Genomic DNA, 48,879 nt, shown 5'->3' with positions numbered 1-48,879 from the left:
TATATCATCTATCCTATCAAGGTAAACCAGATGCGCCAGGTAGTAGAGGAAATCGTTTCAAGCGGAAAACGGTTCAATATCGGGCTTGAGGCCGGCTCCAAGCCGGAACTGCATGCTGTACTCGCCATCAATACCGACAACAACTCCTTTATCATCTGTAACGGCTACAAGGATGAAAGCTATATTGAACTGGCATTGCTGGCGCAAAAGATGGGAAAGAAGGTGTTTATTGTGGTGGAAAAACTGAATGAACTCGACCTGACCATCAAAATCGCGAAACGATTGAAAGTGAAGCCTAACATCGGTATCCGGGTGAAGTTGGCCAGTTCCGGCAGCGGTAAGTGGGAAGAATCGGGCGGCGATGGCAGTAAGTTCGGACTCAATTCAAGTGAATTGCTTGAAGCGCTGGAGGTGCTCAAAACAAACAATATGGGCGATTGTTTCCGGCTTATCCACTTTCACATAGGAAGCCAGATCACCAAGATACGCCGCATCAAGACGGCGCTGCGCGAAGCGGCCCAGTTCTATGTGCAACTGCATACGATGGGATTCAAGATCCAATATGTGGATATAGGGGGTGGACTGGGTGTCGATTACGACGGCACACGCTCCTCTTTCACTGAGAACAGTATCAATTACTCCATTCAGGAGTATGTGAACGACTCTGTATTTGCCTTTGTGGATGCGGCAAACAAGAACGAACTACCCCATCCCGACATCATCACCGAATCGGGGCGCGCTCTCACGGCGCATCACTCCGTGCTGATCTTCGAAGTGCTGGAAACGGCCTCACTACCGGAATGGCCCGATGATAAGGAGATAGAGGAAGAGGATCATGAGTTGGTGAAGGAACTTTACAACATTTGGGATACGCTTACCCAGGCGCGGATGCTGGAAGCATGGCACGATGCGCAGCAGATAAGAGAGGAATCCCTCGACCTCTTCAGCCTGGGCATGCTCGACCTGAAGACACGTGCTCAGGTGGAACAGCTCTATTTCTCCATCGTACGGGAAATCAATATCACCAGCAACCGGGCCAAGCATGCGCCCGAAGAGCTGCGGCAGCTTTCGACCCTGCTGCCGGACAAATATTTCTGCAATTTCTCGTTGTTCCAGTCGCTTCCTGATTCCTGGGCCATCGACCAGGTGTTCCCCATCATCCCGATTCACCGGCTGGATGAGAAACCGGACAGGACGGCCACACTGCAGGATATCACCTGCGACTCGGACGGGAAAATATCTAACTTTGCCTCGCAGGACGGGTTTCGATCTTCCTTCCTTCCGGCCCATCCGCTTAAAAAGAACGAACCGTATTATATCGGAGTCTTCCTGGTGGGCGCTTACCAGGAGATCCTGGGCGACCTGCATAACCTGTTCGGCGATACCAATGTGGTACATGTATCCGCCGGTGAAAACGGCTATAAAATAGACCAGGTGATTGACGGCGAGTCGGTGGCCGAAGTGCTGGAATATGCCCAGTACAATGCCAAGAAACTGGTTCGCACCGTAGAGACCTGGGTAATGAGTTCCGTAAAACAGGGGAAGATATCAGTGGAAGAAGGAAAAGAATTTCTTTCGAATTACCGGTCGGGATTGTACGGCTATACTTATCTGGAATAGACGGGCAGGCAGGACAGACTCCCTTACCGATGCTTTCCCGGGGGATCAGATTACCGGTCGGCCTTTTCAGCAACAGGACTTCATCCCGCAATCCTCATCCGCCACTTCAAACTCAATGGTGCTGTGTTGCACCCCCAACACCCGCAGTTTATCACGGACAAGTAATTTTAGACGCCTCTGTTCTCCTATCGGAAGGGCGTTCCGAAGTACCACATGAATGGTCATCACGTTATATTCCCCATCTACCGACCAGGCATGCAGATCATGGACGCCCTGTATCTCCCCGATTTCCAATATCGATCGTTTCACTTCTTCCATATCCAATTCCGTGGGGCTACCTTGCAGGATAATATGCAGGCTCCGGCGGATATTCCTGTACACATTAAACAGGATAAAGAGAGAAATGGCAATGGAAAGCAGCGGATCGATAAAAGGCGCATCTATAAAATACATGATACCCGCTCCTATCAATACGGCCAGCCAGCCCAGCACATCTTCCAGCAGGTGCAGCGACACCACTCTTTCATTGATCGAACTCCCTTTTCTCAGGCGGAAGACGGCCAGCCCGTTAATGATCACCCCCAGGACGGCAAGCAACAACATCCCCTTCACATCGGGCTGTTGGGGGTTAAACAGCCGGGGAATGGCATGGACCAGGATCAGGATACTCCCCACCAACAGGACCACAGAATTAATCACAGCGCCTAAAAGCGAAAAGCGCTTATAACCATAGGTGTAATCTTTCGTACGGGGTTTCTTGGCCACCTTTTGAAAATACCAGGATAATCCCAGCGAAAAACTGTCGCCCAGATCGTGTACGGCATCGGAAAGAATCGCCACACTGTTCGTCAGCAGTCCGCCGACAAATTCAATGATCGTGAAAGAAAGATTCAGGAAAAACGCTGTTCGGATGTTCTTCACATCTGCGTGCTCGTGGGGATGATCGTGATGATGTGTGTGCATTGTAGTTGATTCCTTCGGATTATAACAAAAAGAAAAAAAGAAAGTTCATTCCCTGTTTTTCAGGTAAATTATACCTGTTTCTCTTACAATTCAGACGGCTATTTTATACGTGTATGTTGTTTTCAAAAGAAAATCGTGTAAATTTGCCGTATGAAAGCAAGGCTTTTACAACAGAACCCATTATCCACTGCTTTGCCAGCAGTATAACAATATTGATTATCATACCCTAAAAAGAACGGCATGAAAGATCTGAATTTACTGATTATAGGTGCTATAGCGTTTTTAATTGCATCGTGCCACATTAAAAGAGAAGAAGTGAACATTTTAAAGCAATCCGATTTTCCCGCTCCTCCGGTAGCGGAAGTGATTCCCGACACATTTATCAACTTCGGGCAGCAACGTATCGACAACTACTATTGGGTGAAAGACAAGAATAATCCGAAAGTGGTCGAATACCTGAAAGCGGAGAACGCCTATACCGACAGCGTAATGGCTTCTACCAAAACACTTCAGCAGACCATTTTCGATGAGATGGTGGGTCGGATCAAGGAGGATGACGAAAGTTACCCTTCGTTCAAAGATGGTTATTACTATTACAGCCGTACCGAAAAAGGAAAACAATACCGTAGCTACTGCCGCCGCAAGGGATCAATGGAGGCACCCGAAGAGATTATCTTCGATGTAAACAGGATGGCCGAAGGAAAACCGGCGTTTATTTTCCGGGGTTATTCCATTAGCCCCGATAACAGCAAAGCCGCCTATTTCTATAACGAGACAGGCTCATATGCCGAATTCACGATGAAGATCAAAGACCTTGCTTCGGGTGAGAATGTAGGATTCTCCATGGACGGGGTCGCTTCGGCTGCATGGGCCAACGATAATAAGACTCTGTTTTATAGTTTGATCGACCAGACGCTGCGCTCCAACAAGATCTATCGCCGGATGCTGGATGCCCCCTCCGGCGAACTGGTGTACGAGGAGACGGACGCCCGTTTCGGCACCTACGTGTATGGAAGCAAAACCAAGCAGTATATCTTTATCAACAGTTCAAGTTCCACCACTTCCGAAGAGAGGTACCTCGCTGCCGACAAACCCACGGATCCGTTCAAAGTGTTCCTTCCCCGTGTGCAGGATGTGGAATATAGTGTTTATCCGCATAAAGATAAATTTTTCGTCCGTTACAAAGATAAGGAGTACCTCAACGGAATGATCTACGAGATGCCGCTCGCGGGCTATGAAGACCGTGCTACCTGGAAAGTTTTTATGCCGCATGATAAGAATGTGCGCATAGAAGGGATCGATGTCCTGAAAGATTATGTCTCATTGGAATTGAGGAAAAACGGCCTGACCGAAATTCAGGTCAGACCGGTTTCGGGCGAAGGTAAACCACAGACTATCGCTTTTCCTGAACCCGTCTATTCGGCATGGCTTAGCGGAAATCCCGAGTATGATGCCGTCACATTCCGGTATTCATACACGTCGCTCAATCGCCCTACCACCCTCTACGAGTACAATATCGAGACGGGGGAAACTGGGAAACTAAAAGAACAGGAGGTGCCCTCCGGATTCAATCCCGACGATTATACCGTGGAACGGCTCTGGGCGACCGCCCCCGACGGGGTACAGGTGCCGATGGCAATCGTTTATAAAAACGGACTGAAAAAAGACGGTAGTAACCCGGCGCTTATCTACTCGTACGGAAGTTACGGCAGCAGCTCCGATGTCTACTTCAGTACAAGCGTGTATAGCCTGATCGACCGAGGGTTCGTATACGCCATCGCGCAGATACGCGGTGGCAGCGATCTTGGAGAACAGTGGTACGAGGATGGCAAGTTACTGCACAAGAAAAATACCTTTACCGATTTCATCGCGTGCAGCGAGAAACTGATACAGGACGGCTACACCTCTCCCGGCAAGCTGGCCGCCATGGGCGGGAGCGCCGGGGGCCTGCTGGTGGGCGCCGTAACAAATATGCGTCCTGACCTATATCAGACTATCGTGGCACAGGTCCCCTTCATCGATGTGATCAATACTATGCTCGATGATACACTGCCGCTTACCACGGGAGAGTACGAAGAGTGGGGCAATCCTAACGAAGAAGAATATTACAACTACATCCTCTCCTACTCACCCTATGATAATATCACAGCGCAGGATTATCCCAATATACTGGTTACCGGCGGGATCAACGATTCACAGGTACTCTTCCACGAACCCACCAAATATGTGGCCAAACTACGCTCGTTCAAAACCGACGACAACATCCTGTTGCTACACATGAATATGGATTCCGGCCATGGCGGCGCTACAGGACGGTACGACGGCATCAAGGACACCGCCTTCGAGTTCGCCTTCATCCTGAACCGTGTCGGGATCCATAAGTAAAGCGGGATACTTGCGAACGCGGAAGTTCAAGGCAGGATAGGATTTCTGCTTCGGATATATCGATCAGTAAGAAACTGAAAACAGTAACTGATCAATATACGTTATAATGTGGATAGACAATTCAATGGGTTTGCCGGAGATAACTACGGCCTAAAAACGTGAATAGTATGATCCAAATCAAACGTGTATATGAACAATCGGGCGATAAAGATGGTTATCGTGTATTGATAGACCGGTTATGGCCCCGCGGCGTGTCGAAAGAAAACGCCCGGGTGGATCTCTGGCTGAAAGAGATCGCCCCGTCTACTGAGTTGCGAAAATGGTACCAACACGATCCGGAAAAATGGGACGAGTTCGGTAAACGATACCGGAAGGAACTCGCCGGAAAGAAGGAACTTTTACTCCAAATAAAGGATCTCGAAAAGGAGCACGGAACCCTCACGCTGCTCTTCGCGGCCAAAGAGAAGGAATACTCCCAGGCGGCCGTGCTGATCGACGTGCTAAAACAAAAGAAATAAGAGGAAATGCAGAAACTCCCCTTACACTGGAAGATAATCACAGGCATGGTGCTTGGCGTGCTGTTCGGCTTGCTGATGAGCGCTTTCAGTGGAGGAAAAGGATTCGTGATCGACTGGATTGCCCCATTCGGAACCATCTTTATCCGGTTGCTCAAGCTGATCGCCATCCCGTTGATCTTCGTTTCGCTGATAAAGGGGATATCCGACCTGAAAGATATATCGAGCTTCAAGAATATCGGCATCCGTACCGTCATCCTGTATATCAGCACTACTGTGGTAGCCATCGTCATCGGGCTGATGCTGGTCAACACGCTGCAACCGGGAACGGGCATGGCGGAAGAGACCATAGAGGAACTTACCCGCACCTATGCTTCGGACGAGTCCATCGCCTCTAATATCCATGAGGCCGTGGAACAGGAGAGTAGCCCGCTGAATTTCCTGGTAGACATGGTGCCCGATAATATTTTCGCCGCGCTCGGCAACAACAGCCTGATGCTACAAGTGATCTTCTTCTCGATCCTGTTCGGTATCTGTATGCTCCTTATCGACCCGGTGAAGGCGAGGCCGATCGCTTTAATCATCGACGGGCTGAATGCCGTGGTGCTGAAGATGGTAGACCTGATCATGTGGATGGCTCCCTTTGCCGTTTTCGCCCTGCTGGCACAGATTATTGTCAGCTCCGATAACGTGGAGATCCTGGAAAAACTGCTCTACTACGGGCTGACGGTCGTGCTGGGATTAATCCTGATGCTCTTTTTCTACCTGATCATCCTCTCCCTTTACGCGAAAAAATCACCCCGCTGGTTTCTCCGGGGAATCGTGCCGGCACAGCTGCTGGCTTTTTCCACCAGTTCCAGCGCGGCCACCTTGCCCGTCACCATGGAACGGGTGACCCATCACCTCGGGGTAGATAACGAGGTATCGAGCTTCGTCCTGCCGGTAGGAGCCACCATCAACATGGACGGCACCAGCCTATACCAGGCCGTGGCCGCTGTCTTTATTGCCCAGGCACTGCATATTCCACTGGAGTTTTCTGATCAGTTGACCATCGTGCTCACCGCCTTGCTGGCATCCATTGGGTCGGCTGCGGTACCCGGTGCGGGCATGATTATGCTGGTGATCGTGCTGGAGTCGATCGGCATCCCGGCGGATAAACTGGCCGTAGGACTGGCGCTGATTTTCGCGATCGACCGCCCGCTGGATATGTGCCGTACGGTGATCAATATCACGGGCGACGCCACGGTATCGGTGGTGGTGGCTAAATCGCTCGGAAAGCTGCACCCTACTGATCAACCAAAGACATGAGGTATCGTTTTGCTCCCCTGGTTATCATGGCTTTTCTTTCTTGTCTCGATGCGGCAGCACAAGACTCTACCCTTCTCCTCGAGGAACTGGTGGTGCGCGCATATCATATCGATTCAGGGCTGGACCGGGTACCGGGAAGTATCTCGGTGCTTTCGGGCGACGAGATCCGGGTGGGCGACGGCAATAACTTTGCCAATATCCTCCATGCCGTGCCGGGCATCTACATGCATAGCGGCACCTATGCCACCAGCCGTGTCGTGATCCGGGGTGTGGGCAGCCGCACTCCCTATAACACCAATCGCGTCAAATCATACCTTAACGACATTCCCATTACCTCGTCCGACGGCATTTCCGCCCCTGAAGATATCGACCTGCTGGGTATCGGACGGATGGAGGTGATCAAGGGGCCGGCCTCGGCGCTCTACGGCTCGGGCCTGGGAGGGAACATCAACCTGTACACGCCCGCGATAGATCGGAACCGCGCGCAGGTATCTCTGCAACAGGAGAGCTACCACACTACCAAGGCGGCAGCCGGGGGCAGTTACCGGGGTGCGAACCTCGGTTTATGGGGAAATCTGTCGCACGTGCAATCCGATGGTTTCCGCGAAAACAACCATTACAAACGTACTTCACTACTCTCGTCGGGATCATGGCAGCAACCCGCTTACACGGTGGAATACACATTGCTGCTGATAGACCTCGAAGCAGACATCCCCAGCTCTATCGGGAAGACGCTTTACGAGACAAATCCCCGGGCAGCCGCCGCCAACTGGAACGAAATAAAAGGATACAAGGAGTACCAGCGGGCGATCGGTGGCATCACAGTGGCAAACCGGCTTTCAAGCCGGTGGAATAATCGCCTCACCCTCTTCGGAAGGTGGGTCGACAGTTACGAACGGCGCCCCTTCAACAACCTGGACGATGGCACCTCCGGCGGCGGCATCCGTAACAAACTTACCTATCACGCCGACCGGTGGAACGCGCTGCTGGGACTGGAATGGATGAGTGACGCCTACCGATGGCAGATGGATCTGAACGGCGAACTGATCAACAAGAACCGGGAGAGGCGCGGCCACACCAACCTGTTCGGGATGGTTTACTGGCGGCCGGACAACCGGTGGAATATCTCGGTAGGCGGCGCGTGGAACAAGGTCGACTACCGGCTCACGGACCAGTTCCCCGCGAACGGAGACCAAAGCGGAAGCCGCTCTTTCCCCCTGATCTTCTCGCCCCGGATCGGTGTAAATTATGCGCCCTCGCCCCATCTGGCGTTCTACGCATCCTCCGGACACGGCTTCTCGATGCCCTCCCCCGAGGAGACCCTGCTGCCCGAGGGGGATATTAACGAATCTATTAAACCGGAACAGGGCATGCAGTACGAGGCGGGTATCCGGCTCAACCTGTTCAACAACGCCACCCGGCTGGAAGCATCGGTGTATCGGATCGACCTGGATAACCTGCTGGTCACCAAGCGGGCCACTGAAGACATCTTTACCGGGATAAACGCCGGGGAAACCCGGCACACGGGCGTGGAACTGATGCTCCAACAGCGGATATTCCACCTGTCCTCCTTTCCCGGCAGTCTCCACCTAAGCGCCAACTACACTTACTCGCGTAATCAATTCATTGATTTTGAGGACGACGGGAATATCTACAACGGCAACCGGCTCCCCGGGGTGCCTTCGAGTATTGCACGGGAATCCGTTCAATGGCAACCCTTCCCCTCGTTGCAGGTAAACGCGCACCTGCAACACGTCGGCCCCCAATACATCGACGACGCCAACACGGTCGAGAACGACGGGTATTTCCTGACCGACCTGAAAATAACCTACCTTATCCCTACCACTGGCGCCGGCAGTTTCGAACTTTTTATCGGGATGAACAACCTTACCAATACGCGCTACTCCCCCATGCTCACGGTCAACGCGCTGGCGTTTGGCAATGCCGAGCCGCGCTATTATTACCCTGGCATGCCCCGGCATTACTTCGCGGGAATAAACTGGCGGTTTTAGGGGGACGGGGCGGATTCCCGGCTATCTGGCAATGCCCGTGGGCGCTCCCGTATCAAACGGCAAGGGTGTCGAGCATCTTATTGAGGTTGAGGCTGCGGGCGGAGGCGTCGAATATCTTGCGGTACTCGCCATCCTGCTTGTAGAGCGATTCATGCGAGCCGGTTTCTACCAAACGCCCGTCTTTTAACACATGGATCACGTCGGCATCCACGATCTGCGATAGCGAGTGTGAGATAATTACTACCGTACGCCCTTCCTTAATGGCATCGAGACTCATCTTGATATGCTCGGCAGCAATCGCGTCGAGGCTCGCGGTAGGCTCATCGAGGAAGATTACGGGCGGATTCTTCAGGAACAGCCGGGCGATGGCGATCCGCTGTTGCTGGCCGCCGCTCAGGTTGAAAGCATCGGTATCGTATCCGTCGGGCAATAAAAGTACCTGATCATGCAGGAAAGCCCTTTTTGAAGCATCGATCACTTCCTCCCGTGTAGCCTCGATCTTCCCGTAAAGAATATTGTCGTAAATAGTTCCCTTGAAGATATGGTTCTTCTGCAACACCAGACCTATATTGTTCCGCAACGAACCGTTCTCATAGTCCTCCAGAGGAATCCCATCCAAAAGTATCTCCCCACTATCGGGTTGATAAAATTTGCATAGCAGGTTGATCAACGTGCTCTTACCGGCACCGCTCAATCCTACGATAGCGGTCGTCTTTCCTTTTTCAAGGGAGAGGGTCACATCCGAAAGCGCTTGCTTCCCGTTGGGATAGGTGAAAGTCACATCACGTACTTCAAATTCCCCCTGCACATTCTCCGCCTTCACGTCACCACCTACCTCCACCGCTTCGTCGTTGGCAAGCACTTCGAAAAAGCCGTCGGCATAGATCAGGGCATCGTTGACCTGATCATAGATACGATGCAACTGGCTGATGGGAGCCGATACGTTCCGGAAAAGCATGATATGCATCATGATGGCGCCGATCCCCATCTGTCCATCTAGCACAAGGAACACCGTGAGGATGATGATAAGCACCACCCCGATCTGCTGGATAAACGATTTCAGGCTCTCGTACACATAACTTGTCCGGCGGGTCTGCAACTGATTGTTCAGCATCTCCATCTGCACGTCGTATTGCTTCTTCCCTTCCGGTTTTTCCCGTACAAAACTTTTGATCACCGTGATGGAGTCGATGATATTGATCAGTCCGTGGTTCTTGCGTTCGCGTTGCCCGCGCAATTGGATACGCCATCCTTTCAACCGTCCGGCCTGTCGCTGGCTCACATAGAAGTAGGCCGGCACAATGATCGTCGCCAGCAATCCTACATAGAGATTGGCATTATACATCACCACAAGGGCGATAATGGCAGTGGAGAACAGGGGAAGTATATCGAGAAAGAAATTTTGCACCAACCCGATAAGACTCTCTATCCCTCTGTTGATCCGCGTTTGCAGTAATCCAGTCTGATTTCCCGGCTCAGAGAAAAAAGACATCCTGTAACTCAGTATCCTGTCTACCGCCGCCTGTGACAGATCGCTTCCCACCCGGATACGGATTTTCTCACCAAAATATTTCTGTCCGAACTGGATGCCGATATTCAGTAACTCATTGGCAAGCATAATGGCGGAGATGATCAGCAACAACCGCATTCCGTTTTCGAACGGATCGGGTTGTTTGAGCAACTCCTCCACGCGGTTGATCGTTTCGTTCACCAAAAGGGGATTTACCTGGGCGGCAAACGACCCGACCAGCGTAAGAAAAAGGGTTCCGGCGATCATCCTTTTGTAGGGTTTTACAAAGGGGACCAGGTTCCGGAAAAGTGCTTTAAAAGATTGAGTGTAAGTTTCTTTTTGAATCATCGGCAGTTGGACTTTGCAAACCGGAAAGGGTTTAAATTGACAGAAAAAATGCAATCGCACAAGATGTAATCTCCATGTCCGGACAAGATCTGTTATCTCATAAGTTATTTGTTGTGAGGCGCGGCACCGTGGAGCCGGGATGCTTCAGAGATACAGTGTAAATTGCGTATTTCCCGGAGCAGAGGTTGCCTCGATACTCCCTCCGTGGTTTTTCATGATCTGCCGGGAAAGGCTTAAGCCTATGCCAGAGCCGTTTTCTTTGGTCGTGAAGAGCGGGATGAAGATTTGATCCATTATTTCGGGCGGAATGCCGGGTCCATTGATTGATGACTGTTACGAAGTGGAACTTCCATTGGAGCCAATGTAGAAGAAGCCGTCGGCATCGCCCAACTCGAAGAGGGAATGATCCGATCGACATAAAACAATACAAACGAGGAACTTATTCGGGAGGATCTACTCTATTGTATAGACCGCATGATAGGTGATATTGCTTAATTTATCGGCGAAAGGAGATAGGTGGAAAGGAATCTCATCTCCGGCAATGTTGTCTTTGGATAAGATTAACTCGTTGCCGTTGAAATTATATTGATACGTATCATTCTCATGGTTTTCAACTGAGAGAGTAATCCGGTCGTTTTTCACGCTCCACTTCCCCGATAACCTGTCCATAATATCCACCATGAGATAGTCGGTTTGTAGTTTTCCTCCGTTCTTAAACTCAAGATTAGTGTAGGAAGTGAGGTGAGACTCGACCTTTACCACTGCTTGCTCTCCTTTTTTCATTGAAATTTTCGGCATGATTGCATTCACTTTTACTTGAAGAGATTTATCATTACCGTTTGCTATGCCTTCGGCATTAAGAATACCCGATGCGATATCGAATTCATACGAGTCCATCATGTAATAGTCACCATTTAAGTCTATCTCTAACTGTGAGCCAAAAAAGGTAAAAACCAGCTCACCGGAACGGGAGCAGAATTGATTTGTCGGCCAAACATTATAGAAATGATAGGTGAATGACGAGATGTTGAATTCTTCGTCGTCTACAAAGATGGTTCCCTGCCAAGGCTCTCCGAACAGATCGTTGAAGGTAAAATCCTGACTGGCCGTTATCAGGTAGGATCTTTCGGTTAATGTCCAATTTCCTATAAGATCGGAGTCTATTCTTTCGCATGAAATAATAACGAATGAAAATAGCAAAAAGGTGATCAGTTTGTGGAAAAATGATTTTGATGTTCGTTTCATAGGATTATTTAATTTTTGTTGGTACATAGAATTCGAAAAATCGACGGAGTCAATTGACTCCCCTTCGGCCGTCGAACGTTGTTTGACTCCTGCCCGGGCATACAAACGCTATTTTGCTAAGACTGCCCTTTTATTATATGATGTATAAGCGACTGAAAATGTTGCAAACAGATAGTTATATGATGTTAATATTTTTACTCCTGTAAAATAAATATGCTTAGAACCAAGCACTCCAGAACGTTTTTTCCATTCAAAAATGAGCTGAACACTTGGATTAATTTTGTTTCTTAAGAGTAGTGGCTCGACGATCCCGAGGTGACGCAACTTAACGAGAAAAAGGAGGCGATCTCCCTACTCCATCAATAATAAAACAATAGACAAACCTCTGATTTGAGAATAATTTGCTACCTTTGAAGCCAAAATACTTTCAATTATATGAGATTATTCTTCGCCATGGTATAATGCAAGCAAGTTTGCTTTCTACTCATTTGGCTTAATAGAATAGTTCTTTTTCATAGGATTGTTTCACAAATTATTATGCTCTCTTATGAGAGCTTTTCTCATGCTCTTTTCATGTAAATTAAATATGGAAGTCAAACTAAAAAATAGCGTTTTATCCTCTCTCGCGCAGCTATTAGAAACGAACAGGGAGAAAATCATGGAGGCCAATAAGGCTGATATGCACACGTTTCCCAATATGGATGATTCTATCAAAGACCGGCTCAGGGTGGATGAGAAAAAGATCGACGGAATGATCCGTTCTTTGGAGGAGGTCGCCTCACAACCCGATCCGGAAGGGAAAACCCTTTATGAATTCGTCCGGGAAGACAGGCTGCACGTTGTCAATCAAACGGTACCATTCGGAACGATCCTGATCATTTACGAATCACGCCCCGACGTCACCATCGAAGCGGCAGCGACCGCCTTTAAGGCCGGTAACCGTATTTTGCTGAGAGGGGGTAAAGAAGCGCGCCAGACCAACCTGCTGCTCACCGCACTGTGGCAACAGGCGCTCGCGGAACAAAATGCCAATCCGGATTACATACGATATCTCGATCTATCTCGCGAGGAAATACAGCACCTTATCAGAGAAAACAGTCATGGGGTGGATCTCATTATTCCCCGGGGTGGCGAAGGATTGATCCGTTTTGTGCAGGAGAATGCTTCGGTACCGGTCATCGTGAGTGGCAGAGGCAATAATTTTCTCTATGTGGATAACAATTCCGATTTCGCAATGGCTATCCGGCTGGTGTTGAACGGGAAAAAGCGTATCAGCGTATGCAACGCTATTGACAAGGTGCTCCTGCACAAAAACATCGACAAATTAGAAGAAAAACTGTCTGATCTGGTGACGCACCTTACGGAAAAAGGCATTGAGGTGTGGGGAAACAAAGAAATAGCGGCCCTGTGCAACAGGATCAAGGAAGAGAACGATGCCACCACGCTTTGCGAGGAATACTTGGCGCCAAAACTATACCTCTCTCTCGTGGATGGGATAGAAGAGGCCATTGATATGATCAACTGCTATTCCGGCGGACACACGGCAGTGATCATCACCCACGATGCCACGAAAGCCGTTGAATTTATGCAACAAGTAGACTGTGCTGCGGTCTACCACAACGCTTCATCACGTTTCACCGACGGGGGACAGCTCGGCGTGGGCGCGGAGATCGCCATCAGTACGCAGAAACTCCACTTCCGTGGTCCGTTGGGCGCGCAGGAATTAGTGACGAACAAATGGTTCGTATATGGAAACGGACAGATCAGGGAATAGGAAAGAGTGAAAAGGAAATTTTCTTAAGAACGAGAACAGAGTCAAGTTTACTTGCACTATGCCGGGTGAGGACAGAAAATCCGTGTAGTGACGAGAGAAGAAAGACAGAAAATAGAGTATGAAGAAAAAACTGATCATAAAAATCGGCACTTCCACGCTCACGGCAGGGACGAACCGGATATCATTCGCCGTGATAGAAAGCCTGGCACGGCAGATCGTGGAGTTGAAAGAGGAGTACGATATCGTGATCGTTTCATCAGGGGCAATTGCCACTGCGAGACAGTTTGTAGAGATCAACGGGTTTAACAAGCGGGTCGACTCAAAACAGGCGTTGGCCGCCATCGGACAGACCAAACTGATGGAGTTATACGACAGCATCTTCAGTACGTTCGGACTGAATATTGCGCAGATACTGCTGACTTACCGCGACTTTGAAAATCCAGTGGCCAATGAGAATACGCGTAACACCATTAAACGGCTCTGGCAGGTCGATTACATTCCTATTGTGAATGAGAACGATACCGTCTCCATCGAAGAAATAGTGCTGGGCGATAACGACAAACTCTCGGCGCTGGTGGCAGTGATCACTGAAGCGGATCTACTCATCCTTGTCTCTGACATCGACGGTATTTTCGACCGGAACCCTCATCTGCATGCCGATGCACAACTTATTGACGAAGTGTCCGATCTGAACTCCATCAGGGAATACATCGAAGAAAAAGAATCCTCACTTGGCACTGGTGGCATGTCGTCCAAAGTACATGCGGCCGAAATATGCATGGAACGTGGCGTAGAGATGTGGATCGTGAACGGTCAACGTGCCAGCTATATCACCAATGCCATGCACAACCGTATCCGGTTCACCCGGTTTGGCAAGAAGGTGGAAAGGTGATCAGGTGGGAAGGTGAGAAAATAATAAACTAAAAGTGAAAAGTGAAAAATCAGAAGTTAGAACTCAAAAGTTGATTATGTCACAATTTGTTGATTTACAAATGTACAGAGCACAAGACTTTTTCTTCTTATTTCTTATTTCCACGTTGTAAGTTCTTTAAAAGAATAATTAATGCAAGTGAAACATGGTTTTATAGGATTCGGCAATCTGGCCAAAGCGGTTTATCAGGGTTTGAAAGAGGAGGAAGAGATTGAGTTCGCCTACTTCGCCAGAAGCCGGAAAGAGGCGGATATACCCTATTACGGCAGGATGGAAGATCTGACCGCTTTTGCGGATGTGATCTGGTTGATGGTGAAGCCCCAAGATCTGTCCGCCGTTCTGGAACAATTGAAAACGTGCGACAGAGCGGGCAAGACCATTGTCTCTCCAGCTGCCGGAAGAAATATCGCTTTCATTGAGCGTTATCTGGGTAAAGAACAATTGGTCGTGCGTATCATGCCCAACCTGGCCATGGCCTACCGCAAATCGGTGACCGCTTTCGCCACCAATCAACCGGAAAACGAAAATGCGACAGAGATTTTTGGCCTGCTGGGAAAGTTGGGTAAAGCAGTACAACTGGAAGAGAACGGCTTCGACCTGTTCACCGCCGTCTTCGGCAGCGGTCCTGCTTTCATCCTCTCCTTTATCCAGATCTTCAAGGAAAAAATGCAGGAATTCAACCTCCCCGGACCGCTTCTCGACGAACTCCTGCTGGAACTCACACAGGGAACCACCCTCTATTTCGCCCAAAATCAGAAAAAGCACAGTATCGAAGAATTGATCCGAAATATCACCAGCAAAGGCGGTACAACCCAGGCCGGGCTCGATTATTTCCGTACACATGAAATAGGAAAACACTTCGAAGGGATACTCGATGCCGCCAGGAAAAGATCGGAAGAAATGAGTAAAAACGGTGATTAACAAAAAATTATCCCGGATAATGAATAATTAATCCCATCAAGCTTTTTTCAGAAGAAAATATGTAAATTTCCATAATATAGGATGCGCTTCGGATAAACTCAAACAAGTTTGGTTTATCTCTCAGCTTTCACTATATTTGAGGGATGGAAAAGACACGCATACAAAGCGATATCATGGACATACTCTCTTCTCCTTCCCTGAAAAAGGAAGATATTGTTCCTATCCTGAAAATGGGTTCAAAGAAAGAGATGGAGGCTCTGCAATCCCTGGCGATGGAGGTCAAACGGGAAAAGGTGGGCAGGGGGGTCTATTTCCGTGGGCTCGTGGAGTTTTCGAACGTATGCCGGAAAAATTGTTTTTATTGCGGATTGAGAAAGGACAATAAGAAAGTAAGCCGTTTTCGGCTTAGTGAAGAAGAGATCCTTAACACAGCCGCCTTTGCCCATGAAAATCGTTATGGTTCCTTAGTGCTCCAGTCCGGAGAAAATCAAAGCAAAGAACATATCGATTTTATCTGCAGGATAGTGAAGCGGATCAAGTCGCAGTACAACCTGGGGATCACCTTATCCTGCGGGGAGCAGAGTGAAGATACTTACCGCCGCTTCTTCAGGAATGGTGCCCACCGTTATCTTCTCCGCGTGGAGACTTCTTCTCGGGAATTATATGGAAAATGGCATCCGGACGATGGGAAACACAGGTTTGAAACCCGGCTGGATTGCCTGAGGTCTTTGAAAAACATTGGGTTTCAATTAGGTTCAGGGAGTATGGTGGGCGTACCTTATCAAACGTATGAGGATATTGCGGGTGATATTCTTTTCCTGCGGGACATGGAGGTGGACATGATGGGGATAGGCCCTTTCATCGAACATTCGGGAACGCCGTTCTACCGGAGTGAAGCTTATTCCATCCCCCGGGAAGAACGGCTGAATGTTACGTTGAGGATGATAGCCGTGTTGAGGATATTGCTAAAGGATGTCAACATCGCTTCCACTACAGCTCTGCAGGTATTGGACAAATTCGGACGCGAAAAGGGATTGATGTTCGGCGCCAACGTCATCATGCCGAACCTGACCCCCACCATTCGCAGGAAAGACTACCTTCTTTACGAAGATAAACCCTGCCTCGAGGAAGATGCTTTCCACTGCAACAGTTGTCTCTCAGCACGAATAGCCTGCGTGGGAGATACTATCGGTTATGGGGAGTGGGGAGACCCGCTGCACTTTTTCCGACGGATTAACCGTTCCTCTCCTCTTTGGCTTTAAAAGCGATGGCGTAAAAACGGATCTGTTTGATCACCGAGAGCAGTCCGTTGGAGCGTGTGGGTGAAAGATGTTCGGTAAGGCCTATCTCTTTCATAAAGCGCAGATCGGTGTTGATGATCTCATCGGGGGTGCGGCCGCTGAATACCCGCAGTACCAGTGCAAGCAATCCTTTCACTATGATGGCGTCGCTTTCCGCCTGAAAATAGAGTTTCCCCTGGCGGTAATCGGTCTGCAACCATACACGGCTCTGACATCCCTCGATTATATTTTCGGGTATTTTATATTTCTCATCGATCGGTTGCAGGGCATTCCCCTGCTCGATAATAACAGCATATTTATCCATCCAGTCGTCGTATATACTGAATTCGTCAATAATCTCCTGTTGTACTTCGTCTATGGTCTGAGTCATATCACTTTTTCTATCTTTTCGGGGAATATATTCCTCTCTTATTCTCCCAATTCTGTATAAATCACTTCCATCACTGTCTGCCCGGCTACCCTGAGGCTGTGCCTGTCGATATTGTGCATATCATCTCTGTGGGTATGCCAATGTGGAGCAAAACCCGTCTGGGAATCGGTCTTCAGATTGATTATATTAATGCTTGGTGCCCGGTGATGCCGGTTCACCGGCAAATGATCGTCAGTGATATATCCTCCGCTTTTCGGTGGAAAATAGTTGGCATATCCCAATTTTGCAGCAGTACCCCATACCTTTTCCACCACATTCGATGCATGCTGTATGGAGTATCCCTCTTTCAGAAAAGTGGCATTTGCAGCGCCCACCATATCGAGCAGGATACCGTAAGTTGCTTTGTAATTCTCCACATGCGGTTGCTCCGACCAGTATTGTGAACCGAGACACCACCAGTCTCCCTGTACCCAATCGGTATCAAAAGAAGGTTGTCCCCAATCTTCCAGATCGAAGTAAATGATATCGATTCCCACCTCCACCGGATGTTGTTGCAGATTGCGGGCAATTTCTAACAGTACTCCCACCCCGCTCGCACCGTCATCAGCCCCTGCGATGGGTTGTAGTTGCCTGCCGGCATCGGACTCCTCATCGGCAAAGGGGCGTGTATCCCAATGGGCAAAGAGCAATACTCTTTTCTCTCTTTCCGGGTGATAGCTTCCGATAATATTACGTATCGGCAGATTCTTACCATCGTAATGGGTGATATCCACCTTTTGTTCCGTCACCTGCGCTCCGAATCCGGCCAGTTTTGCCGCTAAATAATCGCCGCAGGCTTTATGCGCTGCTGACCCGGGTATCCTGGGACCAAAGTTCACCTGTCTCTCCACGAATGCGTATGCGCTGTCGGCATTGAATCCGGGAGAAACTTGCCGGTACGGGTCCGCTACTGCCATATTTTTATTGGACTGACAGGAATTACACGATAGGGAAAACAACCCTCCGGTCATCAACAAAATCAACAGGAAAAGACTGCCCGCTTGTTTCATATAGTTTGTCTATTTTCAGAGCCAAGAATCAAAACCTAAGAGAATATTTGATTAGTAGATTTACTGATGTGTTGATTAGCAGCTCATATCTACAATTAATTTCTCATTATCAAATCCACATATCTCACATTAGTCACATTGGCTCATTATCAAATCATTATTGATTCCTCTGATAAGAAAAATTCGAAATTCCTATATTTTGATAAGTCTCTCTCAGCGCCTCTTCATCGTCGGAGATGACCAGCAATTTATCCCCTGCATGCAATTCGGTTTGCCCGGTAGGCACAAAATATCGGTCTCCCCGTTTCACCATAACCACCAGTGTCTTGTCAGGCAAAGGCATTTCTATCAAATTCTTCCCATATTGTAACGTCTCTTCAGTGATCAGTATTTCCGTCATAGCCGATTTGATCTCTTCGGCAAACTCCACGTCAAAATCCTCAAATGCTTTATATCTCTGTGGTTTTTCGGCCAGCTTCAACCATTTTGCCACTATAGGCAAAGAAGTTCCCTGCACAAGGAGGGAGACAATGGTGATCACGAAAACAATATTAAAGATCCATCGTGCATCCGGAATTCCGGCAGCCAGCGGCAAAATGGCAAAAATGATGGGTACCGCTCCTCTCAGCCCCACCCATGAAATATAGAGATTATCCTTAAAACCGATTTTACGAAACGGAATAAGTGTAAGAAATACAGTCAACGGGCGCCCGATAAAGATCAGGAAGACGGAGATGATCATCGCCGGAACAATCACTTCGATCAATTCACCGGGGTTGACAAGCAACCCGAGTGTAAGGAAGAGCAATATCTGTCCCATCCAGGCCACCCCATCTATAAATTTCATGGAAGTCCGCTTATGCGAGAATTTAGAGTTACCGATTACCAGTCCGGCAATATAAACGGCAAGGTATCCGTTCCCTTTCAGATAGTAAGTAGCTGCAAAGATAAATATGCCCAGGGTCAATAAAAGAATAGGATAGAAAGAACTGTTATCCATACGGATACGGTTGATGATGGCCACCGCTCCTCTTCCCAGCAGATATCCCATTCCCGCACCCACTACCAGTTGTATCAGGATGGTAAGGATTACCATACCGATATTGGGGTCGCTTCCTGATTGAATGATACCCATAAAGATTATGGTGAGCATATACGCCATCGGGTCGTTGCTTCCACTCTCCAGCTCCAGCAACGGCCTCAGGTTGTTCTTAAGAGACAATCCTTTAGAACGCAGTATCCCGAATACCGACGCCGAATCGGTCGATGAGAAAGTAGATGCCAGCAGCATGGCTGTCAACAGGCTGATTCCCAAGGAGGGGAACATATGCCCCGACAACCAGTAAGTGAACAGGCCGGTAATAACGGCTGTAATAAACACCCCTAAAGTAGCAAGCATCACCCCGGGCCAGATAACCGGCCTTATCTCCGAGAATTTGGTGTCCAATCCGCCGGAAAAGAGGATAACGGTCAGACAGATAGTACCGATCGTTTGCGCAGTCTGCACATTCTCAAAAACCAAACCAAATCCATCGGATCCGAAAACCATTCCCACCACAAGGAAAAGCAACAATATGGGAACACCGAAACGGTGGCCCGCTTTCCCTATCAACATGCTGATAAAAAACAGGATGGATCCTACTAATAATAATAATTCAGGACTGATCGTCATCTTATGATAGTTTTTATTGTCTGAATGAAATAAATTCTTCCTCTACTGTCAATACGGCCGTTGCGCCCATGATCAGCGGAAAGTTCAGCCGGACATGTCCCACCGGAAAATTGAAACATAGAGGGAAATCATATCCATTGACCGCCTCCCGGATGGACTCCTGCAATGGGAAATACATCTGGCTGTCCTCCTCGTAACCGGTGAACCGGCCGACAATCAAACCGCCGATTCTCCTGAATACACCGGCAAGTTCCAGTTGATATATCATCCGGTCCACACGGTAAGGCGCTTCGCCGATATCCTCTATAAACAATATACCTCCGCGGGGGATCCTCGCGTATTTAGTCCCCAGCAAACCGCAGAAAACCGACAGATTTCCGCCGAACACCCTTCCCACAGCACTCCCTTCCCGATTCAAAAGGCGGCTGTCTCCCACAGGAATATGATAACTCACAGGTTGCCCGGCCAGAATAATTTTTGTATAACGTACCGCTATATCTTCCGCTCCTTCATCCGAAAAATGTTGTGCCATCGGCCCGTGAAGGGAAGCTATGCCATGGGCTTGTAGTGCTGCATGAAGGATAGTTATATCGCTATAACCGACTACCCATTTCGGATTTCTTTTGATCCCCGAAAAATTCAATTCCCCGAGCAGATGCGCTGTTCCGTAACCGCCACGGGAGCAGAGGACAAGCCTCACAGCCGGATCGTCGAATGCCTTTTGCAGATCGGAAAGCCGCTGCTCTATCGAACCGCTGAATCGCCCTGCATCGCACAAGGCGTTTTCGCTGATTTCCGGACGAAGCCCCCAACTCTCCAGCATAGCCGCTGCGTCCTGCACGACGTACCCGTCAATTTTTCCCGCAGGAGAAAGGATGACGGCTCTATCGTTGAACTGCAGTGACGGAGGTCGCTTCATCTGATTTTGATTTGAAAACGGGTAAAATTAAACAACCCCCGTTTCGGCTGATAGCACTATGCCCGCATCACTTATGCATCGATATTGGCATAGGTGGCATTCTCTTCTATGAACTCCCGGCGCGGTGCTACCTCTTCACCCATCAGCATGGAGAAGATAATATCCGCATCGGCGGCATTTTCAATCGTCACCTGTTTCAGCGTACGGTTCTCCGGATTCATCGTTGTGGCCCAGAGCTGTTCGGCATTCATCTCTCCAAGACCTTTGTAACGTTGCGTATGGATGGCGTTTTCGTTACCGTCGGCATATTTGTCGATAAAAGCCTGCCGCTGCTGATTGTTATAGCAATACTCCTCAATTTTACCTTTCCTGCAAAGATAGAGTGGCGGAGTGGCAATATAGACATACCCGTTTTCTATCAGCAGACGCATATAGCGGAAGAAAAAAGTAAGGATGAGGGTATCTATATGGCTGCCGTCCACGTCGGCGTCCGTCATCAGAATAATCTTATGATACCTCAGTTTCTGTATATTGAGCTCTTTAGAATCTTCCTCGGTTCCTATAGAAACACCTAAAGCGGTATATATGTTCTTGATCTCATCGCTTTCCAGCACCTTATGCGGCATCGCTTTTTCCACATTGAGAATTTTACCGCGCAATGGCAGGATAGCCTGGAATATCCGGTTACGTCCCTGCTTGGCTGTACCACCGGCAGAATCACCCTCCACCAGAAAGATCTCACTCTGCACCGGGTCTTTACTGGAGCAATCGGCCAGCTTCCCGGGCAATCCCGCGCCCGACAGGGGCGATTTACGCTGTACCATCTCGCGCGCTTTACGGGCAGCCTGACGGGCTGTAGCAGCCAGGACCACCTTCTCCACAATCACCCTGGCTTCCTTCGGATGCTCCTCCAGATAATATTTCAGAGCCTCCCCTATTGCCTGGTCCACGGCCCCCAGAACCTCATTGTTACCCAGTTTTGTTTTGGTCTGCCCTTCAAACTGAGGTTCGGCCACTTTCACTGAAAGCACGGCTGTGATTCCTTCGCGGAAATCGTCGCCGCTGATCTCCACTTTCACCTTATCGAGCATCTTGGAGTCTTCGGCATACTTCTTCAGTGTACGCGAAAGACCGCGTCTGAAACCGGTGAGGTGTGTTCCGCCTTCAACAGTGTTGATATTGTTCACATAGGAAAAGATATTCTCAATATAAGTATCGTTGTAAGTTAATGCAATCTCAATAGGAATACCGCTTTTCTCGGTAACGATATGGATGGGCTCCTGAATAAGTGAATCCTTATTTTTATCGATGTACCGGACAAACTCTTCCAGTCCCGTTTCGGAGTAATAATGTTCTGTCTTAAAAGCGCCCTCCTCATTGAGGATCCGTTTGTCGGTCAATGTAAGCGTAATACCGGCATTCAGGTAAGCCAGCTCGCGAAGACGAGTCGACAAGATATCATACCGGTATTCCAGAGTAGTAAAGATAGAATCGTCCGGTTTGAAAGTGATTACGGTTCCGGTCTCTTTTGTCTCTCCCACAATTTTCACATCGGCGAAGGGTTTACCCTTCGAATATTCCTGTACATAGATCTTGCCATTTCTATGGATCTCGGCTTTCAGATAGATAGAGAGTGCATTCACACAGGAAACACCCACTCCGTGAAGTCCGCCCGACACTTTGTACGTACCTTTGTCGAACTTACCCCCTGCATGCAATACGGTGAGCACCACCTCAAGCGCCGATTTCTTTTCCTTTTCGTGATAATCTACCGGGATACCCCGCCCGTTATCTTTCACCGTCACCGAGTTGTCTTCGTTGATGATTACATTGATTTCCGTGCAGTATCCGGCCAACGCTTCGTCAATGGAATTATCCACTACCTCATACACAAGATGGTGTAACCCCTTTTCGCTTACATCCCCGATATACATTGCCGGACGTTTCCGTACTGCTTCAAGCCCTTCGAGCACCTGAATATTTTGTGCGGAATAGCTTCCGCTTGCATTTTTTTTCTCTTCTTCTGACATCTCTTTTAATATGTATTAAAAATATCTGTAAATCAGATACTTATTAAATATTTCGCCTGTCTTTCAAAACTGAACAAAAGTACGAAAAAATAGTCATTTTTCCAACCTATTTTCATTTTTTTAGAACATTCGCAGGAAGCTAAATGAACGGGGACAGGCTTACTTGAACTACGTCATAGCGGGCAAATAACTGATTTTACGGAACAATTCTGTTGAGGCAAACGAACATATCCCTAAAAACGACGGCAGGCTTTCGAAATCGAAAGCCTGCCGTTTTTCATAAAATACAATTCTCCACATTATCCAAATTACTTATCCGAAAAAGATATAGCAATCGGGGTGGGTTCTCGCCTTATTTTAGTTTTTTGTGAACCTGATGTCTGCCACGTAAATTACAACCTGCTTATTAGCGTCATAGGTAAAAGAGCTGGGTTCATGACCGATGTTAAACACGATTACCCTGTTTCTGCGGTTCGAATTGTCTCCGCCATCGTTAGGAGTCATATCGATGACGTATTCTCTCCATTCGTTCTGTATCTGATTCGTCTGTATCCAGTTTTGCTGTGACTGTGATACATCCCAGTTTTGCTGTCCGTAAATGCTGTTGTTACCGAAGTTCCACATATAATTCATAGGCCGGATCCAGGGTTGAAGGAAAACATTATTACTGCCCGCCATGATAGATGCCTCGGTTCCGCAAAACATTTTGAATCGCAATTTCTTATAACGTTGGTTATCGTACCGGTACTCTTTGGGGAGACACATGGCAAACGAACCGCTCCTCATGCGGATAACGCTCTTGTATATATTACTTCCATCGCTTTGTATCAGTTGCTCAAGGTGCAAATCAACAGGTTGACCATTCACTGTCTCATTTTGCGGATCGAACTTGCCTATATCGGTAAAACCGCTTCTGGGCAAAAAGGCACCCGAGTAGTAGTTATACATCTCCCAGTTATTGTCTACTACTTGTCCTTTCACAAAAAACTGAGGTTCAATGAATACAGTTTCAGGATACAAAGGATCGTTATCCTGAACAAGTTCTACCACACCGGTTTCCACGTAAGGCGCCAGAATATTGTCAAGCCCCATCGATTTAGGAATATAACGGATATGTTGTAACTGTCCCGATTCGAGGATATCTTTTAAAGAAGCTATGCTCGATATACTTATGTCGGCTGGTTTTTCAACACGAAGCATAAACGGTTGCCAGGACCCGCCGCCACTTCGACTTTTCACTCCATTACGGTTATACTCCAGCGTGGGAAGAACATTTGCCAGACCGGCGCCGGTAAGATCAAGCGATCTCAGGTTAGGAAAGTAGAACAAGTCGGATAAGGTTGCAGTATGAAGGGGATAAGTCAGGCTTGTGATATTCTCTACTGCCTTAGCCGTGAAGGTGGTGATGCCGTTAGCCTGCAATACAGCTGTTTCGGAGGGTGAAAACTGTGTATCGCGCGTAGGTATATTGATTACCAGCTGCTTCGACACTATTACAGTATCAAGAATCTTTGTCCCGTCGCTCAGTATGGGAACGACCTTGTAATCTACATCAAGCGTCAATTCTTCACCTGCTGCCAGATTGCCGCAATAGAAGCGGGGGGTGGTTACCTCGCCGCGCTGCACGGCGCCGTCCTTGTCGGTATATTTATATGACAGGCTGTTGTATTCCATCACTACCGAGTTTAATCCGTTCGGCCATTCCACTACCATTGCCGAGGGTGAGATGACCAGCTTCGGAGAGGCGATACCCATCAGTTCCCTGTCTAGCTTTGTAAAAGGGATCAAGGCTATTTCCTGGGGTACCGACTTGTTGCCGTAATCATCTTCGGTGTAAACGTAGAAGCGGTACAGTTTGGTCTCTGTCAGTCCGGTCACATTCACCCAAGAACATACCGAGTCGATATAATGCTTTTCTCCATCATACTCCACCACGGTTTTGGACGCCTTCCCCAGCTTAAGCTGGCTGGAAGGTACGCGCCCTGCTTTCATCAGGTCGATTTCAACCCTTTCGTAACCTATATACCCGATTATGGTGTCGAAACCAGCGGGATAAATTATTTCCCCCGCGTAATTTTTTATATTGTCATATTGATCATCGCATGATGCCAGAACCAACATTACTATAGACAAAAGTGTAAGTGATAAATGTCTCATAACTTTTTAGTTTAAAGTATTGCTAATTTGCTTTTTTTCCGAAAAGCGTTAATTCCGACATACAATTGGCACCGGTCGACGAATAGTTATCGTCGAAACAGTACAACCCTTCATACCTGAACCAGCGCGTTGGTTGTGTGTATTGCGGGTCGTCGGGATAAAAGTATGCCATATCACCGGCTTCGCCCATTTTCACTATCTGGAGGTCGCTGACGCCCTGCGGGATTGGAGTCCGCTGTGTAGTGAGCGAATCCCATCTTTCGGTTTGCTCGTTGAAAACATACAGGCGGAATTCACCGCAGTTTTCAGCACGGTAGTATTGTCCGCGTTCGATATTGGCAAGTCCGCCGGAATGCCGCTGCACGGTGATGACCCTGCTAAGCTGATAGTAATCTCCCAGGTCAATAATAATATTCCAGGGCATGTTTCCGTCACGTGAAAATCCTGTTCGCCCACGGCTTCCGGTATGAAAAAAGTTGAGATTGTCGCCCCTGTCGATAATGCCGTCTATCAGCTTCGACATGCGTCCTTCGAGGTTATCGCCGAACATGGCAGGCACGCCGGTATTAATGACCTTGCCCTTTATAGTCACCGTAGAATCGTTGGCATTTGGGATCACCCACATCGACTTGTCAAGTTCATTGTCTTCCAGCAGGAATATTTCCCCGAAAGGAATGTCTTCAGTTGAGTTCCCGTAATGATCTTCTACACGTACGCTCACTTCTACAGGCTCTGTAGATGCAAGATCTAAGTCTTGTATAAATCTACGCTCTTTCAGCATGTTTGACGAAAAAACCGAAACAATGTCTCGCAATTGCCCATTTTGGGTATACTTAAATGACACATACACATTTATCAACTGGTTCAATTCATTCACCCAATCAACAAGGAACGAGCTGAATCCCGGTTTTACAGCAAGGGTTCTGGCAACCCTGGTGATGGAAGGCTCAAGCGGTGTGATTTCAACCGAAACTGTTTCCGAACGGTTACCTGCGCGGTCTACGCTATAGAGCTTTATGCTCTTTGAATCGGTACTGCCCAGCCCGATTACGTCGAGCGAATCAGTATAGAACGACGAGGTGAAATAGAATGTTTTCCCCTTATCATTGGTATATTCGGCATTGACACTAAGCAAATCTTCATCGGCCGGGATAGTATAGAAAAACCTTGCACCCCCGTAAAGCGGCTCCCATCTGATGATGGCCGGTTTACCGGGAGGGGTGGAATCACTCTCCGATGACTGGAATCTTGAACCTTCCTCACAAGCGCAGATGCCTAACATAATAGCCAGCGCCCATATCCACTTATATATTTTCATCTTCATATATATATTATAATTAAAAATAAATCAATTATTACCATCCCGGATTCTGGGTCAGTTTGCCATTCGTATTCATCTCGTTCAGGTCAATTGGCCAAAGGTAATCCCTGATGGTGAACCTTCGGGCCTGCACTACGCCCAGCACAAAGAAAGTGGAAGGGGTGGTTCCCTTGTAGTTCCATCCTTGTATGGGAAGAGAGAATTCCGTATGGGCTCTTTTATGACGTACCATGTCCCAATAGTGAATACCTTCGAAAGCCAGTTCTGAACTTCTTTCGTCAAGAATGATGTCACGCATGCCCGCTTGGGTCCGGTGTTTGTTAACCGTACGCGCCAATAGCGAATTCGACCACACATCCTCCACTTTAGGGATACCTGCCCTTGTGCGCACCAGATTGATGGCATCCCATACTTCCTGGTCGGGTTGTGTTTTTATTTCGTTCAGCACTTCCGCTTTCATAAGGTATAGGTCGGCCATACGCATTATCGGGTATGGAAACTTGACCTGACGCTGCCAGTTTGACGACCTCGATTCGGGATGCACAAGCTTCTGTAGGCCTATACCTGTACAGAAGAAATCGGTGGAGTTTACGCTCGGATTATATCCTCCGTTGGTACCCTGCATCATGTAAACGGGTATTATCTCAAAGTGTGAGCGGAAATATCCGCCGGTGACACCCAGATTTGCATAAAAACGCATTTCGCGGTTCATATACAGGTTAATGGTAGGCTGATTGGGTTGCATCAGGCCGGCGATTGCCGAGTAGTCGGGATCTTCAACACCGGGTGTCATGTATAAATCGTGCCGGGAATTGTAGTTGAAGGTAAGGTCTTCTTCAATAGGAAGCCCGTTTGCCGTGTAATACCGTTCGGCCATCTGATAGGTTGCCGCCATCCATTGCCAGGAAAAGCCCGAGGCGTTTACATCGCCTTCAAAACCTGCCGGCAGCCTTATGTTGGTAGAATGTGCCAATTCGCCCTGATTGTATATGTCAACATTCGAATGAGCCCACAGTAACTCCTTGTTCCACGGATCGGTGATGACCATCCGTAAGTCATAGTAGGTTTTCATCCTCTCGGGATTAAGTGCATAAAAATTGCGGTCTTTGACGTACACTTCCTTGGTATATTCATACAGTCCCTTACCGTTTAGTACGGCTGTTTCTATAGCTGCATTGATAGCATTAAGAGCATCATGCCATTTTTCTTTGGTACGTTCTGCTGAATCGTTAACGGGAAAGAACGGCTCTCCGTCGACCGGATCGTAAAAGTCTCCGAAAAACTCTTTGTTGCCACTATAAAACGGGCTTGCCCTAAAATATAGCACGCGTGCCTTGATGGCTTTGGCAGCAATCTGGTCTATCTGCCCCAGGTTGTTTTCCTCGGCTCTCTCCGTCAAGTTGGGGATAGCTTCGTCCATCAGGCGAATGATGTAGTCGAAGCACTCTTCCACTTTCGAACGCGAATGAAACAGTTCATCAGACGTAGCGTCGGGTTGCACTGCTTTGTCGGAAATAATAATTGGCCCATATTTCTGCAGCAACAGAAAATGGTAATATGCTTTGAGAAAAGTGGCCTGTGCGATCCAATCGGCTCGTTCTGTCTCAGTCAGGTTGCGGGTATTTACTATGTAATCCAGAAAAACATTGGTGGAGCGGATTGCCTGATAATAGTGCTTGCCCCCACCCGAACCGGACCAGTTGCCTAACAGGGGATTCCCCGTTACCTGCAAGCCACGCATTATACGTTCCGCGAGCAGGTTGCCGCTATTATTCTGGACGGAAGCATCTATTCGCCCTATGTATTCGTCGCCCATCTCCCACATTGTCGTGTGCGTGGCCCAATCATTGGGAAGGTAGTTGTATATTTTGGCCAGTGCATTGTATGCATCGTCTTTCGTGGCAAAAATGTTTTCCAGTTTCAGCGTATTGTCGGGAACGACGTCCAGATATTCGGAACAGGAGGTCATCATCACCATTGCAACGATCATTGTAGTATAAATCGCAATTTTCATTTGTTTCCTTTTTTATGAATTAAAAATCTAATTTGAGACCAAAATTGAACCTCTTGTTTGGAGGATAGCCAATACCCTTGCGCCCCATTTCAGGATCCCATAATTTGAAACCACTTAATACAAACAAGTTCTCACCGGACAGATAAACCCGGCAGTTCTGCAATTTAAGCGTTTTAACAGAGAAGTTATACCCCATTTCTACTGTTTTCAGACGCAGGAAAGAAACATCGCGAAGCCACCAGGAGGACTGTTGCAAATTGTTGTTGATCGTGGTGGTCGACAATCGGGGCCAAAAAGCATAAGGATTCGGGTTCGTTTCACTCCAGTAGTCATTCGCAATAAAAGGCAGGGCATTGCGGTTGCTTACAAACGGAGCGATACCTTCGGTACCATCACTACCCCCTCCTACTCCGGGGTTGATAAACATGGAAACACGCGCATTTCCCTGGAAAAAGAAGGAAAGGTCGAATTTCTTGTACCCCCCCGATAGTCCGAAGCCAAGTTGTATTTCGGGACTTGTGGGATACCCCATCGGTACGCGGTCGTTGTCATTTACCACGCCATCGCCATTCACATCTTTATACTTGATATCGCCGGCCATATATTCACCAAAATCCTGTCTGGGAGAGTTGTCGATTTCAGCCTGGTCAACAAAAAGACGTTCGGCTATCAATCCCCACCACTGGTTAATGTTGTGCCCTTTGCGTTTCAGGTACTCATCGGGATAATTCTTTTCATCAAGTTCAACGTATTTGTTCGTTGCATAGGTGAAATTGGCGCGCCCTGTCAACCACGTATCATTGTTGAACTGGTGTTCTATGTCAATAGAAGCGTCTACCCCATGAGATTCTACCTTACCTACGTTTCCGCTGATAGAGGCTTCAAGTCCTGCAGAACTCGGAAAATTTTCGCGGTTCATATATATCTTGTCACGGTAGTCCTGAAAGAAATCTGCCTGGATACGCACAGCCTCTTTCTCAAACAAACTCAGTTCAATCCCGGCGTTGTATTTAGTAGATACCTCCCAGGTTATATTAGGGTTGGCATATCGGGAAACAGTATACCCGGGATAGTAGTTCATAAACGTATTACCCCATCGGTATCCTCCCCCGCCCAGAGAAACATCGGAGAGGAAGAAAAACCGTCCCTCACGTCCGGCAATGGCATCGTTACCGCCTTGTCCCCAACTCGCTTTAAGCTTCAGTGCACTGATCACGTTTTTATAGGATTCGAAAAATTTCTCGTTCGATACCATCCATCCGCCTGCCAAAGCGGGAAAAAATCCGAACTGCTTGGTGCCCGTGAATTTTTCCGAGCCATTATAGCCGAAAGAGAAGTCGAGGAAATACCGGGAGTCATAATCGTAAGTAAGACGACCCGAAACGCCAAGGTTCTTTTCAGGGAGCGTATAGTATATCGAATTGCTGTTTCCACCCGTCACCAGGTTTTCCTGCATGATACCCACTATGGTGGCACCGGCATTGTGTTTGTTGAATAGCCTGTTCCACGATAATATTCCTTCGTAATAGTATTGCCCGCTGGCATCGCGCCCGGGTTGTACATCACCCAGGTAAGCCTGGCCGGAAGTGGGGTTGAGTGCGAACAAGGTGTAATCGCCGGTAATCTGGTTGAAATTTTCCAATGCATAATAATACGGGGAATAAGTCCGCCGGCTGGTATATTTCCCCCAACTGTTTACGGAAGCTTTAAGGCTTGCCTTAAGCCCCTTTGTGATAAAATCCAATTCCTGCGAAAGTGTACCTTGTACGGTAACGTTTGTTTCGTTGCGGTCTTCATAGCCACGGATCATGCTGGCATAAGGATTTACTTTTGTCGCCCCGCCTATGAGGGTACTCCCGAAAAGGATATGTTCGGTGAACTTATTGGCTTCGTCGGGTTCATAAGTAAACGGAAAATCCACCGGGTTCGACCACATGATCTGCCTGTAAATCTCGCTGGCCGATTCGTAGGGCCCGTTATAACGTTCGAAACGCCCTGTAATCCTTGTGTCAAGGGTGGTAGTCGGCGACAATTTGAAAACAACATTGCTGCGGACCTGAGACCTTGTGATATCGATGTTATTGTTGAAATTGTTCCGGGTATCTACCTTCAGCAATCCGGTTTCATGTTCAAAGGTTCCCGACACAAAATAAGTAGCCACCTGCCCGCCGCCTGATATGTTTATATTGGCCTTTTCGTTGGCGGTAGATTTATTGAACAGTGCGTCGTACCACTCTACATTGGGGTATATCATCGGATTTTCGCCCCGCACGGTAGCCTGTATTTTCTGCTCGTCGTAATAGGCACCCAGCAACGGATTACGGGTGATCTGCGCTTCGTTATAGAGTCGCATATAACTTACCCCGTCGAGAAACTCCAATCTTCGGGTAGGCGTTGCAATATTCACGTCGCCCCGCACACTGATCTTTACTTTCCCCTCACGCCCGGCTTTGGTCACTACCGAGATTATCCCGTTGGCACTCCGCGCACCATACATCACCGTTGCCGAAGCATCCTTCATTACCGAGAAACTCTCGATATCATCCGGTTGCAGGCGCGCAAGATCGTCGGTGGTCGATTCGAAGCCGTCAATCAGGATTAACGGAGAGGTTTTATATCCGAAAGTTGTTACACCGCGTATAAAGAACTGCGCATTATCGGCACCCGGTTCTCCCGATGTCTGATAGGAGATAATCCCGGCAATTTTCCCTGCCAGCGCAGTAGTGAGGTTGGAAGCCGGCACGCGTAATTCATCGACTTTTACTGTCGAAATAGATGACACGACACTCTCTTTTTTTTGGCGACCGAATGCGATCACTGTCACTTCGTCAATCCCGATCGCTTCCGGTTCGAGTGTGATATCGAACTTGCGATTGTTCCCGATTTCAAGCATTACAGTCTGATAGCCAATAAATGACACTTCCAATACGTCGGTCGCTTTCACATTAATAGAAAATACACCGTCAACATCAGTAGTTACACCTCGTTGGGAGCCTCTTACAACCACTGCAGCTCCCGGCAGGGTGGTGCCGGTCTCATCCCTGACAACACCGCTAACCGTGAACCCCTGCGCCATAGCGTATTCTGCGCACGTAATCAGCAACAGCGTTAATAGAACGCTTTGTAATCGAGAGAATAGTTTTTGTTCACCTTTTCTTTGTCTACAATTCATAAATCATTTGGTATTAAATGATAATTTACCTAATTATTTTAAAAATTTCAAAGTAAATAAGGTTTTTTATAATAATAATAATAAACATGTCCGGTATTTATTGTTTTTGCACCGATAATTATTGGGCTATGCTGATTTTTTGTACATTTGCCAAAAATGAAAATAAGAAATTGAAGGATATGATAACGAAAAATACTCACCATGGGCACGCTATTAAACGTTTTCGCCATACTCTGGGGATGAAGCAGGATGTGTTGGCATCTATAATGGGTCTTAGCCAGACCCAAGTCTCCACTTATGAACAGAGAAAAGTCATTAATGCCGATATGATAGAGAGATTTTCCAAAGCATTAGGAGTAGCTCCTGAACTCATCGCAGAATTAGAAGAAGATCCTGTGACGGTGATCATCGAAAATAATACTTTTCAAGAAGGAAGTGGGGCTTATAAGAATATTATCAACAATAACCCCATTGACCGGATTATTGAATTAGCCAATGAGAAAACCGCCCTATATGAACGCATGCTTCAATTGGAAAGAGAGAAAATCGTTCTTTTGGAAAATCTTTTGAAACAAAAGAAAGAAGAGACAGACTCCAATAAAATATTTTAACAAATTTACATATAAGTATTTAACCTTTCATCTCCTGAATTATAATAACAAAAAACTTACCTGGAGAAAAAGGAAAATAAAAATTGGTTTCCATTTCCATATATTTTCCGGATCAGCACCCCTGAACCCCATCATCGTTTTGCGGAAGTCTATAAACAACAAAAGCGGACAATAAGTCCGCTTTTGTTGTTTAATTGTATGAAATATACGAATTCTAAAATTCGTAATCGATAGCCGCCCTGCCGATACTTACTTTTGCGATAAACTCTCTTACCTTCAAATGTCCGGGGTGTACGGCATAAGCCTTCAGATCTTGCAGCGAATCAAACTCGCTGTCGAGCACAATATCATAATTTTCGGAGGAAGCCTGAAAATGATTCGGAAAAACTTCCATCTTACGGATCACGGGGATCATTTCTCTAAGCGACTCCAGCCTTTCTTTAATGATGAGAATATTTTCTGGCTTAGAATTCCCATCAGCCTCTTCGGCCAATTTAAAGAATACCAGATGTTTTATCATCTTAACTCAGGCTGTTCACATGAGAAGCCAACTTGGACTTGAGGTTATCGGCTTTGTTCTGGTGGATCACCTTCTTCTTAGCCAACTTGTCGAGCATGGAACAAACCTCAGGATACATCTTCTGGGCTTCTTCTTTAGAAGTAAGCGTACGCAACTCACGCACTTTATTTCTGGCAGTGCGCGAGACGTATTTGTTAGACAGACGACGAACTTTGGTTTGTCTGATTCTTTTCTCAGATGATTTATGATTTGCCATTTTTATTGACGCGTATATTTAATTTTTCTAAATAATGTAGCCCATAGGGGAATCGAACCCCTCTTTCAAGAATGAAAATCTTGCGTCCTAACCGATAGACGAATGGGCCCTTTCGGGCGTGAACCCTATTGTGAAATATCTTGTTATCTCAATTGCGGGTGCAAATATAGAACGATTTTCCCAAAGTGCAAAACTTTTCTTTTAATTTTCTTCATTTTTCTTTTCAGTTCCTTTTCAAGGATTGTATAAAGAGTTGAAAAAGAGAAAAAAAGTATTTTTATCCTCTATCGGATTGGTTTTTTCAAATATTTTATCTAATTTTGCAGGCCGGAAAAATAAAGTCGGCAGAAGCTGCATGTCTATAAAACAGGCAAAGGGCAAACCACAAAAAGACAGGAGCCGGGAACAAACAAGTTCTTAGCGTCGGGGGCCGCACTTAAAAGACTATATATATATAAGGACAAAAACAAAATAAATAACAATAATATGAAAAGAACATTCCAACCCTCTAACAGAAAGAGAAAGAACAAACACGGATTCCGTTCCAGAATGGCTTCCAAAAACGGAAGAAAAGTGCTTGCCGCCCGTCGTTCAAAAGGCAGGGCTAAGTTATCCGTGTCGGACGAATATTAAAGATACTATCTTTAAAAAACAGGAATAGGATCGTCTCTATTCCTGTTTTTTTGACTCTCCCGGTACATTCCCCTCAACACTTTCACCTCTCTTTTTCCATACCTCTGCTCCCCCACTCTCATTATTTTTTGTACTTTTGTATCTCGTATATGCTTATACACTTATGAGCGATTGTTATGAGTAAAAAACAGACTAAAAATTCCCTCTTCAGCAACAGCATCGTAAAAAATCTGGTGATGATCATAGCATGCGGCATACTGCTGGTTGTGTTGGCGTTGCTGCTCCTGAACGTCTATACAAGACACGGACAAAATGTGGTTGTGCCTGCACTGGAAAGTCTTCAGATCGAAGAAGCCAATATCATTCTCAAGGCCAAAGGCCTCCATGCAGAGATCGTGGACTCTATCTACCAGCGCGATGCCGTGCCGGGAGCGATTATAGACCAAACGCCCCAAGCAGGCAATAAAGTGAAAGAGGGCCGCGCCATCTATCTGACGATCTATTCAAAGAATCCTCAGATGATTGCCGTACCGGAATTGACAGATTACTCCACCCGTCAGGCCTCTGCATTACTCAATTCAATGGGATTCACCCAGCTTTCCATCCAGGAGGTACCGGCAGAATATTCCGGCTTGGTAGTAGCTGTAGAGTACAGGGGGAGGCGGCTGGCGCCCGAAGAAAAAATACCGGCCGGCTCTCCTCTCACCCTGGTGGTCACCAGCGGAGTACTTGCCGACTCGTTGAGGATTGACAACGAGTATATTGTGCCGCCCGAACGGATAAACAACCGTAATGGTCTTCAATCGGGAGGCGACGGGGCGATAGACGATTCATTTTTCTAACCGGATGTTTGTGGCGGAACAGAATTTAGACGATATCGATTTTTTGGCTGAGGAGGATGACGGAATAGCGGAAGAATCCCAGGACGAAAATCAGAAATTCGAGCATTACCGGTTTGTAGCAGATAAAGGACAGAATATGCTGCGGATCGATAAATTCCTGTCTGTCAGGATAGAGGGGATCTCCAGAAACCGTATCCAGCAGGCAGCCGAGGCGGATTGTATCCTGGTAAACGGACAACCGGTAAAATCGAGTTACAAGGTGAAGCCACTCGATGTGATCTCAATTGTGATGGACCGTCCGAGGCGTGAACTGGAGATCATACCTGAAAATATCCCACTCAATATTGTCTATGAGGATGATACCCTCATGGTGATCAACAAACCCGCCGGTATGGTAGTACACCCCGGCCACGGAAACTACACGGGCACGCTGGTCAACGCCGTTGCATACTATCTGAACCGGGAGAATATCAACGACATGAATGATCCTAGATTGGGACTGGTACACAGAATCGACAAAGATACATCGGGCCTGCTGCTCGTGGCCAAAACCCCGGAAGCGAAAACAAACCTCTCCGCCCAATTCTTCCGTAAAGAAACAAAACGAATGTATGCTGCTTTGGTTTGGGGAAATCCGGCTGATGACCATGGAACCGTGGAGGGTAATATCGGGCGTGACCCGAACGACCGGATGCGTATGCGTGTCTTCCCCGACGGCGATCAGGGCAAGCATGCCGTAACCCGCTACAGCGTGATGGAACGGTTCGGCTATGTGACGCTGGTGCAATGCCGGCTGGAAACAGGGCGCACACACCAGATCCGCGTACATATGAAATATATAGGGCATCCGCTGTTCAATGATGAACGCTACGGAGGCAATGAGATTCTTCGCGGCACTCATTTCGCAAAATACAAGCAGTTTGTCTCTAATTGCTTTGCTCTCTGCCCCCGCCAATGCCTGCATGCGCAAACACTGGGTTTCGTACATCCTTCCACAGGAAAAGAACTTTATTTTGAAAGCGACATCCCGGAAGATATGCAATCGGTGATCGACAAGTGGAGAGCGTATAGTAAGGTGGAAAGGTGATTCGGTGGAAAGTGAAAAGGTGGAAATGATATGCACTTCGCACGATAGAGAATAGATGAGGATATAATTGATTTGACAATTTTGAATTTTAAATATTGAATTTTGAATCTTGAAATAATGAAAAAGAATGTCGCTGTTGTGTGGGGAGGCTACTCTTCGGAAATTGTGATATCCGAAAAGAGTGCTGCCGGCATTTACTCCTTTATGGACAAGGAAAAATACAATGTTTACAAGGTAAGAATAGACCGTACCTCATGGGAAGCGGAAAATCGCGGTTGTTTTTATCCGGTAGATAAAAATAATTTCAATTTTACCGATGGCGACGGCAGGAATATCCTGTTCGATTTCGCTTATATCACTATCCACGGTACTCCCGGCGAGGATGGAACGCTTCAGGGTTATTTCGATATGCAGGGTATCCCCTACTCCAACTGCGGAGTCCTGGCGTCGGCGCTGACATTCAACAAATTCACCTGTAACAGTTTCCTTAAAAACTTCGGGATCGAGGTAGCCGATTCAATTCTTCTGCGGAAAAGTGATTCCTGTCAAACCGATAAGATCATCTCCACACTGGGATTGCCCGTTTTTGTAAAACCCAATCTGGGAGGCTCAAGTTTTGCCACCACCAAAGTAAAAGAAAGTTCACAGCTCGGAAACGCTGTTGGGGAAGCTTTCAGGGAAGCGCATGAAGTAATTATCGAGAGTTTCTTACAGGGAACGGAAGTAACCTGCGGTTGCTTTGAGACCCATAAAGGGATAACGGTGTTACCTCTGACCGAAGTGGTTACATCTAATGAGTTTTTCGATTTTGATGCGAAGTACAATGGCCAGGTGGAAGAGATCACCCCCGCCCGCCTTTCCCAAAAGATCACCTTAGCCATTCAGCAGGAGACCGAAAGGATCTATCGTCTGATCGGCGCGAAAGGGATCATCCGGGTGGATTATATCTTAATTGGCGACAGGCCTGTCCTCCTTGAAGTGAATACCACGCCGGGAATGACTGCCACCAGTTTTATCCCCCAACAGGTGAACGCTGCCGGCCTCTCTATGACGGATATTATCACAGAGATTATTGAAACGGAATTATTCCAGTGATCAATTAAAAACTCCAATCTTTAGCGAACTGACTAAAACAGAAAAGTAATACTCCTTTTTACCCGTAACAGTGGTATGACAGAGACAACAACAATGAACCGATTCAACGATATCAGGCCGGTCCCCGACAACGAGGTTCCGGAAACCATTGCCAGGCTCGTTTCCAACAGCTATTTCAGGCGGGCGGCAGAGTCCTTCGTAAAACCCCTCCCATGGGAACAGTTCTCCGCCGCAATGACCCGATGCAAAACCAAAGACGATTTTCAGCGCAACATTATCTATCCGGCAATGAAACAACTGATCGCCAAAACCACCCGGGAGCTGAGCGGTACAGGATGGGAAAATATTCCCGAAGGAAAAGGATGCCTTTTTATCTCCAACCATCGCGATATCGTGCTGGATGCCGCTTTTCTGAACATACTTATGGTTGATCAGAAGAAATCCACCACAGAGATAGCCATCGGTGATAACCTCCTCATATATCCCTGGATAGAGGAGTTAGTACGCCTTAACAAGAGTTTTATCGTGAAACGGGGTGTTTCCGTCCGCCAGATGCTGGAAGTGTCGAAGCATCTCTCTGACTATATCCACGATACGGTAAACCGCAGGGAGCAACCGGCATGGATCGCCCAGCGCGAAGGACGGGCAAAAGATTCGAACGATAAAACGCAGGTGAGTCTGCTGAAAATGCTCACACTGCACGATAGCTCCGCTCCGGGGCAAGCATTGCAGGACCTGCATATTGTCCCCCTTTCCATCTCTTATGAGTTTGACCCCTGCGACTACCTCAAAGCCAAAGAGTTTCAACTCAAGCGGGATAATCCGGGGTACAGAAAAACGGAAGCCGACGATATAGAAAATATGTACACCGGTATAATGGGCTTCAAGGGGCGTGTCACACTCCGGTTCGGCACATGCATCGACCAAGCGGTCAGCGTTATTTCCGAAAAAAAGGGAAGGAATGAGTTGCTGGAGGAAGCGGCCTCTCTCATCGACCGGGAGATTTACCGCAATTACACCTTTTCCCTTTTCAATTACGTGGCATACGACCTGATGACCGGTACCGGCCGGTTCTCATCGCAATACAGCAGTGAAGATTTGTCGAAATTCAATACCTATCTGCAGCAACAGATCGACAAGATAGATATCCCGAACAGAGACGATGCTTTCCTGCGTGAGAAACTGATCGGGATGTACGGAAACACAGTTAAAAACAATCTGGCAGCACAATAAGTATACAATGAGAGGTTATACGGCTACCCTTCCGATATTTCTCCTGCTTCTCCTTCTTTCCGCATGTGAAAAGGATCCGGAAAGGATGGACAATTACTTAGTGGAGTTTGCCACAGTGGAGAAAGAAAATTCAACCTACCGTTTCAGACTCGACAATGGCAGACTGCTTATCCCCGAAGAGACGAAAAATTACTCGGGAGAAGAGGGGCAGCGCGTCATTCTCAATTACGTCCCTTTAGAAGGAGATGCCATCAGAATCAACTTTATGACCAACATATTTACGGATACCGTGCAGCCGGACGGGTTCCCGGCACGCTATTCGGACGATCCGCTGAAAATACAGAGTGTATGGATAGGCGGAGATTACCTGAACCTGATCATAGAGACGGAATACCATAACGTGCCGCACAGTATCGCCCTGCTCCGTGATCTCTCCTCAACATCCCTCGACCTCTATATAAGCCATTCCGCAAACGATGATCCTCCGGGATATCCCAAGATGATGTATGCCTCTTTCCTGCTCGCCAGCCTACGGGATCAGACAGGCGCCTCCCCCGGCCCCTTCCGGCTTTTTATCAATACCTACACGGGAATGCGGACCTTTGAACTGGAATTAAAATAAAAGGAAGAGCAGGTATGTTTATTCGTTGCTTGTTAACGGTGGAATCGGATCCTCATCTATTACAAAGTCTATAGGCAGAAGACATTTCACATGCACCTTTTCGCCGTTATTCTCACCCGGAATCCATTTCGGCATAAGACCAAGCACGCGGACAGCTTCCTCATTGAGCGACTTATTCGACCCTTCCACCACCTCTATATTCGAGATGGAACCGTCACTACTTACAATAAACGAACACAGTATTCTTCCTTCAATTCCCTCCTGTCTGGCTTCACGCGGATAGCGGATATTATGCGCAATAAAAGCGGACAATCCCGACTCACCATAGGTATATTGCGGCATCTTATCGACAATTGTGTAAATAGTGTTGCTCTCAAGTACCACAGGGTCCTTTTTAGAATAATCACGGGTGCCCTGAACAGCTTTGCCGGCTGCCATTGCATTTTGATTGAGCCTGAAATACATGGGCACATAGGTTTCGGAACGTACTATTTCGCCGTTATGTCTGGCAGGGCGCCAGGGTGGCATGGCTTCCAATATACGCAGCGCCTCCCGGTTCAGCAGTGAATCCGCACGGTGGATGATATTAAAGTTGGAGAGTGTACCGTCTTTCTCCACCACGAAAGTATATACTACCAATCCCTGCGCATTACGCTCTCTCGCATCGTCGGGATATTTCAACGTATTTCCAATAAACCGGTGCATCTCTGCGGTTCCTCCCGTGTACATAGGTACTACATCGGGGTTTTCAAAAACTTTGTCGCTGTTTGAAACCGGCGGCTCCTGCGCCATGATGACTGATTGTTTCGCAACGAAGTTCCCAACAAGGATAGATGCTGCGAGAACAAAGAGAAATTTACGTATATCCATCTGACTGATATGCTCTGAAATGTGTTACTATTGATTCAGAGACAAAGGTACAAAAACCATCGGTTTACACAAAAGAAAAACCTGTTTCGGCCTTAAAATAACATATACCCTTTATATTTTTTCATACTTTCCACTCATCAATTCAAAACACAAAGCATCCATCTTTTCGTTTATTTCTGAAACATTCGATAATATGATAACTGCAGTTTTGTCCCCAACATTTACAGCCATGGAAGAAGAATATCCGCCTGTCCCCCCATTATGCCAAATTACATCTTGTCCACTTTCAGATTTTAAAATATGCCAACCTAAACTAATTTTAATTTTATCGTTCACTACAAAAGTTGGTTTTCTTGTCAATGCAAGCTTTTTATTTTTTTGATTCAATTGTGCCATCGCAAATTTTGCCAGATCCTCAGTGGTAGATAAAATTCCGCCACCACCCAACAAAACATCAAAATCCCAATTGGATACAACTTCTCCCTTTGCATTCAACCCTTTAACGAGTTTATTGTCCAAATTTTGTGTATTCGCAAAGGTATTTGTCATGTTGTATTCATCAAAAATCTGCTTTTGAAGTAATTCCTGAAAGCTCATTTTTTCAGACAAACCAAGGGTATAACCCAATAATCCTGCTCCAAGATTCGAATATAAATAGGTTTTTGAAGGTTCGTTTTCGAGTTTCAGCATATTTTCAAGATATTCATCCAGTTCTTTCTTTCTATAATTTTTATATGGATTGGTTTCGTCCGATAAATCCAGGTTTTCAGGTAAGCGGGGTAACCCGGAAGTATGATTGGCCAAACTTTCAAAAGTTATTTTGATACCATCCTTAAAAGTGAAAGGATAATACGAATTGACATAATCTGTCAATTTTATTTTTTTATCTTCCACCAATGAAGCTAAAACGGTTGAAGTAAATACCTTGGTAATAGAACCTATTTCAAAAACCTTAGTGTGGTTTTCAATGGGTTTTATAGAATCATTTTCCTTTATGATTCCATAATAATTAATTTTCCCATTTCGAATTATTGCAATGGAAAGTTGCGTACGGTTGGGAAAATCTTTCGATTTTGAATAAATGGTTTCGGCAATTTCTTTTGGATAGTAATTCAATACATTCACAGCTTTATTTTCAGTTTGAGCAAATAAAATATTTGCCCCAAAAATTATAATCAGGAAAGAAAACAGTCGTTTCATACAATTATTTTACTATTCAGGCATTTCTTTGGTTACTCTGTAAAATTCACTGGTTATTATGCTATCAGTTATCAAATTACTTAGACAATGAAAATAGGTAGGATTATTTATCGCGTATCAGGAAAAAGAAGAGACGGCGTTGAAGTCCTGATAAAAATCAGATAATCGAAATCATCCGATACTATTCTGTTCTGAAACTCATACTGACTTCCCCCCAGTGCTCCTACGCTTCTATAAGCTAATCGTTCTAATAACCATTCTGTATCTTTCTTGTTATCTGATCTTATTTTCTTTAAATCCAAAATAAAAACAGGTTCGTTCAATTTGTCCAATAAATATTCCAACGTGCCGGGATAAACTCTTGAAGCCTCATAAAAAGTGAGGCCTTTGTTGCCTACTGCCGTAAAACTACCGTCGTAAAAAGTAAAACCGAAAGTTATATAATCATCGTCAAGTTGCCGAGCAAGGTGATATCCCATCATTTTACTTGTTTTCTGAATATGCCCATTATGCGCCCAGATAACAAGTTTGGAATCGGGATTATTTTCCTTTATCCACATCACATTGTCTGCCATGCACTTGTCACGCCAGGCATAGTTAATAGACCCCAAATATTGCCGTATTATTACCATATTTTGCTGCAACCATTGTTTGTCGGATGTTTGAAAGGATGATGTTTCAATACTATTCTGTATGAACGAAATGAGGGAATCAATTTCTTTCATCTCGTTGTCGTCAGCTGATACCAATTCTCTGTTTTGTTGCGTACGGGATTTTATCTCATTAAGTATTTTTCCCAAATCAGCAATTTTATTTCTTACAATCTCGTCCTCTTCAAATGCATCCATAAGTTCTTTTACAGCACCTTCGTAAAATTGCATATCAAATCCTGTAAACTCAATACGCTTCTCCGGATGGTTAAACCGACGCATCCATTCAACCATGTTCAACACCTCTACTGTCCTCCAGGTCCAAAAATACATACCCGCGATCAGTTTTTTAGGGTCCCCTTTCCCGTGAACTGTATAGTCATTGAGTTTGTATGACTCCGGCATATTCGCTTCAATTGAAAAAATATCGAATCCGCTGTTAGCAGCCAGATATTGAATGATACGGTTCTTCATCTTGAAGATCTCGCTTGAACCGTGGGAAACCTCTCCTAAAGCAACTACTTTGCTGTTACCAATCAATTTCTCCAATATCTCAAGGTCTTTCGTATTACCACTGTCAGGTTCATATGTTCTTAGCGGATAAATATACTCTTTTATTACTTTCTTTTCTTTCCGAGAAAGGGTGGTTTTAAGTTTAGGCTCAATAAATTTTTCTCCATTTACATACAGTTCGAGGTTATCAAACCACACAACTCCTTCTCCCGGAAATAGTCCGCCATAATTTATATTGATTGCTTCACGGCTGATATCTATCTTTATGGATACTTGTGTCCAATCATTGTCGCCTGTCAGACCCCGGTCATTCATATTGTCGAAGCCAAGTGTTTCTGTATTTTCTCCATCAACCCTAAGCCATAATCCGGCATATCCATTTTTTACATTTTTAGTTTTTATCCACCCTCTATATTCCACATTTTTACCTGCAAAAGTTTCAATGGGAAGGGTACCTGTAAATACACCAAAACTATTATTATTCCTGGTGCCGGGCGTTTCCATTTTCAGGCTAAACTTTCCGCTGTGTTTCTCCAGGCTGTCTACAGAGATCTTGAAACTTTCACCCCCTGTATACCAGTGCTTAGGCAAATGTGAACCGGGATTTTTGAATTCAAAATCCAGATTCATACTATCCTGTACATCAGTAACTCCAGTACAGTTGTATAGGCAAAACAACATCAAAAAAACTAAAATCCTATTTATAACTTTCATGAGATTAAATCGATTAACCTTTACTTATCTTTTATTTTATCTCTATCATTCCGTTTTCTCCCGACATCTCCACCGCTTACAGGTCACACAAATATACGCAATAACATTAAAAAACAACTATTTCATTAAGCTAAATAAGCAGAAAACAAATTTACATGGAATGTTTCGATATGCGATATCGTCTTGCTATATTTTTTCCGCCACGCATCGGACCACAGAAGCATATCCGGTATGCCCGGGACCTTCGGATAAAAGGATCTTTTCTTCCTCCAGCTTGAGTAGAGCAAAGCCGGTAAAAATCTCTTCTACCTCTTCTTTTGAGAACAACATACCGGGATCTCGCGGGCCTCCTGCCTGAGGGTCGTCCAATTGATACTTTTGCTGATTCTTACTGAATGCTTCGAAGATTACTTTTCCTCCTGTTTTCAAACACAGGAACAAACGCCGGTAATATGTATGCTTTTGCTTGTCCGGAAGATGCGCATAAATGAATGCGATCGCATCAAAAACACTTTCATGACAATTGAAATCCGGATAATCACATACATGATAATTAATTTCAACACCATTCTCCCCGGCAAGTTTCAGCGCTTTTTGCCGGGCAACGGGACTACTGTCAAACGCCATAACATCCCACTTTCTGCATGCCGCATATACTCCATTTCGCCCCTCTCCTTCCGCAGGCAACAGGATTTTTCCCGGGGACAATGTATCCATAACCGTCCGAAAAAAATAATTGGGTTGTTTCCCGTATACATATTCCTCTACGGAATAACGTTTGTTCCAATCTGTTTTCATTTCCTAAAACGATTGCCATCCACCGCCATTATACGCTTCAAATCCTTCGCTTTTCAGTAAGTTCACAGCATAAGCGCTCCGTGCACCGCTTAGGCAAACGACAACAATGGGGACATCTTTACTGAGCTTTCCGATTTCATTTGCCAGAATATCCAACGGGATATTCACCGAATCGGCGGCATATCCGGAATTATATTCTTCCCGGCTACGTACATCCAGCAGTAAAGCACCCTTTCTAATCTTTTCCTTTAATTCGCCCTTATCCGGCGATTTGAATATATTTCTAAAAATCCCCATCTCTTATTGTTATTATTCCGGCATTTGCGTTAAACTAATTGAGCAAAAGTCAAAAGACTAAATTTATTGAACAGATAAATCGCAATCCGTGCAAAACTTTAAATAAATAAATTGATATTCGACTGTTCAGCCCGCTCCAGATAAGTAGCCACTCCACCAATGGTCACTCCATCCGCCAGTTCTTCTTTCCGTATCCCCATCACATCCATCGACATGGAACAGGCAATTAATTCCGCTCCTGCGTCTATGGCCTGCTGCATCAGTTCCTCCAGGCTGTCTATATGTTTGTTTTTCATCACATATCTCATCATCTTTCCGCCTACGCCTATCATGTTGATTTTCGACAATCCCAGTTTACGGCTGTGCGAAGGAAGCATCATACCGAACATGCGGGAGATGAAATCTTTTTTCACAGCCGGTTTGTGCTGCTTCTTAATAACACTCAACCCCCAGAACGTAAAGAATATGCTCACCTTTTTACCCGATGCCAGCATGCCGTTTGCAATCACAAAGGTTGCCAAAGCCTTATCCAGATCGTCGCTGAAAACAATCAGCGTTTTGGTGTCGCTACTCTTCATAAGATGATTACTCACAGATGCGGAGGAATTTTTCGCCTCCGTTTTTTCTACAGTAGCTGTGATAACTCCTCCCGAATGATCAATATCAATAAGCGTTGCGCCCATCATGTTGCACCAGGCATTCAGATCCTGCCCGAAAGCCTGGTCGGTTACTTTTATCGTCAACCGCTGCCCGGGCAATAACGTATCATAATGCTTTTTCAGTTCCCTGATGGGTCCGGGGCACTGCAATCCGCAGGCATCCACAATAACCTTTTTCTCCGGATCCATTCTTATTTCCCCGTCATCCCGGATCACAGGAAAGAAATCACACTCATTTCCGGCACTGCCGGCACCATTCCGTTGATCCTGAAGAACGCAGGAATAGGTTTTGTATCCTCCCGATAAGTTATAAACAGCGGTATAGCCGTGCTGCAAGAGGATGCGTGAGGCCGTATAACCGCGTAATCCGACCGCGCAGTAGATATAAATCGGTTTATCGGTGGGAACTTCGGAAAGCCTGTTCCGCAATTCATCCAAAGGAATATTGACAGCCTTATCGATATGGCCGAATTCAAATTCCTCTTTTGTCCTCACATCAATAATCACGGTATCGGCTTTCGCATTGTCCATGTCATTCCAGTGGACAATCTTTACCCGGCCGGTGAGGATATTCTCGGCAATAAATCCTGCCATATTCACCGGATCTTTCGCCGAAGAAAAAGGCGGTGCATACGCATGCTCTATCTCCTGCAGGTCATAAACACTTCCCCCGTTACGGATCACCTGCGCCAACAGGTCGATGCGTTTATCCACCCCGTCGAATCCGACCACCTGTGCACCAAGCAGTTTCCCATCCGGAGCAAAGTTGATTTTGACAGACAACGGCAAAGCACCGGGATAATAGCCGGCATGCGATCCTGCATGGCTGATCGACGTTATATACTTTATTCCTTCTCGCGAAAGCAACCTTTCTGAAGCTCCGGCAGAGGCCACCGTCATATCAAATACCTTGGCAACAGAAGTTCCGATCGTCCCTTTGTAAACCCTCCTGTTTCCCGTTATAATGTTATCGGCAGCGATCCTCGCCTGTTTGTTGGCCGGACCGGCAAGCGGGATAATCGTAGGTTTCCCGGTAACAGGATTTTTCACTTCCACGGCATCGCCCACCGCATAAATATCCGTGTCGGAGGTCTGCATATAGTCATTCACCACAATTCCTCCCAAACGGCCGATTTCCAGTCCGGCACCTTTAGCCAGGCCATTCTCAGGCGTTACGCCGATACTCAGAATAACAATATCAGCCGTAATGGATTTTTGGCTTGCCAGCCGCACATTGATATGCCCGTTATCCGATTCGAACGCTATAATATTTTCTTTAAGAAAAAGATCTATCTTTTGTGAACGCAGATATTGATGCACCATAGCCGCCATGGGATAGTCAACCATTCCCATCACCTGATCGGCCTGCTCGACCACTGACACTGATAGTCCGGCTTCTTTCAGGTTTTCAGCCATTTCAAGCCCGATAAACCCGGCTCCGACAATCACCGCCGATGCTGCTTTTTTTCCGGTGATTGCATATTTTATCCGATCCATATCCGGCACATTGCGCAACGAAAAGATGTTTTCATTCTCTATGCCGCTGATCGCCGGTTTTACAGGTTTTGCACCGGTAGAAAGGATGAGTTTATCGTATCCTTCCTTATATATGGTGCCCGTTTTCAAATCCTTTACTGTGACGGTTTTTTGTGCAGAATCTATTGCGATAACCTCCGACTTTATACGGACATCAATGCAGAAACGACTTCTGAATCCTTCCGGTGTCTGCAAAAACAGCTCGTCGCGGTTCTCGATCGTTCCCCCGATATGATATGGTAGTCCGCAATTGGCATAAGATACATACTCATCTTTTTCGAAAAGAATAATTTCCGCCTCTTCATCCAGTCTTCTGAGACGTGCAGCCGCAGTAGCCCCTCCAGCCACTCCCCCGATAATAATAATCTTCATATTTATGTGTTACTTATTTGTCAAGTTACATATTTGCTAACAGCAATAGTATAGATAAAAAATATTATTTTGCAACGAAAATTAATTGAGCAAGCAAAGAATCTATATCGATATTATGCTTTTTCATTTCCTTGATCTTTTTCCTGCCGCTATCTGTCAGCGTAAAAATCATTTGGCGTTTGTCGGAAGCTCCAATCTCGCGCAAAATGAATCCTTTTTCTTCCATAGTATGGATAATACGCGACACCCTCGAACCGGACAGTCCGATAAAATCACATAATTCGTTCGCAGATTTCGGCTTGTCATCTTTCAGGCAGCAAAGCAAAGCTCCCTCATTAATGGTGATACCTGTTTGCTCCGAAAACTGCTTTTCATAAGCATAAAGAGTTTTATATATGTCCTTTAACCGGCAAATTAATTCCATTGAAAATAATTGCTATTACAAAATATTTGCAAAGTAAATATTTTTAAAGTAAACTTCCAAATAACTTTTCATTCATTTCATATTCTCCGGGACTCACGTGTTCACTTATCGGTTTCTATCCGAAGAATTTTGTCACAATCTTTTGAATCAAAGCTCCATTTTGAAAAATGTAATAATTCGCCAAGTTGTGGCTTAATTGTTTTTATTGCTTTCTCACGAAAGTTTTATTTAAGGGCGGTGGGTGGATTTGGCTCTTTGGGGTTTGCGAAGCGTTGGTTTTGTGTGTCAGGGCAAACTCAAAATTATTCAGGTCTTGTCCAAAATAAATCAGGGTTGTTTGTCTTGTAATAAATAAATTTTACACCTGTTTTCTCAACCCATTCTCTTTTTTGAGGCGTTTGTTCAATGCCATCCAAAGGTAATAACTCAACAGATATCATCTCTTTTCCATTTTGCCAGGTTTCTGTATTATATTTACTTACTAACGGTGTTGTAAGTCTGTAAAGATTTTTCGCCATATAATAGTTTAAATAGTATTCTTTTGTCTGCAAGCTCGTTCTGTTCCAGTTGGCATCTGCATTAAGAACTAAAGGCTGATCTTTAATAAGTCTTTCCCTGACTTCCTGAATACCAAGTATGTTTCCTTTGTCATCCATTACATACGCGTCAAAAGTTGGATCCATCCAAATCCATTTGTCTAATTCTTTGCTATAAACCATATTGATAACATGACAATCATCAAATTCAGTTTCTTTAGGCATACATGTTATGTATCGGGATTTTATTCCCATTGATAAATAACATTCGTTAAGTATCGTCGCCAACATCCTACAATTCACGCCCCGATTTTCAGTTTTACAAACCTCAATCAAATCAATAGCATTTTTTAAAGTTGGATTGTTACTGTTCCCGTCATGTTTTATCAGATTGTGAATCCAATGCATTAAATTAAAAATTTGAGAAAGTTCATTTCCATTTCCGGCAATAGAGTCCAATTTCAGATTTTTTCTTACTCTGATAAGATTCGGGTCATCTTGCGATTGATAACTAAAGGTTGGAATAGGGCGATTATCTGAATAATTATATTCTTGTCCCTGTTTTAGGATTTCCAATTTCGAAGGTTCCCAAACAATTCGTGTTCTTGCAGAATCTTTCCCGTTGAGCAATATCACAAAATCGTAGTGCTCTTTCTGTTTTATGTCAAATGAAATAGAGTCTATGTCGGTATAGAAAGTAACCTTTTTTGCTGACGTTGTGTAAACGTCCGGATTTGCTTCAGGAACAATCCGCCAGGCATTCTTTCTAAAATCATTATCATCTTTTATATCCACTTGCGTGGAATTTGCCTTTATGATTTTCAGTTTCCCCTCAGCTGATTTGTCGGATTCACAACTTGAAATAAAACCGATAATTAATAGAAGTAAAATTATTTTCTTTTTCATCTTTTTCGTTTAGTCCTCTTTTTTTTTTACAACATGACTGCCAACAGTGAGGCATTTATGTCAGTCGCCTATTTTTTCATGTTTTGTACTGTCTTTGTTGTACTGTCTTTGTTGTTTCCCCTATATATATTTCTGTTGGTTGTTTTCATTGGGATTCATTTATTTCCTTTCTATACAGAAATACGCTCAAATCACTACATTGGTTTTAGATTTTTATTTAATCGTTCAATTATCCATGATAGACGTTTAATACGCCCTACGTCCGTTTTAGCATCAAAATAGGCCCGTGTATATGTCTTTTTCACAGATGGAGACATTACTTGAAAATTCGTAAAGGCTAATTCATGTTCTCTCAATAAATCAGATAAAATCACTATTTGTTCATCCGTAACTTTCGATGGATCAGGTGCGTCCCATTGACCGTTTTTCTGGGCTTCCCTTATTTTCGTTCTACCATAATCGGTCATTATCCCCTGCTTTTCGAGCGTTTCAATTAACGCCTTATTTTTATCTGACCACTTACTGTTTTTCCTGCGTATAGAAAAATATTTTATGTAAGTTTTATCGTCTATATTCTGCATTTGTCCGTCAATCCAACCGAAACAAAGGGCTTCTTCAAGCGCTTCACTTGCCTTTATTGTTTTTGGCCCGCCTGATTTGCCGAATAACAGCCAAACACCGTCGCCAGACAGGCAATTATCATGTAACCAATTCCTAAATTCATCTCGCGAAGTAAATAACAAGTATTCAGTCATAGCGTTCATCATCTTACAGTTAAATTCCTATTTTTGCCTTACAAAATTACATTTTTTTCGTTGTTATTCATTTTTTACGTATCATTTTCGTTTAATGTTATTCCTTTGCCTTCAATTCCTATTTTTTTATTGTAAACCCAACGGGAACTTTTAATTCCTGTAAAAAATAATTGAAAAGTAGTCCACTAAAATAATTGAAAAGGTTACCACCAG

At 45.9% G+C, this 48,879-nt stretch carries 39 protein-coding genes, 1 tRNA gene and 2 pseudogenes; 17 read left to right on the top strand and 25 right to left on the bottom strand.

What is annotated here, in order from left to right:
- Positions 1-1,620 (top strand): biosynthetic arginine decarboxylase (gene speA, locus Q0502_RS17595; RefSeq protein WP_298653663.1); only part of this gene is annotated, 1,620 nt, incomplete at its 5' end.
- A 66-nt stretch (positions 1,621-1,686) separates the two neighbouring features.
- On the opposite strand, the gene Q0502_RS17590 is transcribed toward speA, so the two are convergent.
- Positions 1,687-2,583 (bottom strand): cation diffusion facilitator family transporter, encoded by an 897-nt coding sequence (locus Q0502_RS17590; protein WP_298653662.1) that lies wholly within the window; start codon positions 2,581-2,583, stop codon positions 1,687-1,689.
- A gap of 240 nt (positions 2,584-2,823) precedes the next feature.
- Between Q0502_RS17590 and Q0502_RS17585 the strand changes: the two genes are divergently transcribed.
- From Q0502_RS17585 to Q0502_RS17570, 5 genes and pseudogenes are all read left to right on the top strand, one after another.
- Complete coding sequence (locus tag Q0502_RS17585; protein ID WP_298653660.1) at positions 2,824-4,968, top strand: S9 family peptidase; 2,145 nt, start codon at positions 2,824-2,826, stop codon at positions 4,966-4,968.
- 167 nt (positions 4,969-5,135) lie between these two features.
- The gene (locus tag Q0502_RS17580; RefSeq protein WP_366521816.1) at positions 5,136-5,486 is read left to right on the top strand and encodes a DUF488 domain-containing protein; all 351 of its coding nucleotides are present in this window, start codon (positions 5,136-5,138) and stop codon (positions 5,484-5,486) included.
- Positions 5,487-5,492: 6 nt separating this feature from the next.
- Positions 5,493-6,791, top strand: a complete 1,299-nt coding sequence (locus Q0502_RS17575) for a dicarboxylate/amino acid:cation symporter (protein ID WP_298653658.1) — start codon at positions 5,493-5,495, stop codon at positions 6,789-6,791.
- Positions 6,788-7,213 (top strand): annotated as a pseudogene (locus Q0502_RS19085) (Plug domain-containing protein); the annotation flags it as partial. The gene Q0502_RS17575 and the pseudogene Q0502_RS19085, both read left to right, overlap by 4 nt.
- A gap of 162 nt (positions 7,214-7,375) precedes the next feature.
- Positions 7,376-8,803: a TonB-dependent receptor gene (locus tag Q0502_RS17570; protein WP_298653656.1), complete on the top strand. Its 1,428-nt coding sequence runs from the start codon at positions 7,376-7,378 to the stop codon at positions 8,801-8,803.
- Between the two features lie 52 nt (positions 8,804-8,855).
- Here Q0502_RS17570 and Q0502_RS17565 read toward each other — a convergent pair whose 3' ends face one another.
- The 3 genes and pseudogenes from Q0502_RS17565 to Q0502_RS17555 form a co-directional block, all read right to left on the bottom strand.
- On the bottom strand, positions 8,856-10,661 hold the full coding sequence (locus tag Q0502_RS17565) for an ABC transporter ATP-binding protein (protein ID WP_298653654.1): 1,806 nt from the start codon (positions 10,659-10,661) through the stop codon (positions 8,856-8,858).
- A 144-nt stretch (positions 10,662-10,805) separates the two neighbouring features.
- A pseudogene (locus Q0502_RS17560) lies at positions 10,806-10,982 on the bottom strand (ATP-binding protein); the annotation flags it as partial.
- 132 nt (positions 10,983-11,114) lie between these two features.
- Positions 11,115-11,906 carry a lipocalin family protein gene (locus Q0502_RS17555; RefSeq protein WP_298653652.1) on the bottom strand — a complete coding sequence of 264 codons (792 nt, stop codon included), beginning with the start codon at positions 11,904-11,906 and terminating at the stop codon, positions 11,115-11,117.
- A gap of 586 nt (positions 11,907-12,492) precedes the next feature.
- Between Q0502_RS17555 and Q0502_RS17550 the strand changes: the two genes are divergently transcribed.
- The 4 genes from Q0502_RS17550 (at position 12,493) to hydE (ending at position 16,794) form a co-directional block, all read left to right on the top strand.
- A complete protein-coding gene (locus tag Q0502_RS17550) occupies positions 12,493-13,680 on the top strand; it encodes a glutamate-5-semialdehyde dehydrogenase (RefSeq protein WP_298653650.1) in 1,188 nt (395 codons plus the stop codon).
- Positions 13,681-13,798: 118 nt separating this feature from the next.
- Positions 13,799-14,572: a glutamate 5-kinase gene (gene proB / locus Q0502_RS17545; RefSeq protein ID WP_298653648.1), complete on the top strand. Its 774-nt coding sequence runs from the start codon at positions 13,799-13,801 to the stop codon at positions 14,570-14,572.
- A gap of 171 nt (positions 14,573-14,743) precedes the next feature.
- Positions 14,744-15,532 carry a pyrroline-5-carboxylate reductase dimerization domain-containing protein gene (locus Q0502_RS17540; RefSeq protein WP_298653646.1) on the top strand — a complete coding sequence of 263 codons (789 nt, stop codon included), beginning with the start codon at positions 14,744-14,746 and terminating at the stop codon, positions 15,530-15,532.
- A 143-nt stretch (positions 15,533-15,675) separates the two neighbouring features.
- Complete coding sequence (gene hydE, locus Q0502_RS17535; protein ID WP_298653644.1) at positions 15,676-16,794, top strand: [FeFe] hydrogenase H-cluster radical SAM maturase HydE; 1,119 nt, start codon at positions 15,676-15,678, stop codon at positions 16,792-16,794.
- Here hydE and Q0502_RS17530 read toward each other — a convergent pair.
- The 9 genes from Q0502_RS17530 to Q0502_RS17490 form a co-directional block, all read right to left on the bottom strand.
- Complete coding sequence (locus tag Q0502_RS17530) at positions 16,766-17,203, bottom strand: SufE family protein (protein WP_298653642.1); 438 nt, start codon at positions 17,201-17,203, stop codon at positions 16,766-16,768. The two genes, hydE and Q0502_RS17530, sit on opposite strands and share 29 nt — an antisense overlap.
- 38 nt (positions 17,204-17,241) lie before the next feature.
- Complete coding sequence (locus Q0502_RS17525) at positions 17,242-18,252, bottom strand: M28 family peptidase (protein ID WP_298653640.1); 1,011 nt, start codon at positions 18,250-18,252, stop codon at positions 17,242-17,244.
- 157 nt (positions 18,253-18,409) lie between these two features.
- Positions 18,410-19,924 carry a potassium/proton antiporter gene (locus Q0502_RS17520; protein ID WP_298653638.1) on the bottom strand — a complete coding sequence of 505 codons (1,515 nt, stop codon included), beginning with the start codon at positions 19,922-19,924 and terminating at the stop codon, positions 18,410-18,412.
- Positions 19,925-19,937: 13 nt separating this feature from the next.
- On the bottom strand, positions 19,938-20,843 hold the full coding sequence (locus Q0502_RS17515) for an LD-carboxypeptidase (RefSeq protein ID WP_298653636.1): 906 nt from the start codon (positions 20,841-20,843) through the stop codon (positions 19,938-19,940).
- A gap of 71 nt (positions 20,844-20,914) precedes the next feature.
- The gene (gene gyrB, locus Q0502_RS17510; protein ID WP_298653634.1) at positions 20,915-22,873 is read right to left on the bottom strand and encodes a DNA topoisomerase (ATP-hydrolyzing) subunit B; all 1,959 of its coding nucleotides are present in this window, start codon (positions 22,871-22,873) and stop codon (positions 20,915-20,917) included.
- 357 nt (positions 22,874-23,230) lie between these two features.
- Positions 23,231-25,030: a DUF4998 domain-containing protein gene (locus Q0502_RS17505; RefSeq protein WP_298653632.1), complete on the bottom strand. Its 1,800-nt coding sequence runs from the start codon at positions 25,028-25,030 to the stop codon at positions 23,231-23,233.
- Positions 25,031-25,052: 22 nt separating this feature from the next.
- Positions 25,053-26,354 (bottom strand): DUF4959 domain-containing protein, encoded by a 1,302-nt coding sequence (locus Q0502_RS17500; protein ID WP_298653630.1) that lies wholly within the window; start codon positions 26,352-26,354, stop codon positions 25,053-25,055.
- Positions 26,355-26,385: 31 nt separating this feature from the next.
- Positions 26,386-28,365 (bottom strand): RagB/SusD family nutrient uptake outer membrane protein, encoded by a 1,980-nt coding sequence (locus Q0502_RS17495; protein ID WP_298653628.1) that lies wholly within the window; start codon positions 28,363-28,365, stop codon positions 26,386-26,388.
- Positions 28,366-28,384: 19 nt separating this feature from the next.
- Positions 28,385-31,537 (bottom strand): TonB-dependent receptor, encoded by a 3,153-nt coding sequence (locus Q0502_RS17490; RefSeq protein ID WP_298653626.1) that lies wholly within the window; start codon positions 31,535-31,537, stop codon positions 28,385-28,387.
- An 86-nt stretch (positions 31,538-31,623) separates the two neighbouring features.
- Here Q0502_RS17490 and Q0502_RS17485 point away from each other — a divergent pair, with 86 nt between their 5' ends.
- The gene (locus Q0502_RS17485) at positions 31,624-32,148 is read left to right on the top strand and encodes a helix-turn-helix transcriptional regulator (RefSeq protein ID WP_298653623.1); all 525 of its coding nucleotides are present in this window, start codon (positions 31,624-31,626) and stop codon (positions 32,146-32,148) included.
- A 214-nt stretch (positions 32,149-32,362) separates the two neighbouring features.
- On the opposite strand, the gene Q0502_RS17480 is transcribed toward Q0502_RS17485, so the two are convergent.
- The 3 genes from Q0502_RS17480 to Q0502_RS17470 all read right to left on the bottom strand — a co-directional run bounded on the left by Q0502_RS17480 (position 32,363) and on the right by Q0502_RS17470 (position 33,033).
- Positions 32,363-32,668, bottom strand: a complete 306-nt coding sequence (locus Q0502_RS17480) for a Dabb family protein (protein WP_298653621.1) — start codon at positions 32,666-32,668, stop codon at positions 32,363-32,365.
- Position 32,669: 1 nt separating this feature from the next.
- Complete coding sequence (rpsT, locus tag Q0502_RS17475; protein WP_298653619.1) at positions 32,670-32,924, bottom strand: 30S ribosomal protein S20; 255 nt, start codon at positions 32,922-32,924, stop codon at positions 32,670-32,672.
- 37 nt (positions 32,925-32,961) lie between these two features.
- Positions 32,962-33,033: transfer RNA gene (locus Q0502_RS17470), tRNA-Glu, on the bottom strand.
- 377 nt (positions 33,034-33,410) lie between these two features.
- Between Q0502_RS17470 and rpmH the strand changes: the two genes are divergently transcribed.
- The 6 genes from rpmH to Q0502_RS17440 all read left to right on the top strand — a co-directional run bounded on the left by rpmH (position 33,411) and on the right by Q0502_RS17440 (position 38,436).
- Complete coding sequence (rpmH, locus tag Q0502_RS17465; RefSeq protein ID WP_298653617.1) at positions 33,411-33,557, top strand: 50S ribosomal protein L34; 147 nt, start codon at positions 33,411-33,413, stop codon at positions 33,555-33,557.
- 176 nt (positions 33,558-33,733) lie between these two features.
- Entirely contained in the window at positions 33,734-34,399 is a 666-nt protein-coding gene (locus Q0502_RS17460) for a PASTA domain-containing protein (RefSeq protein ID WP_298653616.1), read from the top strand.
- Between the two features lie 43 nt (positions 34,400-34,442).
- Positions 34,443-35,486 (top strand): RluA family pseudouridine synthase, encoded by a 1,044-nt coding sequence (locus Q0502_RS17455; protein ID WP_298653665.1) that lies wholly within the window; start codon positions 34,443-34,445, stop codon positions 35,484-35,486.
- A gap of 117 nt (positions 35,487-35,603) precedes the next feature.
- Positions 35,604-36,581 carry a D-alanine--D-alanine ligase gene (locus Q0502_RS17450; protein WP_298653615.1) on the top strand — a complete coding sequence of 326 codons (978 nt, stop codon included), beginning with the start codon at positions 35,604-35,606 and terminating at the stop codon, positions 36,579-36,581.
- 75 nt (positions 36,582-36,656) lie between these two features.
- A complete protein-coding gene (locus Q0502_RS17445; protein ID WP_298653613.1) occupies positions 36,657-37,814 on the top strand; it encodes a 1-acyl-sn-glycerol-3-phosphate acyltransferase in 1,158 nt (385 codons plus the stop codon).
- Positions 37,815-37,821: 7 nt separating this feature from the next.
- Positions 37,822-38,436 (top strand): NigD-like C-terminal domain-containing protein, encoded by a 615-nt coding sequence (locus Q0502_RS17440; protein ID WP_298653612.1) that lies wholly within the window; start codon positions 37,822-37,824, stop codon positions 38,434-38,436.
- Between the two features lie 18 nt (positions 38,437-38,454).
- Here Q0502_RS17440 and Q0502_RS17435 read toward each other — a convergent pair whose 3' ends face one another.
- From Q0502_RS17435 to Q0502_RS17395, 9 genes are all read right to left on the bottom strand, one after another.
- Positions 38,455-39,306 carry an energy transducer TonB gene (locus Q0502_RS17435; RefSeq protein ID WP_298653611.1) on the bottom strand — a complete coding sequence of 284 codons (852 nt, stop codon included), beginning with the start codon at positions 39,304-39,306 and terminating at the stop codon, positions 38,455-38,457.
- Between the two features lie 111 nt (positions 39,307-39,417).
- Positions 39,418-40,506 carry a serine hydrolase domain-containing protein gene (locus Q0502_RS17430; protein ID WP_298653610.1) on the bottom strand — a complete coding sequence of 363 codons (1,089 nt, stop codon included), beginning with the start codon at positions 40,504-40,506 and terminating at the stop codon, positions 39,418-39,420.
- A gap of 107 nt (positions 40,507-40,613) precedes the next feature.
- Positions 40,614-42,299, bottom strand: coding sequence for an erythromycin esterase family protein (locus Q0502_RS17425; protein WP_298653609.1), 1,686 nt, complete (start codon positions 42,297-42,299; stop codon positions 40,614-40,616).
- Between the two features lie 270 nt (positions 42,300-42,569).
- Positions 42,570-43,181 (bottom strand): class I SAM-dependent methyltransferase, encoded by a 612-nt coding sequence (locus Q0502_RS17420; protein WP_298653608.1) that lies wholly within the window; start codon positions 43,179-43,181, stop codon positions 42,570-42,572.
- Between the two features lie 3 nt (positions 43,182-43,184).
- On the bottom strand, positions 43,185-43,478 hold the full coding sequence (locus Q0502_RS17415) for a rhodanese-like domain-containing protein (protein ID WP_298653606.1): 294 nt from the start codon (positions 43,476-43,478) through the stop codon (positions 43,185-43,187).
- Positions 43,479-43,576: 98 nt separating this feature from the next.
- On the bottom strand, positions 43,577-46,045 hold the full coding sequence (locus Q0502_RS17410; RefSeq protein ID WP_298653604.1) for an FAD-dependent oxidoreductase: 2,469 nt from the start codon (positions 46,043-46,045) through the stop codon (positions 43,577-43,579).
- 64 nt (positions 46,046-46,109) lie between these two features.
- A complete protein-coding gene (locus Q0502_RS17405; RefSeq protein ID WP_298653602.1) occupies positions 46,110-46,469 on the bottom strand; it encodes a winged helix DNA-binding protein in 360 nt (119 codons plus the stop codon).
- Between the two features lie 302 nt (positions 46,470-46,771).
- On the bottom strand, positions 46,772-47,911 hold the full coding sequence (locus Q0502_RS17400; protein ID WP_298653600.1) for a transglutaminase-like domain-containing protein: 1,140 nt from the start codon (positions 47,909-47,911) through the stop codon (positions 46,772-46,774).
- A gap of 194 nt (positions 47,912-48,105) precedes the next feature.
- Positions 48,106-48,678, bottom strand: coding sequence for a YdeI/OmpD-associated family protein (locus Q0502_RS17395; protein ID WP_298653598.1), 573 nt, complete (start codon positions 48,676-48,678; stop codon positions 48,106-48,108).
- Between the last annotated feature and the right edge of the window lie 201 nt (positions 48,679-48,879).

Origin of the sequence: uncultured Proteiniphilum sp., from assembly GCF_937873925.1 — a bacterium.
In the GTDB taxonomy this organism is placed as follows: domain Bacteria; phylum Bacteroidota; class Bacteroidia; order Bacteroidales; family Dysgonomonadaceae; genus Proteiniphilum.
The sequence above is the reverse complement of the archived record's forward strand: the minus strand, read 5'-3'. Positions and strand labels throughout refer to the sequence as shown.

Coding starts and splice junctions, on each gene's coding strand:
- Q0502_RS17405 (WP_298653602.1), bottom strand. CDS start 46,469: ATGGAATTAATTTGCCGGTTAAAGGACATATATAAAACTCTTTATGCT.
- Q0502_RS17505 (WP_298653632.1), bottom strand. CDS start 25,030: ATGAGACATTTATCACTTACACTTTTGTCTATAGTAATGTTGGTTCTG.
- Q0502_RS17580 (WP_366521816.1), top strand. CDS start 5,136: ATGATCCAAATCAAACGTGTATATGAACAATCGGGCGATAAAGATGGT.
- Q0502_RS17540 (WP_298653646.1), top strand. CDS start 14,744: ATGCAAGTGAAACATGGTTTTATAGGATTCGGCAATCTGGCCAAAGCG.
- rpmH (WP_298653617.1), top strand. CDS start 33,411: ATGAAAAGAACATTCCAACCCTCTAACAGAAAGAGAAAGAACAAACAC.
- Q0502_RS17420 (WP_298653608.1), bottom strand. CDS start 43,181: ATGAAAACAGATTGGAACAAACGTTATTCCGTAGAGGAATATGTATAC.
- Q0502_RS17480 (WP_298653621.1), bottom strand. CDS start 32,668: ATGATAAAACATCTGGTATTCTTTAAATTGGCCGAAGAGGCTGATGGG.
- Q0502_RS17445 (WP_298653613.1), top strand. CDS start 36,657: ATGACAGAGACAACAACAATGAACCGATTCAACGATATCAGGCCGGTC.
- Q0502_RS17485 (WP_298653623.1), top strand. CDS start 31,624: ATGTCCGGTATTTATTGTTTTTGCACCGATAATTATTGGGCTATGCTG.
- Q0502_RS17495 (WP_298653628.1), bottom strand. CDS start 28,365: ATGAAAATTGCGATTTATACTACAATGATCGTTGCAATGGTGATGATG.
- Q0502_RS17440 (WP_298653612.1), top strand. CDS start 37,822: ATGAGAGGTTATACGGCTACCCTTCCGATATTTCTCCTGCTTCTCCTT.
- proB (WP_298653648.1), top strand. CDS start 13,799: ATGAAGAAAAAACTGATCATAAAAATCGGCACTTCCACGCTCACGGCA.
- Q0502_RS17585 (WP_298653660.1), top strand. CDS start 2,824: ATGAAAGATCTGAATTTACTGATTATAGGTGCTATAGCGTTTTTAATT.
- Q0502_RS17410 (WP_298653604.1), bottom strand. CDS start 46,045: ATGAAGATTATTATTATCGGGGGAGTGGCTGGAGGGGCTACTGCGGCT.
- Q0502_RS17460 (WP_298653616.1), top strand. CDS start 33,734: ATGAGTAAAAAACAGACTAAAAATTCCCTCTTCAGCAACAGCATCGTA.
- Q0502_RS17435 (WP_298653611.1), bottom strand. CDS start 39,306: ATGGATATACGTAAATTTCTCTTTGTTCTCGCAGCATCTATCCTTGTT.
- Q0502_RS17565 (WP_298653654.1), bottom strand. CDS start 10,661: ATGATTCAAAAAGAAACTTACACTCAATCTTTTAAAGCACTTTTCCGG.
- Q0502_RS17430 (WP_298653610.1), bottom strand. CDS start 40,506: ATGAAACGACTGTTTTCTTTCCTGATTATAATTTTTGGGGCAAATATT.
- Q0502_RS17515 (WP_298653636.1), bottom strand. CDS start 20,843: ATGAAGCGACCTCCGTCACTGCAGTTCAACGATAGAGCCGTCATCCTT.
- Q0502_RS17395 (WP_298653598.1), bottom strand. CDS start 48,678: ATGATGAACGCTATGACTGAATACTTGTTATTTACTTCGCGAGATGAA.
- Q0502_RS17590 (WP_298653662.1), bottom strand. CDS start 2,583: ATGCACACACATCATCACGATCATCCCCACGAGCACGCAGATGTGAAG.
- Q0502_RS17525 (WP_298653640.1), bottom strand. CDS start 18,252: ATGAAACAAGCGGGCAGTCTTTTCCTGTTGATTTTGTTGATGACCGGA.
- Q0502_RS17425 (WP_298653609.1), bottom strand. CDS start 42,299: ATGAATCTGGATTTTGAATTCAAAAATCCCGGTTCACATTTGCCTAAG.
- rpsT (WP_298653619.1), bottom strand. CDS start 32,924: ATGGCAAATCATAAATCATCTGAGAAAAGAATCAGACAAACCAAAGTT.
- Q0502_RS17450 (WP_298653615.1), top strand. CDS start 35,604: ATGAAAAAGAATGTCGCTGTTGTGTGGGGAGGCTACTCTTCGGAAATT.
- Q0502_RS17520 (WP_298653638.1), bottom strand. CDS start 19,924: ATGACGATCAGTCCTGAATTATTATTATTAGTAGGATCCATCCTGTTT.
- Q0502_RS17400 (WP_298653600.1), bottom strand. CDS start 47,911: ATGAAAAAGAAAATAATTTTACTTCTATTAATTATCGGTTTTATTTCA.
- Q0502_RS17555 (WP_298653652.1), bottom strand. CDS start 11,906: ATGAAACGAACATCAAAATCATTTTTCCACAAACTGATCACCTTTTTG.
- Q0502_RS17415 (WP_298653606.1), bottom strand. CDS start 43,478: ATGGGGATTTTTAGAAATATATTCAAATCGCCGGATAAGGGCGAATTA.
- Q0502_RS17490 (WP_298653626.1), bottom strand. CDS start 31,537: ATGAATTGTAGACAAAGAAAAGGTGAACAAAAACTATTCTCTCGATTA.
- Q0502_RS17550 (WP_298653650.1), top strand. CDS start 12,493: ATGGAAGTCAAACTAAAAAATAGCGTTTTATCCTCTCTCGCGCAGCTA.
- hydE (WP_298653644.1), top strand. CDS start 15,676: ATGGAAAAGACACGCATACAAAGCGATATCATGGACATACTCTCTTCT.
- Q0502_RS17530 (WP_298653642.1), bottom strand. CDS start 17,203: ATGACTCAGACCATAGACGAAGTACAACAGGAGATTATTGACGAATTC.
- Q0502_RS17575 (WP_298653658.1), top strand. CDS start 5,493: ATGCAGAAACTCCCCTTACACTGGAAGATAATCACAGGCATGGTGCTT.
- Q0502_RS17500 (WP_298653630.1), bottom strand. CDS start 26,354: ATGAAGATGAAAATATATAAGTGGATATGGGCGCTGGCTATTATGTTA.
- gyrB (WP_298653634.1), bottom strand. CDS start 22,873: ATGTCAGAAGAAGAGAAAAAAAATGCAAGCGGAAGCTATTCCGCACAA.